The 57,671-nt window shown below is 69.7% G+C and carries 46 protein-coding genes (1 of these 46 running past the window's edge); 25 read left to right on the top strand and 21 right to left on the bottom strand.

Annotated features, from left to right (window positions below):
* Nucleotides 1-1,231: the 3' portion of a polyamine aminopropyltransferase gene (locus NI2_RS18105; protein ID WP_067492239.1), read on the top strand. The gene continues 299 nt to the left of window position 1, outside the view; 1,231 of the gene's 1,530 nt are visible here — the last part of the coding sequence; its start codon lies beyond the left edge, outside the window; its stop codon occupies nt 1,229-1,231.
* 188 nt (nt 1,232-1,419) lie between these two features.
* Here the strand turns inward: NI2_RS18105 and NI2_RS18100 are convergent, their stop codons facing one another.
* The gene (locus NI2_RS18100; RefSeq protein WP_067492238.1) at nt 1,420-1,770 is read right to left on the bottom strand and encodes a hypothetical protein; all 351 of its coding nucleotides are present in this window, start codon (nt 1,768-1,770) and stop codon (nt 1,420-1,422) included.
* Nucleotides 1,771-1,786: 16 nt separating this feature from the next.
* Nucleotides 1,787-2,854, bottom strand: a complete 1,068-nt coding sequence (locus NI2_RS18095) for an NAD-dependent epimerase/dehydratase family protein (protein WP_067492262.1) — start codon at nt 2,852-2,854, stop codon at nt 1,787-1,789.
* A 121-nt stretch (nt 2,855-2,975) separates the two neighbouring features.
* Between NI2_RS18095 and NI2_RS18090 the strand changes: the two genes are divergently transcribed.
* The 11 genes from NI2_RS18090 to NI2_RS18040 all read left to right on the top strand — a co-directional run bounded on the left by NI2_RS18090 (nt 2,976) and on the right by NI2_RS18040 (nt 12,856).
* Nucleotides 2,976-3,590 carry a TetR/AcrR family transcriptional regulator gene (locus NI2_RS18090; protein ID WP_067492237.1) on the top strand — a complete coding sequence of 205 codons (615 nt, stop codon included), beginning with the start codon at nt 2,976-2,978 and terminating at the stop codon, nt 3,588-3,590.
* 86 nt (nt 3,591-3,676) lie between these two features.
* A complete protein-coding gene (locus NI2_RS18085; protein WP_067492236.1) occupies nt 3,677-3,994 on the top strand; it encodes a nuclear transport factor 2 family protein in 318 nt (105 codons plus the stop codon).
* Complete coding sequence (locus NI2_RS18080; RefSeq protein ID WP_084476507.1) at nt 3,991-5,139, top strand: alkaline phosphatase family protein; 1,149 nt, start codon at nt 3,991-3,993, stop codon at nt 5,137-5,139. The genes NI2_RS18085 and NI2_RS18080 overlap by 4 nt, the downstream gene beginning before the upstream one ends.
* Before the next feature lie 138 nt (nt 5,140-5,277).
* Nucleotides 5,278-5,595 (top strand): hypothetical protein, encoded by a 318-nt coding sequence (locus tag NI2_RS18075; RefSeq protein WP_067492235.1) that lies wholly within the window; start codon nt 5,278-5,280, stop codon nt 5,593-5,595.
* A gap of 119 nt (nt 5,596-5,714) precedes the next feature.
* Nucleotides 5,715-6,968: a transcriptional regulator gene (locus NI2_RS18070; protein ID WP_067492234.1), complete on the top strand. Its 1,254-nt coding sequence runs from the start codon at nt 5,715-5,717 to the stop codon at nt 6,966-6,968.
* Nucleotides 6,969-7,056: 88 nt separating this feature from the next.
* Entirely contained in the window at nt 7,057-8,544 is a 1,488-nt protein-coding gene (locus NI2_RS18065; RefSeq protein WP_067492233.1) for an aldehyde dehydrogenase family protein, read from the top strand.
* Complete coding sequence (locus tag NI2_RS18060; RefSeq protein ID WP_067492232.1) at nt 8,544-8,951, top strand: DUF779 domain-containing protein; 408 nt, start codon at nt 8,544-8,546, stop codon at nt 8,949-8,951. Before NI2_RS18065 ends, NI2_RS18060 begins: the two co-directional genes overlap by 1 nt.
* Before the next feature lie 184 nt (nt 8,952-9,135).
* Entirely contained in the window at nt 9,136-11,481 is a 2,346-nt protein-coding gene (locus NI2_RS18055; RefSeq protein WP_067492260.1) for a sensor histidine kinase, read from the top strand.
* 1 nt (nt 11,482) lies between these two features.
* A complete protein-coding gene (locus tag NI2_RS18050; RefSeq protein WP_067492231.1) occupies nt 11,483-11,890 on the top strand; it encodes a roadblock/LC7 domain-containing protein in 408 nt (135 codons plus the stop codon).
* Between the two features lie 11 nt (nt 11,891-11,901).
* Entirely contained in the window at nt 11,902-12,276 is a 375-nt protein-coding gene (locus NI2_RS18045; RefSeq protein ID WP_067492230.1) for a DUF742 domain-containing protein, read from the top strand.
* Entirely contained in the window at nt 12,257-12,856 is a 600-nt protein-coding gene (locus NI2_RS18040) for a GTP-binding protein (RefSeq protein WP_067492229.1), read from the top strand. The genes NI2_RS18045 and NI2_RS18040 overlap by 20 nt, the downstream gene beginning before the upstream one ends.
* Before the next feature lie 45 nt (nt 12,857-12,901).
* Here NI2_RS18040 and NI2_RS18035 read toward each other — a convergent pair whose 3' ends face one another.
* Nucleotides 12,902-13,756: an SDR family NAD(P)-dependent oxidoreductase gene (locus NI2_RS18035; protein WP_067492228.1), complete on the bottom strand. Its 855-nt coding sequence runs from the start codon at nt 13,754-13,756 to the stop codon at nt 12,902-12,904.
* Nucleotides 13,757-14,014: 258 nt separating this feature from the next.
* On the opposite strand from NI2_RS18035, the gene NI2_RS18030 reads away from it, so the two are divergent.
* Nucleotides 14,015-16,201, top strand: coding sequence for a molybdopterin oxidoreductase family protein (locus NI2_RS18030; protein ID WP_067492227.1), 2,187 nt, complete (start codon nt 14,015-14,017; stop codon nt 16,199-16,201).
* A gap of 19 nt (nt 16,202-16,220) precedes the next feature.
* On the opposite strand, the gene NI2_RS18025 is transcribed toward NI2_RS18030, so the two are convergent.
* Nucleotides 16,221-17,261 (bottom strand): fused (3R)-hydroxyacyl-ACP dehydratase subunits HadA/HadB, encoded by a 1,041-nt coding sequence (locus tag NI2_RS18025; protein ID WP_067492226.1) that lies wholly within the window; start codon nt 17,259-17,261, stop codon nt 16,221-16,223.
* A gap of 112 nt (nt 17,262-17,373) precedes the next feature.
* Complete coding sequence (locus tag NI2_RS18020) at nt 17,374-17,874, bottom strand: hypothetical protein (protein WP_067492225.1); 501 nt, start codon at nt 17,872-17,874, stop codon at nt 17,374-17,376.
* A gap of 148 nt (nt 17,875-18,022) precedes the next feature.
* Here NI2_RS18020 and NI2_RS18015 point away from each other — a divergent pair, with 148 nt between their 5' ends.
* The 3 genes from NI2_RS18015 (at nt 18,023) to NI2_RS18005 (ending at nt 21,014) form a co-directional block, all read left to right on the top strand.
* Nucleotides 18,023-18,739, top strand: coding sequence for a metal-dependent hydrolase (locus NI2_RS18015; RefSeq protein ID WP_067492224.1), 717 nt, complete (start codon nt 18,023-18,025; stop codon nt 18,737-18,739).
* Between the two features lie 209 nt (nt 18,740-18,948).
* Nucleotides 18,949-20,205, top strand: coding sequence for a lipase family alpha/beta hydrolase (locus NI2_RS18010; protein WP_067492223.1), 1,257 nt, complete (start codon nt 18,949-18,951; stop codon nt 20,203-20,205).
* On the top strand, nt 20,202-21,014 hold the full coding sequence (locus NI2_RS18005) for a HugZ family pyridoxamine 5'-phosphate oxidase (RefSeq protein WP_067492222.1): 813 nt from the start codon (nt 20,202-20,204) through the stop codon (nt 21,012-21,014). The genes NI2_RS18010 and NI2_RS18005 overlap by 4 nt, the downstream gene beginning before the upstream one ends.
* A 4-nt stretch (nt 21,015-21,018) precedes the next feature.
* Here NI2_RS18005 and NI2_RS18000 read toward each other — a convergent pair whose 3' ends face one another.
* Nucleotides 21,019-21,369, bottom strand: coding sequence for a hypothetical protein (locus NI2_RS18000; RefSeq protein ID WP_067492221.1), 351 nt, complete (start codon nt 21,367-21,369; stop codon nt 21,019-21,021).
* Nucleotides 21,370-21,438: 69 nt separating this feature from the next.
* Nucleotides 21,439-22,023 (bottom strand): HdeD family acid-resistance protein, encoded by a 585-nt coding sequence (locus tag NI2_RS17995; protein WP_067492220.1) that lies wholly within the window; start codon nt 22,021-22,023, stop codon nt 21,439-21,441.
* A gap of 166 nt (nt 22,024-22,189) precedes the next feature.
* Here NI2_RS17995 and NI2_RS17990 point away from each other — a divergent pair, with 166 nt between their 5' ends.
* Nucleotides 22,190-23,170 carry a glycosyltransferase family 9 protein gene (locus tag NI2_RS17990; RefSeq protein WP_067492219.1) on the top strand — a complete coding sequence of 327 codons (981 nt, stop codon included), beginning with the start codon at nt 22,190-22,192 and terminating at the stop codon, nt 23,168-23,170.
* Here NI2_RS17990 and NI2_RS17985 read toward each other — a convergent pair.
* Complete coding sequence (locus NI2_RS17985) at nt 23,152-23,505, bottom strand: ArsR/SmtB family transcription factor (RefSeq protein WP_067492218.1); 354 nt, start codon at nt 23,503-23,505, stop codon at nt 23,152-23,154. The genes NI2_RS17990 and NI2_RS17985 overlap by 19 nt on opposite strands.
* 184 nt (nt 23,506-23,689) lie before the next feature.
* Between NI2_RS17985 and NI2_RS17980 the strand changes: the two genes are divergently transcribed.
* Nucleotides 23,690-24,430, top strand: coding sequence for a M23 family metallopeptidase (locus tag NI2_RS17980; protein ID WP_067492217.1), 741 nt, complete (start codon nt 23,690-23,692; stop codon nt 24,428-24,430).
* Between the two features lie 3 nt (nt 24,431-24,433).
* Here NI2_RS17980 and NI2_RS17975 read toward each other — a convergent pair whose 3' ends face one another.
* The gene (locus NI2_RS17975) at nt 24,434-25,330 is read right to left on the bottom strand and encodes a LysR family transcriptional regulator (protein WP_067492216.1); all 897 of its coding nucleotides are present in this window, start codon (nt 25,328-25,330) and stop codon (nt 24,434-24,436) included.
* Nucleotides 25,331-25,419: 89 nt separating this feature from the next.
* On the opposite strand from NI2_RS17975, the gene mqo reads away from it, so the two are divergent.
* Nucleotides 25,420-26,958: a malate dehydrogenase (quinone) gene (gene mqo / locus NI2_RS17970; RefSeq protein WP_067492215.1), complete on the top strand. Its 1,539-nt coding sequence runs from the start codon at nt 25,420-25,422 to the stop codon at nt 26,956-26,958.
* Between the two features lie 191 nt (nt 26,959-27,149).
* The gene (locus NI2_RS17965; RefSeq protein WP_067492214.1) at nt 27,150-28,172 is read left to right on the top strand and encodes a hypothetical protein; all 1,023 of its coding nucleotides are present in this window, start codon (nt 27,150-27,152) and stop codon (nt 28,170-28,172) included.
* A 6-nt stretch (nt 28,173-28,178) separates the two neighbouring features.
* Here NI2_RS17965 and NI2_RS17960 read toward each other — a convergent pair whose 3' ends face one another.
* A complete protein-coding gene (locus NI2_RS17960; protein ID WP_067492213.1) occupies nt 28,179-28,505 on the bottom strand; it encodes a hypothetical protein in 327 nt (108 codons plus the stop codon).
* Between the two features lie 245 nt (nt 28,506-28,750).
* Between NI2_RS17960 and NI2_RS17955 the strand changes: the two genes are divergently transcribed.
* A complete protein-coding gene (locus NI2_RS17955; RefSeq protein WP_067492212.1) occupies nt 28,751-29,086 on the top strand; it encodes an RNA polymerase-binding protein RbpA in 336 nt (111 codons plus the stop codon).
* A gap of 62 nt (nt 29,087-29,148) precedes the next feature.
* Here the strand turns inward: NI2_RS17955 and NI2_RS17950 are convergent, their stop codons facing one another.
* The 9 genes from NI2_RS17950 to NI2_RS17910 form a co-directional block, all read right to left on the bottom strand.
* Complete coding sequence (locus NI2_RS17950) at nt 29,149-29,994, bottom strand: ABC transporter permease (protein WP_371851988.1); 846 nt, start codon at nt 29,992-29,994, stop codon at nt 29,149-29,151.
* Nucleotides 29,995-30,035: 41 nt separating this feature from the next.
* Nucleotides 30,036-31,025, bottom strand: coding sequence for an ATP-binding cassette domain-containing protein (locus NI2_RS17945; RefSeq protein ID WP_067492211.1), 990 nt, complete (start codon nt 31,023-31,025; stop codon nt 30,036-30,038).
* The gene (locus NI2_RS17940) at nt 31,022-44,665 is read right to left on the bottom strand and encodes a non-ribosomal peptide synthetase (RefSeq protein ID WP_166655703.1); all 13,644 of its coding nucleotides are present in this window, start codon (nt 44,663-44,665) and stop codon (nt 31,022-31,024) included. Before NI2_RS17940 ends, NI2_RS17945 begins: the two co-directional genes overlap by 4 nt.
* Nucleotides 44,666-44,864: 199 nt before the next feature.
* On the bottom strand, nt 44,865-46,394 hold the full coding sequence (gene lnt, locus NI2_RS17935) for an apolipoprotein N-acyltransferase (RefSeq protein WP_067492210.1): 1,530 nt from the start codon (nt 46,392-46,394) through the stop codon (nt 44,865-44,867).
* Nucleotides 46,395-46,721: 327 nt separating this feature from the next.
* A complete protein-coding gene (locus tag NI2_RS17930) occupies nt 46,722-48,305 on the bottom strand; it encodes an amidohydrolase (protein ID WP_067492209.1) in 1,584 nt (527 codons plus the stop codon).
* 30 nt (nt 48,306-48,335) lie between these two features.
* The gene (locus tag NI2_RS17925; protein ID WP_067492208.1) at nt 48,336-48,539 is read right to left on the bottom strand and encodes a hypothetical protein; all 204 of its coding nucleotides are present in this window, start codon (nt 48,537-48,539) and stop codon (nt 48,336-48,338) included.
* A 42-nt stretch (nt 48,540-48,581) separates the two neighbouring features.
* Entirely contained in the window at nt 48,582-49,073 is a 492-nt protein-coding gene (locus NI2_RS17920) for an FxsA family protein (protein WP_067492207.1), read from the bottom strand.
* A gap of 73 nt (nt 49,074-49,146) precedes the next feature.
* Nucleotides 49,147-49,806 (bottom strand): response regulator, encoded by a 660-nt coding sequence (locus NI2_RS17915; RefSeq protein ID WP_067492206.1) that lies wholly within the window; start codon nt 49,804-49,806, stop codon nt 49,147-49,149.
* A 21-nt stretch (nt 49,807-49,827) separates the two neighbouring features.
* A complete protein-coding gene (locus NI2_RS17910; protein ID WP_067492205.1) occupies nt 49,828-50,994 on the bottom strand; it encodes a sensor histidine kinase in 1,167 nt (388 codons plus the stop codon).
* A gap of 56 nt (nt 50,995-51,050) precedes the next feature.
* Between NI2_RS17910 and NI2_RS17905 the strand changes: the two genes are divergently transcribed.
* Nucleotides 51,051-51,818, top strand: coding sequence for a TSUP family transporter (locus tag NI2_RS17905; RefSeq protein ID WP_067492204.1), 768 nt, complete (start codon nt 51,051-51,053; stop codon nt 51,816-51,818).
* On the opposite strand, the gene NI2_RS17900 is transcribed toward NI2_RS17905, so the two are convergent.
* The gene (locus tag NI2_RS17900) at nt 51,815-52,459 is read right to left on the bottom strand and encodes a TetR family transcriptional regulator (protein WP_303745828.1); all 645 of its coding nucleotides are present in this window, start codon (nt 52,457-52,459) and stop codon (nt 51,815-51,817) included. The two genes, NI2_RS17905 and NI2_RS17900, sit on opposite strands and share 4 nt — an antisense overlap.
* 134 nt (nt 52,460-52,593) lie before the next feature.
* Here NI2_RS17900 and NI2_RS17895 point away from each other — a divergent pair, with 134 nt between their 5' ends.
* Nucleotides 52,594-54,123 carry a TldD/PmbA family protein gene (locus tag NI2_RS17895; RefSeq protein WP_067492256.1) on the top strand — a complete coding sequence of 510 codons (1,530 nt, stop codon included), beginning with the start codon at nt 52,594-52,596 and terminating at the stop codon, nt 54,121-54,123.
* A gap of 8 nt (nt 54,124-54,131) precedes the next feature.
* Nucleotides 54,132-55,511, top strand: a complete 1,380-nt coding sequence (locus NI2_RS17890; protein ID WP_067492255.1) for a TldD/PmbA family protein — start codon at nt 54,132-54,134, stop codon at nt 55,509-55,511.
* A 68-nt stretch (nt 55,512-55,579) separates the two neighbouring features.
* Here NI2_RS17890 and NI2_RS17885 read toward each other — a convergent pair whose 3' ends face one another.
* Nucleotides 55,580-56,737 (bottom strand): erythromycin esterase family protein, encoded by a 1,158-nt coding sequence (locus NI2_RS17885; RefSeq protein ID WP_067492203.1) that lies wholly within the window; start codon nt 56,735-56,737, stop codon nt 55,580-55,582.
* An 80-nt stretch (nt 56,738-56,817) separates the two neighbouring features.
* Here NI2_RS17885 and NI2_RS17880 point away from each other — a divergent pair, with 80 nt between their 5' ends.
* A complete protein-coding gene (locus NI2_RS17880; RefSeq protein WP_067492202.1) occupies nt 56,818-57,525 on the top strand; it encodes a MerR family transcriptional regulator in 708 nt (235 codons plus the stop codon).
* Nucleotides 57,526-57,671 lie beyond the last annotated feature (146 nt).

Below are 57,671 nucleotides of genomic sequence, written 5' to 3'. Positions count from 1 at the left end.
GTACACCGCCGCGCTCGTCGTGGCGGCGGCGGTGATCGGGATGCTCGTCGGCGCCGAGATCCCGCTGCTGATGGAGCTGTTGCAGCAGGTGCGCAAGCAGGAGGCCAGCAGTGCGGTGGCCGACTTGTTCGCCGCCGACTATGTCGGCGCGCTGCTGGGTGGCCTGGCGTTCCCGTTCCTGCTGCTGCCGGTGTTCGGGCAGATCCGCGGCAGCCTCGTGGTGGGTGTGGTGAACGCGATCGCCGGTCTGGCGTTGGCGTTCTTCTTCTTTCGCGACCGGATGACCCGCGCCGCCCGGCACACCCTGATCGCCACGACCGCCGTCGTCGCCTGCGGCCTGACGAGCGCCTACCTGTACGCCGACCGTTTCGAGGCCACCGCGCAGCAGGCGCTGTTCGCGCATCCGATCGTGTGGCAGACCCGCACGCCGTATCAGCAGATCGTGCTCACCGAGTCGTTCTCGCCGTTCGCCACCACCGACACCCGGCTGTTCCTCAACGGCGGCCTGCAGTTCTCCTCCGTCGACGAGTACCGCTACCACGAGGCGCTGGTGCACCCGGTGCTCGCCGGGTCACGCCGCTCGGTGCTCGTGCTCGGCGGTGGCGACGGGCTCGCGCTGCGTGAGATCCTGCGCTACCCCGACGTGGAGCGGGTGACGCTGGTCGAGCTCGACCCGGCGATGGTGGAGCTGGCCCGCACCGACGACCGGCTCACCGAACTGAACCGGCACGCCTTCGACGATCCGCGCGTGCGGGTGGTCAACGCCGACGCCTTCAACTGGTTGCGCGGTGCGCCAGGGCTTTTCGACGCGGTGATCGTCGACCTGCCCGACCCCGACCAGACCTCGGTCGCCAAGCTGTACTCGCAGGAGTTCTACGCGATGACCGCGAATGTCCTGGCTTCCGGCGCCCGCCTGGTGGTGCAGTCCGGTTCCCCGTTCTTCGCGCCACGCTCCTTCTGGACCATCGACGCCACCCTGCGCTCTGCCGGACTGCACACCACCCCGTTCCACGTGGATGTGCCCAGTTTCGGCGACTGGGGCTTCGTCCTCGCGGCGATGAACGAGCCCCCGACCCCCACGCTGCGCTCCCCCACTCCCCTACGCTCCCTGGACGAGACAACTCTCACCGCGGCCACCGTCTTCCCCCCGGACCGCCGCCCGAAAGACCCTCAGGTCTCCACCCTCATGCACCCGGTGATCCTCGACCTCCAACGCCAGGAATGGCGTTGAACCCGGCCCCGCCGCGGGCCGAGTTCCCAGCATCGACACCGAGGTCCTCATCCCGCCGACGCGGTGGTCCGGAACGGCACTGAACCCGGTTCAGCCGCACACCGAGTCCCCAGGACCGACCGAGGTCGTACTCCTGATTCGCCCGGTGATCCTGGACGCGCAGCGCCGTTCATGGCATCGGATCCGGTTCAACCGCAAGCCAATTGGGTTCCCGTGACGGCCAAGGCCAGCACCGCCACCGAAGTCGACAGTGCCCGTCCCTGTTGCCGCATACGCCGTCCGAGACGGTTGATCTCGGCACCCGCGCCCGTCGCCACGGCGCGCACCGCCGCACCGACACTCAGCGCGGCCGACGCCAGCCCGCGGCGCGCCCGGCGGTACCCCTCGACCAGCGCTACGGACCGCAGACGGCCCCCGAATACGGACGCGGCGTCCACGCGCCGCGACGCAGATCCCGCGCCTTCTTCGCCACCCGCGCGGCGGCGCCGAGTCCGTCGGAACGCACCGACGACGGTCAGGATCAGAGCGGTGATGAGCATCGTCTTCCCTTTCCGCTCAGCGTGTTCCGGCCGCAACGGCTGGTGCTGATCGACGCTTGCCCGGTGCGGTGACGACGCCGAAGGCGATCAGGCTGTCGGCGGTGTCGCGGACCGTCTGTTCCACCGGGCGCATGGTCCAGCCGAGTTCGCGGCGAGCCTTCTCGGCGCTCACGCGTTCGGCACGGCCGAGGACCGGCACGGTGAGGCGAACGGTCTTGTCGAAGAGGGCGACGAGGCGGACCAGGGCGTTGGGCAGTACCCGCGTCGGCACGCGGAAGCCCTGGGGGCCGAAGTCGCGGGCGAGCAGGCCGGCCAGCTCCGCCATCCACAGCGGCTCGCCACCGCAGATGTACCGGTTTCCCGCCGCCGCAGGAACTTCCATGGCGAGGCGGTGGGCAATGGCGAGGTCGCGCACGTCGACCGGGGACCAGCCGGTGCGCACCGAACCCGGCACATCGCGGGCCAGCAGGCGCTGGATCGGTGCGTGCGAGGTGCTGGTTCGTGGTTCGAGCAGTGGCCCGAGGATCATGCCCGGATTCAGCACCACCAGCTCGAGATCGCTGGTGTCGCCGAGGGATTCGACGTACTCCCAAGCGGCGCGTTCGGCGAGGGTCTTGCTCTTCTGGTAGGCCGGAATCCGATCGACGACCGACCAGTCGTTCTCGGTCCGCACGTCGTCGTTGCCGTGGCCGTAGGCGACCGCCGCCACCGAGGAGGTGAGCACGACCCGCCGCACCCCGGCCGCGGCCGCCGCACGCAGCACCCGGAGCGTGCCCTGCACGGCGGGCTCGATGAGGTCGCGCTCGTTCTCCGGCGGACTGTCGGGGAACGGGGAGGCGACGTGCAGCACGGTGTCGCAGCCGGCCACCGCCTCGGCCCACCCGGCATCGTCGTCGAGCGTCGCGGCGGCGAATTCCAGCTCGCCACCGGTGCGACCGGCCAGCTCGGTGAGGTGGGCGCGCTTGGCGGTGGCGCCGAGATCGCGCACGGTGCCGCGCACGGCGTATCCGTGCTCGAGTAGTTCGGCGATGCAGTGTCCGGCGACGAAGCCGGTGGCGCCGGTGACGAGAACCCTTGCGGTCATGGTGTTCATCCGTTCCCTCGGAGAGGCCCACCCATCTGAGCGGTGCTCAGATAATCTAAGCACCGCATAGATTTGCTGTCCAGTGCCTATTTTCCCGGGCGCGTCGCCTAGGCTCGGAGGGGTGAAGCGCACCAGTTACCACCACGGCGACCTGCGAGCCACCCTGATGGCGGCCTGCCTGCGCCTGATCGAGAGCGAGGGGCTCACGGCGGTGAGCCTGCGCCGGGTCGCGCGCGAGGCCGGGGTGAGCAGCGGCGCGCCGTACCACCACTTCGCCGATCGCGCCGCGCTGCTGTCGGCGCTGTCGGTCGACGGTTTCCAGCGCCTGGCCGAGGAATTGATCGCCACGCGGGCGCAGGCGAGCAGCCCGCTGGCCGCGCTCACCGAACTCGCCGCCGCCTATGTGCGGTTCTCCCGCGAGAACCCGGCCCTGTTCCGGCTGATGTTCCGGCCCGAATTGTCCCAACCGGACAAGCATCCCGACGCCGCGCACGCCGGTGACACCGCCTTCGGCGTGCTCGCCGACACCGTCTCCGAATGTGTCGCCGCCGGACAGCTTCCCGCGAACCAGGCCGACACGCTCGCCGTGGCGTGGTGGAGTCTCGGCCACGGACTCGCCTCGCTGTGGCTCGACGGCCACCTCGAAAAGCGCAGTGAACAGCTGGGAACCAGCGCGCCCGACCTCGTCGACGAGATCATGCGCGCCTTCACCGCGCTCGTCGCCACACGCACCTGAAAATTTTGCGGTGCGGGGAGTGCGAGCGGCCCTAGAGTGGGTAAGGCTGTTCTACCCAGTGCGCCCGAACACGAGCAGGAGGCCCGATGGCTGAGACTGTGAAACTCGATCCCGCGGTCGAGGCGTTCGTCGACGCGCTCAACGCCCAGGACACCGACCGCTTCTACGGCGTGCTCGCCGAAGACGCCACCATGTCCGACGACGGCGTGGAACGCAACCTCGCGCAGTGGACCGAGGCCGAGATCTTCAGCGCCAACGGGCATCTGGAGATCGACACGGTGGAAGCCGACGGACTCGAGTTCACCGCCGACTACACCAACAGCCGGTGGGGTTCCATGCGCACCACCTGGCGATTCGATGTGCGCAACGGCCTCATCAGCCGCTTCGAGACCGGACAGGCGTGAACGAACTTCTCCTCCCGCGTTACGGCCACGCGTCACTGGCCGACCTGCTTCCCTCGATCCTGGCCTGCCTCGGCGTGCCCGGCGAGCACGATCGACTCGGTCTCGAGCTGGATGTCGACCGTGTGTGCGTGCTGCTCGTCGACGGGCTGGGTGCCACCGCTCTGGACACCGAAAGCGCTGCGGCACCGTTCCTTTCGGGATTACCCGCGGCCACCCTCGATGCCGGGTTCCCCAGTACGACGGCGACCAGCCTCACCACCCTCGGCACCGGCCTGCCGCCGGGCGAACACGGCACCGTCGGCTACACCTTCCAGCTGCCCGGGCAGGACCGCCTGTTCAACGGTCTGCGCTGGCAGCTCACCGGCGACGGGCCGAAGGTCGACGCTCTCGCCGAGTTCCCACCGGAGCGAATCCAGCCGCACCGCACCACCTTCGAACGCGCGACCGCCGCGGGCATCGCCGCCGTCCAGGTGGCACCGAGCTACCAGGACGGCTCGGGTCTCACCCGCGCCGGCTGGCGCGGTGGCGGATTCCGGACAGCCTTCTCGGTGGGCGACCTGGTCGACGGTGTGCTCACCGCGCTCGGCTCGGCACCGAAAACCCTTGTCTACACCTATCATTCGGATCTCGACACCACCGGGCACGCGCGCGGCCCGCAGACCAGGGCGTGGCGGTTCGAACTGGCCAATGTCGACCGGATCGCGGCCGAGCTGGCAGATAACCTGCCGCCGCGCTCGGCGTTGATCGTCACCGCCGATCACGGCATGGTGCCGCTGGTACACCGCATCGACTTCGACACCCACCCGCACCTGTCCGAGGGCGTGCGCGCGCTCGGCGGTGAACCGCGCGCCCGCCACGTCTACACCGAAGCGGGCGCCACCGACCAGGTCGCCGACACCTGGACGGGCACGCTCGGTGACGAGTTCGTGGTGCGCACCAAAGCCCAGGTCATCGAGGCCGGATGGTTCGGCCCGCGCGTGGATCCGGAGGTGGCTGCCCGGATCGGTGACCTCGTGGTGGTCGCCACCGGGACGAGCGGAGTGATCCGCAGCGGCGCCGAACCCCTGCAATCGCAGATGCCCGGCCATCACGGGTCGTTGACCGCCGACGAACTGCTCGTGCCGTTGCGAATCCACCGCAGCTGACCGCTGTGTTCGAGGGTGCCGACCCCGAGGACCCGGCGTGGACACGCTCCGCTACCGCCTCCGGGCTCGCCGCGCTCGGCATCTAGTCTGAAGCGGACCCGGGCGAGTCGCACCGGGCGCGACCTTTCAGGAGGAACCATGCACGCCACCCGCAGCGGCGCCGTCGCGGTCGGACTCGCGGTGCTGGCGGCACTGGTGACCGGCTGCTCCGATGTCGAGCGCCTGCTCAACCAGGGCGGCGACACCCCCTGCCGCGATTACATCAACCAGGAGCCGGACACCAAGCGGATCACCATCACCAAGGCGATCAAAGAGCAGACGGGCAACGACAACGAACCGGCAGGCACCGTGGTCGACGCGATGATCGTGCAGGTCGATCTGCTGTGCGCGGGCCAGCGCAATATCGACACCCCCATCAAGAACGCCGATATCGCGGGCCTGTTCCTGAACAAATAACCGACCGCGCGTCAAGCCGACGCGACAGGGCACACCCCGGTGACCCGGTAGTCCGCCCGTAATCCCGGCCCACGCCGCTGGCACACCTGATAGACAGGAACAGCCACCGACGAGCAGGAGTGAACGTGGGCGCATCCGACGATCCGATTCCCGGATCGCCCAGGCCCGACGGGCTCGCGGACTATCGCGGCGCGATCGAGGAGCAATGGAACCGCCTCGCCGCCCCGTCGCGTCCACTGCAACTGCCCCGCGACACCGGCCCCGTGCGCCGGGAGGTGGCCAGGTCCTGGCAGCGTTCCCTGCACACCGTCGACCCCGCCCAGACCGTCGCCCCCGGGCTCGACGACATCAGCGGCCGCTGGCGGGAGTCACCGCTGCGCAGGCCGGTCACCGAACTCGCGGGCCAATTGCGTGGTATCGCGGAGGATTCCGGCTATCTCGCCGTCGTCAGTGACGAATCGGGCACCATCCTGTGGACCGCGGGCGACCGCACCCTGCGCCGCCAGGGTGAGCAGGTGAACTTCGCGCCCGGCGGGGTGTGGGACGAAAGCCATATGGGCACCAACGGCCTGTCGCTCGCCCTGCACGACGACCGCGCCTGCACCGTGTTCTCCGCCGAACACCTGGTGGCCGCCCTGCACGGGTGGGTCTGCTATTCGGCGCCCATCCACGGACCCGACGGCCGCACCGTCGGTGTCCTCGATCTGTCCTCGACCTGGGAACGCTCGCACCCGATGGTGATGACCTCGGTACGCGCCCTCGTGACGGCCGTGGAGACCATGCTGCGCGCCGAGGCACCGTCTCCCGTTCCCGGTGTCCGTCTCGAATGTCTCGGCGCGGCAAGGCTGCTGCGCGACGGCCGACCCGTCCCCCTGCCGCCGCGCCAGCTCGAGATCCTCGCCCTGCTCGCCCTCGAACCCGACGGGTACACCCCGGAACAGCTGCACGCCGCCGTCTACGGCGACCGCGCGGTATCGCTGAACACGCTCAAAGCCGATGTCTCCCATCTGCGCCGGGCGACCAGGGGCGAGATCACCAACCGCCGGTACATGCTCACCGGTGCGGTGTCGTGCGACGCGGTGGAACTGCTCGCGGCCATCGAGGGCGGCGACCTCACCTCGGCGCTGTGGCTGTATCGCGGACCGCTGCTACCCGGCTCCGACCTGCCCGGCGTGCACCAGTGGCGCGACCATCTCGATGTCGGCCTGCGCGACGCGGTGCTCGCCAGCGATCGTCCCGAGCACGCGGTGGCCTTCGGGCAGCGCTGCCCCGGCGATGTCGCCGTGCACGAACACGCCCTGCGGCTGCTGCCGCGCGACGACGTCCGCCGGGCCGTCGTCACCGCTCGCCTGTACACCGCGCGCCAGGGCTGACCTGCGCGAACGGTACGACCAACCTCGTACCAACCTTCGCCGACCATAGTGTGTCCCACCACGCACGAGGTCGCGAGGAGCGAGACGCATGATCTACGGCAAGCCCGGATCGGATACCGGCATAGTCAGCTATGCCGCCCGATACGACAACTTCATCGGAGGCGAATGGGTCGCCCCCGTCGAAGGCCGCTATATCGACAACACCTCCCCGGTCGACGGCGAGGCGTTCTGCGCCGTTGCCCGTTCCGGCGCCGCCGACATCGACCTGGCGCTCACCGCCGCCCGCCGCGCCGCTCCCGGCTGGGCCGCCACCTCCCCGGCCGACCGCGCGGGCATCCTGCTCGCCATCGCCGACCGCATCGAGAACAGCATCGAACCTCTCGCGGTCGCCGAAACGTGGGACAACGGCAAACCCGTCCGCGAGACCCTGCACACCGATCTGCCCCTGGCCGTCGACCACTTCCGGTATTTCGCCGGCGTGCTGCGCGGACAGGAGGGGACGATCTCCACGGTCGACAGCGAGACCGTGGCCTACCACCTGTCCGGTCCGCTCGGCGTCGTCGGGCACATCCTCCCCTGGAACTACCCGATCCTCACTGCCGCATGGGAACTCGCGCCCGCCCTCGCGGCGGGCAACTGCGTGGTACTCAAGCCGGCCGAGCAGACACCGGCCTCGCTGCTGCTCGTCGTGGAGCTGATCGCCGACCTGCTGCCCGACGGTGTGCTCAACGTGGTCAACGGATTCGGGGCGGAAGCGGGCGTTCCACTGGCGCGCAGCCCGCAGCTCGACAAGCTCACTTTCACCGGTGATACCACGACGGCGCGGCTGATCCTGCGGCACGCCGCCGAGAACATCGTCCCGGTGTCGCTGCGGCTCGGTGGCAAGTGCGCCAATGTGTTCACCGCCGATGTCCTCGCCGCCGACGACACGTTCCTCGACAGCGCCGTCGAGGGATTCGTGATGTTCGTCCTGAACCAGGGTGAGGTCGGCACGTGCCCGTCACGTGCGCTGATCCACTCGTCGATCTACGACGAGTTCCTCGCCCGCTGCATCGCCCGCACCGAGGCCGTCGCGTCCGGTCATCCCCTCGACACCGAGACGATGATCGGCGCACAGGCCGGCAACGACCAGTACGAAAGGATCCTGTCCTACTTCGATATCGGCAGAGCCGAAGGCGCCCGCGTGCTGACTGGAGGGGAAGCACGCAAGGTCGACGGCCTGCCGGGTGGGTACTACATCGAACCCACCGTCTTCGAAGGCGACAACTCGATGCGGATCTTCCAGGAGGAGATCTTCGGCCCGGTGCTCGGGGTGACCCGCTACGACACGCTCGACGAAGCGGTGCGGGTCACCGACGACACCTCCCACCGCCTCGGTGCGGGCGTATGGACCCGCGATCTGGGCACCGCGCACCGGTTCGCGGGCGCGGTCGGCACCCGCCGGGTGTGGGCCAACTGCTACCACCCCTACCCCGCGCAGGCCGCGGGCGAGAACACCGCCATGATGCTGGGGCGCTACCAGCGGTCCAAGAACCTGCTGGTGCGCCATTCGACGACGACACCAGGGATGTTCTGATGCAGAACACGATCCACCGCGTGGATATCACCGAACGCGCCCAGGACCTGCTGCGCCGCGTCATCGAGGACAACGGCCCGGTGCTGTTCCGGCAGGCGGACGACTGCTGCGGGGACAACTCCGCGCCGATGTGCTTACCCACCAGGCAGTTCCCGATCGAGAAGAGCGACATCCTGCTCGGCCGGTTGAGCTGGCACACCGAATTCTGGATCACCCCGGAACAATTCGAGTGCTGGAAAGACACCCACCTCACCATCGATGTGACCCATGGACCCGCCTCCGAGCAGTCCCTGGAAGCCTCGCACGGCCTGCGATTCGTCCTGCGCGCGCGGCAGTTGACCGCGGCGGAGAACGCGGCGCTCGCGGCCGCACCGCCACCGCGCACCGGCGCCGACCGCACGCTGTAGGCGCGGGGAGAAGACCTGACCTGGCCCACCCCTCCGGGTACGCCAGGGCACGGCGAGCCCCCGCCGACTGGGCCATCGCGGCTCAGCCGGCGGGGCGAGCTCGAGTTCGCCCCGAATGCCAAATCGCGTCTCGCTCAGCGAGACCCGTGCGGCAACACTGCAACAATTCCGTTACGTTATGGCGATGTTCTTAGCGAGACTCGGTGTTCGCACCCGGATTCTGGCGATCGCTCTCATCCCCAGTCTGACCCTGGTGGTGGTCGGCGTCGGCACGGCGGGCTACCTGGTCGAGGAGAGCAACAAGGCCAAGACCTGGGCGACCGAGATGCAGGCGGCCGTCCCCTATACCCGCGCGCTGATCGAAGCGGTGCAGTCGGAACGTCAGCTCACCCTGGCCTATCTGGCCGGTGACGACACCGCCGCCGACGCCCTCGGCCCGGCCAGGACCCGCCTCGACGCGGCCGTGCAGGGCCTGATCGATATCTCCACCGATATCCGCGCGGTCGACGATTCCGAAATCGGTGACGACAAGGGCGGATTCAACACTCTCAAGACGCATCTGACCGGTGTGCGCCAGGGCGCCGACGCGCGGATGCTGCCCGCCAACGACGCCTACACCTTCTACAGCCGCCTGCTCGACGTGCTCACCCAGGGCACCAAGGTGGCCGAGCGCGCCGCCCCCGACGCGGAGGTGGCCTCCGGTGTGGCCGAGGGTGTGCGTCTGCTGCACGCCGCCGAGGCGATGTCGCGCAGCAACGCGATCTCCCTGTCGCTGGTCACCGCCGACGGCCCGACGGGCATCCCGATCGAGGAGCTCATCAACCAGATCGGTTACTACCACACCGAATTGGCCGGCATCGTCACCGAGCTAGACGAGGACGAGCGCGCCCCGATCGCCGCGATGATGTCCTCGCCGCACTTCGCCCAGCTCGCCGCGATGGAGTCGGCGATCGTGAGCCGTTTCGCCGCGCCGCAGCAGCCGACCGGCTCGTCGAGCCGCACGCAGACCGTCACCGCCCTGCCCATGTCGATCCCCGAATGGCACACCGCCGCAGGCGAAGTCAACCGGGCCATGATCGAGGCCTACGGTGCTCACAACAGCCATATCCAGAAGCTGGCCGAGAAGACCGCGCAGCGCGCCGAGGTGAACGCGGCGATGGCCGGCGGCGGCGTCGTCGTGGTCAGCCTGCTGGCGTTCCTGGTCGCGGTGATCCTCGCCAACCGGATCATCCGCCGACTGCGCAGGCTGCGCACTGAAACCCTCGCACTGGCCGACGAACAGCTGCCCGCCACTATGCGCGTCCTGCGCGAGGGTGGCCAGGTCGATCCCGCCGACATCGCCCCGAAGCTCGACTTCGGTCGCGACGAGATCGGCCAGGTCGCCGACGCCTTCGAGCACGCCGCCGCGGCAGCGCTGCGCGCGGCCGTCGACGAGGCACGCACCCGTGAGGGTGTGCGCGCGGTGTTCCTCAATATCGCCCACCGCAGCCAGATCGTGGTGCATCGTCAGCTCGAGATCCTCGACGAAGCCGAACGCAGCCAGGAGGATCCGGCGCTGCTGGAGACCCTGTTCCGGCTCGACCACCTGGCCACCCGTGAACGCCGCAACGCCGAGAACCTCATCATCCTCGGCGGTGGCCGCCCGGGTCGCCAGTGGCGCAACCCGATTCCGCTGATGGACATCGTGCGCAGCGCCATCGGCGAAACCCTCGACTACGCGCGGGTGCGGGTCACCAAGCTGCCCGAGGTCGACGTCGTCGGCACCGTGGTCGCCGACCTCGTGCACCTGCTCGCCGAACTCGTCGACAACGCCACCGCCTTCTCCCCGCCGCAGTCGCGGGTCGAGGCGGGCGGCAACATCGTCGGCAAGGGCGTGGTCGTGGAGATCACCGACCAGGGCATGGGCATGAGCCCCGAGGATCTGGCCCGCTACAACGACATGCTCGCCGATCCGCCGGACTTCGGCGTGGGCACGCTGTCCTCGGATTCGCGTCTGGGCCTGTTCGTTGTCGCGAGACTGTCCACCGCGCACGGTGTTTCGGTGCGGCTCAGCGAGTCCGACTACGGCGGCATCCGCGCCATCGTGCTCATCCCGCAGAACCTGCTCGCCGGGACCGCGGCGATGCCGAGCTCGCCCGCGACCACCGGTCCGCTGCGCCGTGGGCTGCCCCGTCCGCACGAGCAGGCGCCCGCCGCCGCGCTCGAGCAGGCACCGGTGGCCACCCTGGTCGCCGAACCGCCGGCACCGCGCCCCGCCGAGCCGATCGTCGACACCCGCGTCGTCGAGGTCGAAGCCCAACCGCAGCCGGAGACCGGCCCCGACGGCAGGCCCCTGCTGCCCCGCCGTCAGCGGCAGACGAATCTGCGACCCGAACTCGCCGAGGAACCGACCACCGCCGAAACGACCGCGCCCGCGCCGCGTCCCCGCTCCGCCGAGCAGGCCCGCGACCTGATGTCCGCGATCGAGATCGGCACTCGACAGGGCCGCAAGCCCCTGTCGAACTCTCACCAGGACGAACAGGAAGGCTGAGGTGAACTCTCCCCAACCAGGTGATCTCAACTGGCTGCTCGACGATCTCGTCGACCGGCTGGCAGGGGTCCGCTACGCGGTCGTGTTGTCCACCGACGGGCTGCTGCTCGGGCGCTCCACCCAGATGAAGCGGGAGGACGCCGAGCATTTCGCGGCGATGTCGTCCACGCTCTACGGGCTGGCGCGCAGCGCGGGCAACCGGTTCGACGGCGGCGGCGTACGCCAGGCCGTGATCGAACTCGATCGGGCCGTCCTGTTCGTGACCTCCGCCGGTGACAACGCCTGCCTGGCGTTGCAGGCCACCGAGTCGGCCAATCTCGGGATGGTCGCCTACGAGATGAACCTCACCGTGCAGCGGGTCGGCAGCTTCCTGTCGGCGGAACCGCGTCACGGGCTGGCCGAAATATAGGACGCGGCACCATGACTCGACTCGGCGATCCGTGGTTCGACGACGCGGCCGGACCCCTGGTCCGGCCGTACGCGGTGACCCGCGGCCGCACCATGGGTGCGGCGCACGACCTGGACATGCTGACAGTGGTTGTCGCGGTGCATCCCGCGCCGACCCTGCGCAGGCCCGAACCCGAGTACGGCACGATCGCACAGCTGTGCAAACGTCCGCAGTCGGTGGCCGAGGTGTCGGCCGTGCTGAAACTTCCTCTTGCGGTGACCAAGATCCTCGTCGGTGATCTCATCGGCGACGGCCACCTCATCTTCCGGGCTCCGGTAGCGGCCGAGGCAGGCGCCGGCGACCTCAACGTATTGCGAGCGGTTCTGGATGGCATCCGAAAACTTTGACCCGACCATGAGCAGGCACCTCGCCGCCTCGGTCAAGATCCTCATCGCCGGCGGCTTCGGCGTCGGCAAGACCACGATGGTCTCCTCGATCAGCGAGATCGCCCCGCTGCGCACCGAGGAGCTGATCACCGAGGTGAGCACCGGTGTCGACGATCTGTCGGGGGTGGAGCAGAAGTCGACGACCACGGTCGCGCTCGACTTCGGCCGCATCACCATCGACCGCGACCTGGTGCTGTACCTGTTCGGCACGCCCGGCCAGGACCGCTTCTGGTTCCTGTGGGACGAGCTGTGCCGCGGCGCCCTCGGCGCGATCGTGCTCGCCGATACCCGCAGGCTGAGCAATTCCTTCGCCGCCGTGGACTTCTTCGAACGTCGTGGGCTGCCGTTCCTGATCGCGGTGAACTGCTTCGACGGTGCTCCCCGCTACACCGTGGACGAGGTCCGCGACGCGCTGGATCTTGACCCGAACACCCCGGTGATCCTGTGTGATGCCCGCGACCGTCCGTCGGCCAAGGCGGTGCTCACCCACCTGGTCGAGTACCTCATCGACCGCGCCACCCGCACGCCGGTCACCACCTAGCTCCCACGACGACGCCCACCAGCACCCTGGTGGGCGTCGTCGTCTTCAGTGACCGCCCGGTGCGGCGACCGCTCGTTCAGCGGCCCGGCTGGTCGCCTCCCACGCCGCCCAGGTGTCGAGTTTGGCGCGGGTGAGGTCGAAGGCCAAGTCGTACACCATGTTTCCGAGCAGCAGGCGCCGCGGCGGGTCGTCGGAGCCGACCAGTTCCAGCAGTGCCTCGGCGGCCAGCGCCGGTTCGCTGTCGATGGAACCCTCCGCCCACTGGGCCTCCAGCTGGGCGCGCAGCGGGGCGTAGGCCTCGATCGGTTCGGTGTTGTGCATCGCGGTGTAGAGCTCGGTCCAGTAGCCACCGGGCTGCAGAATGCTCACCCGCACACCGAAATCGGCCGCCTCGAGCGCGAGTGCCTCACTCATGCCCTCGAGCGCGAACTTGCTCGCGGCGTACATCCCCGACAGCGGGAATCCGGCCAGACCCCCGATGCTCGAGACCTGGACGATGTGGCCCGAGCGCTGCGCCCGCAGGTGCGGGAGCACGGCCTGGCTCACCCACAGGGCGCCGAAGAAGTTCACCTCGAACTGGGCGCGGGCCTCGTCCTCGGTGAATTCCTCGATCATGCCCATCGACAGGGTGCCCGCGTTGTTCACCACGATGTCGAGGCGGCCGAAGTGCGCGACAGCTTCCTCGACGGCACCGATCACGGCGGCCCGGTCGGTGACGTCGAGGGTCAGGGGCAGTACCCGGCCCGGGTGGGCGGCGGCGAGTTCGTCGAGTGCGGTTCGGGTGCGGGCGGCGGCGACCACTCGGTCGCCCGCGGCGAGCGCGGCCTCGGCGAAGGCGCGGCCGAGACCACGGCTGGCGCCGGTGATGAACCAGCTGCGGGGAGATACGGCGGTGGTCATGTCACTCTCCTATCCAGTCGAGACGGTCCGTCTCGACTCACGGATTACACCATGCCAACAGTCGGCCACGCTGTCAAGACGCAACGTCTCGTCTCTTTCCGCCTCCCTGAGCGCCAGCCGCTCTCCGATTCACCTCTCGATCTCACGCCGCACGGATCGTGCACGTTAGGTCGCGGATTTCCGACCGTAGTCGGATCTGCGGACCGCTCGAACCGGTTAGCGTGGGACCAGGCGGTTCTGCGGAAGGCGGGAAAAGCTGTGGACAGCAAGACGATCGCGCGCCAATGCACACTGTGCGAGGCACACTGCGGAATTCTGGTGACGGTGCGGGATCACCGCGTCACCCGGATCGAAGGCAATCCCGACGACGTTCTCTCCCGGGGCTACATCTGCCCCAAGGCCACCGCCATGGGCGGCCTGCATCACGACCCCGACCGATTGCGCACCCCGATGCGGCGCACCGCCTCCGGATTCGTCCCGGTGACCTGGGACGAGGCGTTCCGCGAGATCGGCATCAGACTGCGGGCCGTGCGCGCCACGCACGGCCCGAGCGCGATCGCCATGTACATGGGTAACCCGGCAGCGCACAGTTCGTCGGTGCTCTACGGCGGGTTGTTGCGGGCGGCCCTGTTCACCCGGAACTTCTTCACCGCGTCCTCGATCGACCAGTTCCCGCAGGAATTCACCGCCTGGCGGATGTTCGGATCGAATGTGCTGATGCCGGTGGCCGATATCGATCGCACGCACCGGCTGGTGGTCCTCGGGGCCAATCCGGCGGTGTCGAACGGCTCGATCACCACCATGCCCGGCGCCAAACAGCGCATCAAGGACGTCCGCAAACGGGGTGGGACGGTGGTCGTGATCGACCCGCGCCGCACCGAAACCGCCCGCCTGGCCGACGAACACGTCGCCGTGCGGCCCGGCGGTGACGTCTATCTGCTGCTCGGCATGCTGCACGTGCTGCTCACCGAGGGATTGTGCGACGAACGCCGGGTGCGCGGGCAGTGCGTGGGTATGGACGAACTCAACGCCTTGGTCGCCGACACCACGCCCGAGCGGATGGCCGGTCCGGCCGGGGTCGACGCCGACACCATCCGCAAGCTCGCCCGCGACCACGCGGCCGCGCCCTCGGCGGTGCTGTACGCGCGCATCGGTGTCTGCCAGCAGGTCACGGGCACCCTCACCCACTGGCTGGTGAACACGATCAACGCCGTCACCGGCAATCTCGATCGGCCCGGCGGCCAGATGTTCGCCACGCCGGTCGTCGACGGCGCGCGGTACGCCAAGTACCTGCGGGTGGGCCACGGCGCGTGGACCGACCGCACCGGCGCCTACCGGTCCTTCCGCAGCGAATTGCCCGTCGCCGCGCTCGCACACGACATCCTCGAGCCGGGCCACGACCGGATCCGGGCGATGATCACCTACGCGGGCAACCCGGTGCTCTCGACACCGCAGGCGGGCAAGCTCGACGAAGCCCTCGCCGCCCTCGACTTCTTCGTCGCCGTCGACATGTACATCACCGAGACCACCCGGCACGCCGACTTCATCCTGCCGCCCGTCTCCGCGCTGGAACGCGAGGAGCTGAACCTGCTGTTCCCCATCTTCAGCGTGCGCAACAACGCCCGCTACGACGCGAAGGTGTTCGACCCACCCGCCGACGGCAAGGACGACTGGCAGATCCTGGCCCGCCTCGTCACCGAGGTGACCCCACTGCCCGCCCGCCGGTTCACCGGCCGGGTCCTCGACGCGGTCTTCGAGCAGCTCAGCCCCCTGCGCCTGACCGCGGCCGCGGTGGCGGCAGGCCCCTACGGGGTCTTGCGGCGCGGCCGGAAAGGATTGACGCTCGGCAAGATTCGCGACACACCGGGCGGCGTCGACCTCGGTCCGTTGCGCCCGCGCCTACCCGAACTGATCGGCACCCCCGACCGGGCGGTCCACCTGGCACCCGCCGATTTCCTCGCGGCGGTCCGCACGGCCCTCGACGAAACAGACTCCCCCACAACTGATTACGACCTGCAACTGATCGGCCGACGGCACCTGCGCAGCAACAACTCCTGGCTGCACAACATCGAGTCGATGGTCAAGGGCCGCGACCGCTGCACGGTCCTGATGCACCCCGACGATGCCGCCGCCCGCGGCCTCGCCGACGGCGACCAGGCCACCGTCGAGTCCCCGATCGGCGCCATCGAGGTTCCGGTGGAGATCAGCACCGACATCCGGGCCGGTGTGGTGGCCGTGCCACACGGATACGGCCACCGAGAACCCGGCGTCGGTTGGCAGGTGGCCGCTGCCCTGCCAGGTGCCAATGTCAACCTGCTGCACGACCCGGCCCGCACCGACCCGCTCTCGGGCACGTCGGCGGTGAACAACACCTGGGTGCGGGTCAGCCGGGTCGAGAAGACAGGCAGCGCAACCGGGTCCGAGGTGGCCGTGGCGCCGCGGTGAAGTCACCGCGGCGAGACGATCAGCGGAAACGCAGGTCGGCGGTGGCCAGACCGAAGATCTTGCGACCGGCCGACTTGGCGACGACCGCGATCACCGCGGTACGGGCGACCGGATCCAGGGACTTCACCCGGCCGGTGTACTCGACCTGCCCACCCTCGCGGCCGACGATCGTGTAGTTCGACAGGCGGACACCGTAGCGGGTCACCGCGCCCGGATCGCCCGACCAGGCGGACAGGAAGCCCGCACCGAGGCCCATGGTCACCATGCCGTGGGCGATGATGTCGGGCAGCCCCGCCAGCTGGGCGATGCGCTCGTCCCAGTGGATCGGGTTGCTGTCGCCGGACACACCGGCGTAGTTCACCAGATCGCCGCGCGACAGGCGCGCGTCGCGCAGCGGCAGTTCGTCGCCGACACTGAGGTCCTCGAAGGCGAGCGTGGTGCTCGGCACCCGGGCGGCCCCGGCGGCGGACAGGTGGATGTCGCCCTCGGGGCGGCGCGGGGTCTCGACGTCGGACGCGGCGGCGTCCTTGTCCTGGCTGAAGACCTTCACCCCGTGCACCATCACGTTCTCCACCGCACGAGTGATCTCGGGGTCCACCCCGTCGTCACCGGTGATGCCGACGACCGTGGTGTGCATGATGTGCACGGTCTCGCCGGATTCGTCGGCGAAGGTGTTGGTGACGGTGATGAGGTCCTTGCCCGCGATGCGGCGCACCGAGGACAGCTCCACGTCCACGGTCAGGCGGTCACCGGCGACGATCGGCTTGTGCTGCTCGAAGACCTGCTCGGTCTGCACGAACATGTCGTAGCCGACGACCACCGATTCGAACAGGTGCCGGTTGGCCGCCATCGCGGGAATGGAGACGAACGTCAACGGGGCGACCAGACCCTGGTACCCGAGCGCGGCGGCCGCCTCGTCCTCCCAGTGCGCGGGATGGAAATCCTGCACCGCGCGGGCGTATTCGCGCACCTTCTCACGGCCGACCTCGTAGACGTCGTCCACCCGGTAGTAGTGCCCTACCTTCGACGCGATATCGGGGGCTTCGGCCACGGAAGTCACTATGGATCACCTTCGTTCGGGGGACGGACTCCCGGCAGGGTAGCCGACGAGCCCGTCCACCGGGCGCACCATGGCACAGTTCACAATCACGCGAGCTGTGCGATGGGCTCGATCAGAACGAGGGGACGTCGCTCGTGGAGGCGTTGCCGCCGATCGAGGGCTGCAGGGTGATCTCCCACTCGGTGTCGGCGTCGAACACGTCGTCGAACTTCGAGAATTCCTGATCCCGGGTGAAGCCGAGTGCGGCCTGGTCCCAGTCGGTTCCGTACTTCATGTAGACGAAGTAGGAGCCGGCGATGCCGCTCAGCGTGGCGTTGGAGTTGCCCTGCACGTAGATCGTGGCCTGCGGCGACTTCGGGTCGCTGCTGGTGACGACGATCGCGCAGTCGGAGGAATTGCCGTTGACGATCTTCAGCTCCCCCGACCCGTTGAGGCCGTTCTGCTGGACGACGGCGCCGTTGTCGGCCCGGCGGTTCTGCAGCGGGGCGGCGACGGTGCTCGAGGTCGAGGTGGACCCCTGACCGGTCGGTGCGGACTTCGTGTCGTCCAGGCAGGCGCTCGTGGCGAGCGCGGTAGCAATGGCGATCACGGCGAACAGGCGGCGGTGAAGCATTCTTCCCCCGTACTCAGGACCGGAATTCGATACCGGTGTCGGCGCACAGTATTGCGCGAAATGCCGGAATTGTCAGATCGCCTGTCGGCGTTGCCGGTTCACTCCTGGGCATATGCGAGCAGGTCCTTACGTCCTCTAACGTTGCGGGGTGCTAGGACATTCACACGCGACCAGTGGGGCGCTGGCCTGGGCGGGGACCGCCGCGGCGCTGCCGCTCACCGTCGCCGCCTTCCCCCTGTTCGACAGCGAGACAACACGATTCGGCGTCGCCGAGCTGATCATGGGCACCTTCCTCACCGCGGGCGCGGCCCTGCTACCGGACGCGGATCACCCGAGCGGGACCATCTCGCACGTGCTCGGGCCGGTGTCACATCACCTGTGCCGCTTCATCTCCTGGGTGTCGGGCGGGCACCGGCACGGCACGCATTCGCTGTTGTTCGTCGCGGGTGCGGTGGGCGCCACCTGGGCCGGTGAGCACTGGCTCGGCAGGCCGTTCACCTTGAGTCTGGTCTTCTTCCTGCTCGCGCTGGCGGTGCGGTCGTTGCACCTGTGTCCGCCGGGCAAGAGTGTGCGCACGTACGGCACGGTGATCGTGCTGGCCAGCGCGGGCACCTTCGCGGTGGACCACTGGATCGTCGACCGGCCGGCCTGGTTGCCGATCTGCGTCGGCCTCGGCTGCCTCGCGCACCTGCTCGGCGACTGTCTCACCGAGCGCGGCTGCCGGCTGCTGTGGCCGTTCCCGCTGCGCACCCGGGTGCCGCTGATCGACCGCACCGGCAACCGGGTGGAGACCTGGGTCATCTCACCGTTGTTCGTGCTCGGCACGATGGGCGCGCTCTGGTACGCGATCACCCAGCAGGGTTGATCGCGCAAGGACGGCGGAACCCCTCACCCCGCCGTCCTTGCCCGTTCTTTTCCTCGGTGTCCCAGCGAGGCTTATATAGTTAGATGCGCATATCGCGCTGATCTAATGCCTTGTGCTGGAGCACGGAACCCGACCGACGAGTCCGGTCAGATCTCCCGAAGCATCCCCGAATCCGCCGCGTTTCAGTGCACAGTTGTACTCTCAAAAGCGTGACCGAGCAACTCCCCCAGTCCCAGGCCGAAGTCCAGGCGCTCGCCCGCCTGGCGGGCGACGAGTTCGTCGGCGCGGTCGACGGGATCGCGGCCATCCACCGCGCCATCAGCGATCGGGTGTTCACCGCCGTGCGCGCGGGTGTCGGGTCGGCTGCGGACCCGGTGAAGGTCGTGCACGACGCCATCACCGAGAGCGTGTACGCGGTCGTCGGCGGCACCGGCTACGTCGTCGGCGAGATGGCGAGCGCGGTACAGGTGCCCGGCCTGCCCGCGCCCTCACGCACCGTCTGGGGCGCGGGCTTCCTCGCGGCCGTCCAGGGACTGATCGGCGACGCGCTCGAGGACGACGCACCGATCCTCGCCTCCCCCATGACCATTCGTGTCGACGGAGCCCCGGTCCCGGCCGAACAACTGGCCGCGCACGTTCCCGTGCCGACCACGAAGCTCGTCGTCCTGCTGCACGGGCTGGTCGAGACCGAACACGCCTGGCGTCTGGGCGGCAGGCCGACCTACGGCGAACGCCTCGAAGACGACCTCGGCTACACCCCGGTCTTCGTGCGCTACAACACCGGCCTGCACATCTCCGAGAACGCCGCGCTACTCGACGCCCTGCTGACCCGGCTGGTCGAGCAGTGGCCGCTCCCGGTCCACGAGATCTGCCTGATCGGGCACTCCATGGGCGGGCTGGTCGCGCGCAGCGCCTGCCACCGGGCCGAGCAGAGCGACGCCGTCTGGGCGCGTTCGGTGCGACAGGTGGTGTGCCTCGGCTCGCCGCATCTGGGCGCCCCGCTCGAACAGTTCGTGCACTACGCGGCCGCGGTGCTCGACCGACTGCCGGAGACCCGCCCGCTGAGCACCCTGCTGCGCAGGCGAAGTGCGGGTATCCGCGATCTGCGCCAGGGCTCCCTCGTCGACGAGGACTGGCGCGACCGGGACGTCGACGCGCTGCGGGCCGAGGCGGTGCGCGAGGTACCGCTGCTGGCCGGTGCCGACCACTACTTCGTCACCGCGACCGTCACCCACAGTCCGAAGCATCCGCTCGGGATGGTGGTCGGCGACGGGATGGTGTTGCGCGGCAGCGGTTCCGGGTTCGGGCGGAGCAGGCGCATCGGTTTCGACAGCGGCAACGGGTTGCACGTACCGGGCGCCAACCATTTCAGCCTGCTCAATCACGACGCCGTCTACACCGCACTGCACGGATGGTTGTCGGGGACGCCCCACCATCCGGTTCAGCTCGATACGCTGGGGTCATGACTCTCGACCACGGCGATCCCGGCGACGCACCGGCCATTCCGCTGCCCACCGCTCCCCTGGCCAACGACGCGCGGCCGTCCGCCGCCGAGGAGGCCAGAACGATTGCGGCCGCGTCCAATACCGGCACTCTGGCCAGCCTGACCGCCGACGGCGCGCCGTGGGCGTCGTTCATCACCTACGGGCTGCTCGACGGCGCTCCCGTGCTGAGCGTGTCGCACCTGGCCGAGCACGGACGCAATCTGGCCGCCGATCCGCGCGCCAGCATCGCGATCGTGACGCCGGACATGCCCGCCGATCCCCTGGCGGGCACGCGCATCACCCTGGCCGGTGTGGTGGAGCGGCCGATTGGTGCCGAGGCCGAGGCGGCCCGCGCCGCGCACCTGGCCGCGGTGCCCGCGGCCAAGTACTACATCGACTACAGCGATTTCACGCTGTGGGTGCTGCGGGTCGAACGAGTGCGCTGGGTCGGCGGCTACGGCCGGATGGAGTCCGCGACTGCCGCGCAGTACCTGGCCGCGCGACCGGACCCGATCATGCCGCAGGCGGCGCCCGGCATCACCCACCTCAACGCCGACCACGCCGACGCCCTGCTCGCCATGGCCACCCAGCTCGGCGGCTTCCCCGATGCCACGGCCGCGAGCTGCGAACGGGCCGACCGCTACGGTCTCGAACTGCGGGTCGAGACACCGCGCGGAGTGGCCCGCACCCGCGTCGGCTATGCCGAACCGCTCACCGAGATCGGTCAGTTGCGAGCCGCGACAGTGGAGTTGACGCGCCGGGCGCGGGCGATGGCCGGTCAGGTCTCGTAACCGGTCAGTTCCAGAGCACGGCGACCAGCACGTTGACGATGGCGAGTCCGCCCGCGGCATCGGTCATCCAGCCGACCTGCTTGCCGCGCTTGGCATCGGCCCGGCCGACTTCGGCGAACCCGGCCACCGCGATCGAGATGACGAGTTTCACGGCCAGTTTCGTCGTGTCGGGTTCCTTGTCCAGCGATTCGACGCCGGAGGCGAGACCCGCGAGGATCACGCCGGTGACGAGCTGGGCGCGGGCGCCCCACACCATCAGTTCCGAGACCACCGGGCGCGACGCGACATACCCACCGACCACCGCGGCCATGCCGAGCAGATGGGTGACGACCACCAGGTCGTAAACGAATTCCATGACTGCCGAGGGTAGTTCACACGACAATGGCCGGCACCCGATGGCGCCGGCCATTGTGGACGAATGCGGCTAGCGGGTGGCCTGGTCGAGCAGGTGCGCGTCCTTGCGCATCCCGAACGCCGTGACGACCTCCATGATGCCGATGACGATCAGGAAGATACCGACGACGAGAACCAGCGTGGCGAGGGAGCTGATCGGCCAGACGATCAGGATCACACCGGCGATCGCGCTCAGCACACCGTAGAAGATCTGCCAGCCGCGGCCCGGGATGCTCGGTTCCGAGATCGCCGCGAAAAGCACGGTGATGCCGCGGAACAACCAGCCGATGCCGATCCACAAGCCGAGCAACACGATCGAGGTGAGGTCGTCTCGGAAGCAGAACACACCGATGATCAGCGACAGCACACCGCTGATGAACGAGAGCACCCGCAGGCTCGTACTCGGCAGATGAGTGAATGCGGCGACCAGCTGGAAGATACCGCTGGCAACCATATAAATACCGAAGAGCACGCCCGCGACGAGCAATGACGGACCGGGCCATACGAGCACGATGATGCCGAGGACCACCGCGAGAAGACCGGTGACCAGAATTGTTTGCCAGGTTTTCTTGGCAAGCGCGGTAAATGGGCTCTCCAACACGGTATTTGTCGTCATGACGAGATGTTATGCCCGTCAGCTCTCATTCCCTGGAAAGTTGCTGAAGCTGTGATCGTGTCGCAGCACACAACCCGACGCCGAACGGCCGGGACGCGGCGCGCGGTGACGAGCGACACCTCATTGCCACTGCGAACGTTTGGCGAGTTCCGGTCCCGGGTAGGTGATGGGAGTGTCGGTTGTACTCGTGCTGCAAGCTCGTGGACTCGGTGATCTGCTCGCCGCGGTCCCGGCTCTGCGTGCCCTGCGCCGGGCCGAGCCAGGCAGCCGGATCGTGCTGGCCGCGCCCCATCGCCTCGAACAGATCGTCGACCTGATCTCCTCGGTCGACGAACTCGTCGCCACCGCCGATCCGGCGGCCCTGATCTGGGACGGGCCCGCGCCCGAGCTGGCGGTGAATCTGCACGGCCCCGACGGTGCGAGCGCGCGAGCGCTGGCCGATACCGGCGCCAAGCGGATCATCGGGCACCGGACGCCGGGCCTGCCCCGGCTCACCGGGCCGCGCTGGGATCCCGAGGCCCATGTGGCGGATCGGTGGTGTCAGTTGCTCGAGAGCGAGGGCATCACCGCCGACCGGCGCAATCTCGGGCTGGTCCCCCCTGTTGCCTCCATCAGCCGTCGCGACTGCGTCGTGGTGCATGTCGGCGCCGGTGCGCCCGCGCGCCGCTGGCCGCCGGAACGGTTCGCCGCGGTGGTGCGGCACCTGATGGTCCTCGGCCGCGACGTGGTGCTCACCGGCGATCCGTTCGAACGCGACATCGCCGTGCAGGTGGCCGCGCAGGCCGGCCTGCCCGACGACCGGGTGCTCGCGGGCAGGCAGAACCTCACCGATCTCGCCGCCACCGTGGCCGGTGCCGCCCTCGTGATCTGCGGCGATACCGGCGTCGCGCATCTGGCCACCGCTTTCGGCACCCGGACCGTGCTGCTGTTCGGGCCCACTCCGCCGCGTCGTGGCGGTCCGCCCGCGCATCTGCTCGGCAGGCACGCGGTGCTGTGGGCGGGGCAGGTCGGCGATCCCGATGCCCGCACCCCTGATCCCGGCCTGTTGCGCATCGGAGTGCCCGAGGTGATCGCCGCGGTCGACGCGCAGCTCGACAAGCAGGATTGGGCCGAGTCGAGTCGCTCACGTTATCGCCGGGTGGGCTGACCGGCGGGCGGTACCGCAGTGGTCGGCTGACCGGCAGCGCGCAGCGCGGCGGCATGGGCGGCGAGTGCGCTAGGCCAGAACTGTTCGAGGTAGTCGCGTGCGTCGTTGAGGCCGCGCGGATCCAGTGAGTACAGGTGGCGGTTGCCGTCGCGGCGCATGCTCACCAGGTGCGCTTCGCGCAGGATGCGCAGGTGCTGGGAGGCGGCCGAGCTGGTGATACCGGTGGCCTCGGCCAGCTCGGCGACCGAGCGTGGACCCTGCGGCAGCGACTCGAAGATCGCGCGCCGGGTCGCGTCGGATAACGCGGTGATTGCCCGAACTCCGTTAGCGTCCACTGAACAAGTGTGCGCGGATAACGCCTGGTCGGCAACGATCTTGTGGTCACGGTATTTCACCCGGTCGCTCCCGGGAATTCGCGCTTTCGAGACGCGATTGTTATAGATCAACTGGGGTTATAGCCGCTCGTGATGGCAGCCACAGGATTCGCCGCGTCGGTTACAAATTGGCTACCTTCGAGACATGTTCGTGACCAACCCGTTATCCGCCCGAATCTCCGACGCCTTCGCAGGTCGTCTGGGAGGCGTTGTCGCGGGTGCGGTGGCCCTGTCCGCACTCGTGGGAACGTCCGCCGCCGCCTTCAGCGGCCCCGAGACCCCTACCACCACCGCCGTCGCGGCGTCTTCGGCAGACGCCCTCGGCGTTTCGCAGGCCCGCTTCACCTCCGCCACCGCGCCCGAGGCGCAGGCCGAGACCCCCGCCGCACCGGTGGCCTGGGAAGAGCACCGCGAGGCCATCCAGGCCGCGCTGCCGCCGCTGCCCTTCATCGCGCCGCCCCCGCCGCCGCGCCCGCAGACCGTTCGACCGGTCAACGGCCGCCTGACCTCCTACTACGGTCCCCGCTGGGGTGCCGCGCACAACGGCATCGACTTCGGTGACCCGATCGGTGCGCCGGTCTTCGCCGTCACCGACGGTACCGTCATCGAGACCGGCCCGGCTTCCGGGTTCGGCCTGTGGGTCCGCGTCCAGCAGGACGACGGCACCATCGGCGTGTTCGGTCACGTCAACGAGATCCTGGTCCAGCCGGGCCAGCACGTGAACGCCGGCGACGTCATCGCCACCGTCGGTAACCGTGGCCAGTCCACCGGCCCCCACCTGCACTACGAGGTGCACGTGCCGGACGGCTCGCTCTACGGCGCCCCGATCGACCCGCACCCGTGGCTCGCCGCGCGCGGTATCGACGTCGGTGTTCCGCAGGACTGATCCTCACCACCCACTGATCGCCGCCCGACCGGCGATCAGGAAATCCCGAAGCCGCGCGGCCGCGAGCGTCGACCCATGGTCTCCCGAGACCAGGCCGATCTCGCGGTCGCGTTCGCCATCGATGCGCACCACGGCCAGGTCGGGGTGCGGTGTCTCGGCGGGTGGGAGCAGCGCCACTCCGAGCCCCAGCGCGACGAGCGCGCGCAGCGTCTCGAACTCGGTGATCTCGAACAGCACGCGTGGAGTGAACCCCGCTGCGGCGCACCAGGAATCGAGCAGGGCTCGCAGCTGATAGCTCGGCGGGTTGGCGATGAACGCCGCATCGGCGAGCTCGGTCAGCGCCACCCGCGAGCGCCCCGCCAGCGGGTGGGTTCGGGCCACGTGCAGATCGATGCGCTGGCGCCCGAGGACGACCGTCGGCAGGTCGTCGGGCGGCGGGATCATCACCGCCAGATCGAGCCTGCCGTCGCGAACCTGCTCCGCCAGCGCCTCACCGTGGGCTTGCACCAGGTGCAGGCGGATGCCGGGCGCACGGGTATGGAACTGGGCGAGCAACGCGGGGACACTGATCGGTCCGAGGGTGAGCGGGAATCCGAACCGAACCAGACCGGTCTCCGGGTCGGCGTCGGCCCGCACGCGGCGCACGGCGTCGTCGAGCGCGCGCAGCACGCCGCGCGTTCGTTCGTGCAGGTCGCGACCCTGAGGCGTGAGCGTCACGCCGCGCCCCGACGGCTGGAACAGGGACACTCCGAGATGCTGTTCGAGTGACTTGATCCGGCGGCTCAGTGACGACTGGGGCATTCCGAGACGCTGCGCCGCGCGGGTGAAGTTGCCCTCCTCGGCGGCCGCGTCGAAGGCCGCGAGCAAGGGCGCGACGGCCTGCGCGCCGTATTCATCCATATCCGGATCATATGCTCGGCGATTCCGTATTGGACGGATCGGTAGTGGTGGCCCGACGATGGCGGTACACGGCTATCGGGAGGTTCGACATGGATGCCAGGACACACGAATCCGGTTGCGGGGACGACATTCTCGACGCGGTGCTGATCGGTGGCGGCGTCATGTCGGCCACCCTCGGCGCGCTGCTGAGCGCCCTTGCTCCGGACTGGTCGATCGCGCTGTTCGAGCGACTCGGGGAACCGGCGGGCGAGAGTTCTGGTGCGTGGAACAACGCGGGCACCGGGCACTCGGGGCTGTGCGAGCTCAACTACATGCCCGACCCGGACGACGCGAGCAAGGCCGCGGGGATCGCCGAGCAGTTCGCCCTGTCGCGGCGGTTCTGGTCGGCGCTGGCCGCACGCGGCGCGTTCCCCGGCCCGGACGCTGCCCATCCGTCGGCCGAGCGCGGTCCCCTCGGGGCCTTCCTGACCTCGACACCGCACGTGACGGTGGTCTTCGGCGACCGCGATATCGCTTACCTGCGGCGCCGCTGGGCCACCCTGCGCGAGCTGCCGGCCTTCGCCGAGATGGAGTACACCGAGGATCGCGCGGTGATCGGTGCGTGGGCGCCGCTGCTGGTGCGTGGACGGGCCGATGACGAACCGATGGCGGCGACCCGGCACACCGGCGGCACCGATATCGACTTCGGCGCCCTCACCAGGGCGTTGCTGGCGACGATGACCGAGGCGGGTAATCCGGTGCGGCTGCATCGCGAGATCACCGGCCTGCGGCGTGGCGCCGACGGGCTGTGGACCGTGCGTGGGCGCGATCTGGATTCCGGGCGGACGTTCGTGGTTCGCACCCGGTTCGTGTTCGTCGGCGCGGGCGGTTACGCGTTGCGGCTGCTGCAGCGGGCCCGGCTGCCCGAAGTGCGCGGGTACGCGGTGCTGCCGATGGGCGCACAGTTCCTGCGGACCCGCGAGCCCGAAGTGGTGGCCGAGCATGCCGCGAAGGTGTACAGCCAGGCCTCGCTCGGTGCACCGCCGATGTCGGTGCCGCATCTGGATCGGCGGGAGGTCGACGGGTCGGCCGCGTTGATGTTCGGCCCGTACGCCACTTTCAGCACCCGGCTGCTGCGCCACGGGTCGCTCACCGACCTGTTCACCACCGTGCGCCCGCACAATGTGGTGCCACTGTTGTCCGCGTGCTTGCGAAATCTGCACCTCGGGCGCTATCTGCTCGGTCAGCTCCTGGCTTCGCGTCGGGACAAGTTCGCCGAGCTGCAGCGGTTCTATCCCACCGCCGACGCCGCCGACTGGGAGCTGATCCAGGCCGGTCAGCGCGCGCAGCTGGTGAAACCCGACGGGCGCTTCGACGGGGAACTCCAGTTCGGTACCGAACTCGTCACCGGGGCCGACGGCACCATCGCCGGTCTGCTCGGCGCCTCCCCCGGCGCCTCCATCGCCCCCGACATCATGCGCGATCTGCTCGATCGCTGCTTTCCCGCGCGACGCCACGAGTGGGCGCCGTTGCTCACCGAGCTCCTGCCGGACGCCCCGGAAACGAATTCGGCGGGGATTCCGTTGGCCACTGTGCTCTCCCTTGTCGCCCAACAGATTTCGCTGAACGATGCCTCCCGCGACAGCTGACACTCCGGCAACCGCGCGCCCTGGAATGGTCACCGCGCCGAAGGTTTGCTCGGGGGTGAGGCGCGCACCGAGTTCTAGGGGTGGTCCCACGGGTGAGCCAGGGGTGAGGTCGGCATAGTACGGCGGTAGGGGTACCCGGACCGTTCCGCAGCGGGAGGTGCTGGGGCGCACGGCATTTCTACCGTCGGGACATGGCGACGATCGACCTCACCCAGCCCCTTTCCCGCTTCCGGTTCCAGACCGGGCCGAGGAGCGCGCAGGCACCCTGGCACGGCCCGCTGTTGGTCAATTCGGCCTTGATGTCCGCGCTGGTCGTGGTGTCGATGATCGGCATGGTCGTCGACGACCGGTTGCTGCTCGGTGAATCGGTGTGGCTCAAACCCGCGAAGTTCGGTTTCGCGTTCGCCGTCTACGGCATGACGCTGGCCTGGATACTGCGGTTGCCGCATCGGGGGCGGCGGGCCACCTGGTGGCTCGGCACCGTCTTCGCGGTCACCGGGGTCCTCGACGTCGGGTTCATCGCCGTGCAGGCGGCGCGCGGGACCTTCAGCCATTTCAATACCGCCACCGACCCGGTCAACCAGATCGGCCAGCAGGTATTCGCCTCCGGTGTACCCGGCCTATTTCTGGCCAATCTCGTTCTGGTGGTGATCATCTCGTGGCAGAAGCTCACCGATCGTCCGACCGCGATCGCCTTGAAGGCCGGATTGTGGCTGGCGGTGGCAGGCATGATGCTCGGGTATCTGATGGGCTTCACCGGCGCGCAGCTGGTACGTCAGACCGACGGCACCGTGATCGGGTTGATGGCGGGGCACACGGTCGTGCCGGGCTCCCCCGCCGACGCCGCCCGGGACGGGCTCGGCCCGATGCCGATCACCCACTGGAGTACCACCGGTGGCGATCTGCGGATCCCGCATTTCGTCGGACTGCACGGCATCCAGGTGCTGCTGGTCCTGGCCGTCGCGCTGACCGCGCTCGCCGCCCGCTATCGGTGGCTGCGCACCGAGCGCACTCGTGCCGCACTGATCGGCGTCGCCGCCATGGGTTACGCCGGACTGCTCACTCTCGTGTTCTGGCAGGCACTGCGCGGTCAGCCGCTGACCGGTCCGGATCTGGCGACGGTCGGCGCGACGCTCGGGCTGATCGGGTTCGTCGCCGCCGGTGTCACGGCGATCTACCTGCGCTCCCGCGAGACACCGGCCGACCCGGCCTAGCCACTGTCAGCGCAGGCGTTCGGCTTCCTTGGTCAGCTGCACGAGCGTCGCACTCAACTGCGCCAGCTCGGCCTGATCCGCGCCCTCGGCCACGGCCGTCGCCACGTCCTCGGCCGCGCACCGCGCCGCGAACCACCGGTCGGCCAGATCGGCGGCCTCCTGGGCGGTGAGCACCACCGCGTCCTCGGGAATCCCCGTCCCCTTGAGACTCGTGCGGTGTTCGTAGGCACGTTGCCGACACGACTGACGGCAATAGCGGCGACGCCGACCCGATTCGGAATCGACGATCTCCCGCCCGCACCACGAGCAGGACAGCAGGCGACTGCGCGACATGCTGCGAAACCCTAGCGGCCCGACGACCGATCCGGCGGTTCAGGTCTCGCTGAGCGGGCACTCCCCCAGTGGGTCCGACGGCCACCCTGGCCGTAGCGACTACAATGGAACAGTTCAGTCTTCCCGCGCGTTGAACGGTAGTACCACGTACCGGTTGTCGGCCGCCTCGATCTGGACTGACCAGAGGGTGCGGGGAACAGGCCGACAACCACGCGGCGCCAGCCGCCAAAGACACAGGAGCACACATGGCAGATCGCGTACTCCGGGGCAGTCGGCTCGGAGCGGTGAGCTACGAGACCGATCGCGACCATGACCTGGCCCCGCGCCGGATCGCCCGCTACCGCACCGACAACGGTGAGGAATTCGACGTCCCGTTCGCCGACGACGCGGAGATCCCGCCCACCTGGTTGTGCCGTAACGGCCAGGAGGGGCAGCTCATGGAGGGCACCTCGGTCGAAACCAAGAAGGTGAAGCCGCCGCGTACTCACTGGGACATGCTGCTGGAGCGTCGCAGCAAGGAGGAGCTCGAGGAGCTGCTCAAGGAGCGCCTCGACCTGCTCAAGTCCCGCCGCCGCGGCTAGCACAGGCGACAACGGCGAAGGCCGCCTCCCCTCGGGAAGGCGGCCTTCGCCGTTTCATCTCGTCAGTGACTGGCCACCTTTCGGTACTGCAGCAACGCCGCGGGCATGGCGACGGCCAGGATGACCAGCGAGCAGATCACCGCGTAGAGGATGCAGTTGTCGGCTGCCCAGCCGGTGGCCGGGGCGAACGACGGCGGCGCGGAGTTGTCGAACAGTTTGCGCCCGGCGGCCGAGACGGCGGTGATCGGATTCCATTCGGCGATGGTGCGCAGCGGACCGGGCAGGGTTTCGGCGGAGATGAACGCCGAGGAGATGAACGACAGCGGGAACATCCAGATCAGGCCCGCGCTCTGCGCTACCTCGACGGTCGGCGAGATGAGCCCGGTCAGCGCGCCGACCCAGGACATGGCGAAGGCGAACAGCAGGATGATGGCGAAGGCGAGCGCGGCGTCGGCGATGCTGCCGTTGATCCGCCAGCCGACGATGTACCCGCAGATCACCATCACCCCCAGGCTCGCGACATTGACCACCAGGTCGGACAGTGTGCGGCCCATCAGCACCGCGAGCCGCGACATCGGCAGCGTTCGCATCCGGTCGATGATCCCCTTCTGCAGGTCACCGGCCAGCCCGACCGTGGTGAACGCGGCATTGAACGCCACGGTCTGGGTGAAGATGCCCGCGAGCAGGAACTCGCGGTACTGGTCGCCGCCGAGGGACGCGCCGAAGATATAGGCGAAGAGGAACACGAACATCAGCGGCTGGATGGTCGCGGTCACCAGCAGCGTCGGCACCCGCAGGATGGTGAGCAGGTTGCGGTAGGCCACGATCGCGCTGTCGCGCAGGAACCGGGCACGCGGCGGGGTCTGGTCGGCGGCAGCGGGCCGCGAGGCGCCAGGGGTGATGGGCATTTCGCGGGTGTCGTTGTCCGCCTCGACGTCGGGGGCCACGCTCACGACAGGATCTCCTCTGGCACGTCGTCGGTTTCGGGTTCGGTGGCCGGTTCGGCCGGGGTTCCGGTGAGCGAGAGGAACACGTCGTCGAGGGTCGGGCGGACCACGACGGCGTCGAGCACGCACACCCCCGCGTCGTCGAGCCGGCGCAGGGCCTCGACCATCGTGCGGGAGCCGTTGCCGACCACCACCGATACTTCGTCGCTGCCCGGCTCGTGGATCGGCGTGCCGACACCCACCTGATCGAGAACCGAGACCGCGAGATCGGGGCTCTGCCCGGCGGCCAGGGTGACCGTGAGCCGGTCGCCGCCGATGGAGGTCTTGAGTTCGTCGGCGGACCCACGGGCGATGACTGTGCCCTTGTCGATCACGGTGATCCGGTCGGCGAGCAGGTCGGCTTCCTCCAGGTACTGGGTGGTGAGCAGCACCGTGGTGCCGTCGTCGACGAGGTCGCCGATCACCTTCCACATGTCCAGGCGCCCCCGGGGATCGAGGCCGGTGGTCGGTTCGTCGAGCACGACGACCGGCGGCCGCGCGACGAGGGAACCGGCCAGGTCGAGTCGGCGGGCCATACCACCGGAGTACGTACCCGCGCGTCGGCTCGCCGCGTGGTCGAGACCGAGCGCGGTGAGCAATTCGTCGGCACGTTCGGTGGCCTGCTTCTTCGACATGCCGTAGAGGCGCGCCACCATGCGCAGGTTCTCGTATCCGGTCAGGTTCGCGTCCACCGCCGCGTACTGGCCGGACAACCCGAGGCGGGTGCGGGCCGCGGCCGGATCGGCCAGCACGTCGACCCCCGCCACCCGCACCGTGCCCGCGTCGGGGCGAAGCAGGGTGGTGACGATCCGCACGGTGGTCGTCTTACCCGCGCCGTTGGGCCCGAGCAGGCCGAGCACCGTGCCCGCCGGTATCTCGAGGTCGATCTCCTTCAGTACGCGCACCTTGCCGAAACTCTTGGCGAGGCCGCGCACTTCTACCGCCAAACTCACGGACGCATCTCCTTCTCGGCGCCGCCGCACACGGTGATCCCGGGCACCCCGTCGAGATGGCGGTGCAGCACGGGGCCGATCGCCGCCAGCGCCTCCGGTGTGGTCATCGCCGCGTGCCTGCAGGGCAGGTCGTGGTTGTGGATGGTGCCGGTGACGAACTGTTGCCAGGAACCGGCCCGCCTGGCGGGATCGGCGGCGTTGATCTCGTCCGCCGCCGCGGTGAAGAACAGCAGGTCGCCGTCGAAGGTGCGCGGCCGGAACGCGTTGGCCATCACCGTCCCGTCGGCGTACCCGGTGTAGAGGCGTTGCAGGTTGTCCACCGACAGCGCCGCGAACGGCCCCGGCTGTGCCCGCAGCAGATCCGCCGCTTCGTGCAGGTCGAGGTCGGCGGGCAGTGGTGCGCCGTCGACGAGGTCGGCACCGAACTCGCCGAGGATGTCGGCGACGCTCGGCATCGCGGTGTCGAGCCAGCGGTCGCCGAGCTGGTAGCTGTCCATCATCGCCAGCAGCGCAACGTCCTCGCCGAGTTCCTGCAGCTGCACCGCGATCTCCTGGGCGATGAGCCCGCCGAGCGACCAGCCGAGCAGGTGATACGGCCCGTGCGGCTGGATCGCCCGGATATTGGCCACGTAGTGCCCCGCGGCCTCCGGGATGGAGGTGAAGCTGTCCTGACCGGACACGTGCGGGGCCTGCAGGCCGTACACGGGACGATCGGGAGCCAGGTGTGCGAGCAGCCCCGAGTAGCACCAGGCCAGGCCGATGGCCGGGTGCACACAGAACAGCGGGGTGTCGTGCGGTCCGGTCGACGGGCGGATCGGCAGCACCGGTTCCAGGGCGGCGGCCATCACGTCCGCCGGGTCCGCGCCGTCGAGCCGGGCGGCGATGGCGGCCGGCGTGGCATCGCCGAACATCATCTGCACCGGCATCTCGTAGCCCTGCTCACGCAGTGCCGCAACGACTTTGGTGGCCAGCAGCGAGTTGCCACCCAGTTCGAAGAACCCGTCGTCGGCGCCGACCCGCTCGACACCGAGCACCTCGGCGAAGGCGGCACACAGCGCCACCTCGGCAGCAGTCACCGGTGCGCGGTACCCGCCCGAGGCGGTGAACACCGGTTCGGGCAGCCGGGCACGGTCGAGCTTGCCGACCGGGCTGAGCGGCACCTCGTCGAGCAGCATGATCGCCTGCGGCACCATGTAATTGGGCACGTGCGCACCGATGTGCTCGAGCAGTTCGGGCACCGTCGGCGACGCACCCGCGCGGGCCTTCACATACGACACCAGCGCGGTGACCCCGGCCTGAGTGGTGTGCCCGACGGTGAGCGCCAGCTCCACGTCGGGGTGCCGGGCGAAGGCCACGTCGATCTCGCCGAGTTCGATCCGGAACCCACGCACCTTCACCTGGTGGTCGGTGCGGCCGACGTACTCCACGTCGAGCGCCGACTTCCTGCCGTCACGCCAGCGCACCAGGTCGCCGGTGCGGTACATGCGTTCACCGGGCGCACCGTACGGATTGGCGACGAAACGCTGCGCGGTGAGCCCCGGCCGATTGTGGTAGCCGCGGGCCAGTGCCGCACCGGCCAGCTGCAGTTCGCCCGTGACGCCGATCGGGGTGGGATGCAACCGCCGGTCGAGCACCGTGGCCGAGACACCGCGGATGGGACCGCCGATGGTGATCGGGCCCTGCGGGCTCATCGGTTGCGGCATCAGGGTGACGATGGTCGTCTCGGTGGGTCCGTAGACGTTGTAGAAGTTGCGCCCCGGCGCCCAGCGGGCGAGCAGGTCCGGCGGCAGCGCCTCACCACCGGTCAGGATGTGCGCGAGCGAATGCACACCCGCCGGATCGACGGTGCCGAGCGCGGCGGTGGTGATGAAGGCGTGCGTGATCCGCTCCCGGATGAACAGCTGACGCAGATCCTCGCCGCCGACGATGCCCGCGGGCGTGATGACGAGGGTGCCCGCCCCACCGAGCGCGAACAGGATGTCGAGCATCGACCCGTCGAAGCTCGGGGTGGCGAAGTGCAGCACGCGGCTGCCCGGTCGCACGTCGTAGCGGTCGGCGCATTCGGCGGCGAAGTTCGAGATGCCGCCGTGGGTGACCACCACACCCTTCGGGGTGCCGGTCGACCCGGAGGTGTACACCACGTAGGCCGGGTTGGCCAGGCGCAGCGGCCGGACCCGGTCGGCGTCGGTGATCGGCGCGTCGTCGGTGCCGAGCACGGTGGCGCGGGTGTGCGGGTCGTCGAGCACCAACCACCGGCAGTCACCGGGCAGCTGGTCGCGGTGCGCGAGCAGGGTCAGCCCGATCGTGGCACCGGAGTCGGTGAGCATGTGACTGATCCGCTGCGGCGGGTAGTTCGGATCCACCGGGACGAACGCGGCACCGGCCTTGGCGACCGCCAGCATGGTCGCCACCGACTCCACCGAGCGCGGAATACCGAGCGCGACAAGGCTTTCCGGGCCGATACCCTGGCCGATGAGCAACCGGGCGAGCCGGTTGGTCCAGCGGTCGAGGGCGTCGTAGGTGACCACGGTGTCGCCCGCGCTGAGCGCCACACCGTCGCGGGCCCGCGCCGCCGCGGCGTCGAACACCTCGGCCAGGGTGACCGGGGTGTCGGGCCGGGCGCCGTGGACGGGTGCCAGCGCGGTCCACTCGACCGCGTCGAGCAGGGCCAGGTCGCCGACGGCGGTGTTCGGGTCGGCGGCGACAGCGGTGAGCAGCCGCACCAGGCGGTCGCCGAGGCGGCGCGCGGTGACCTCCTCGAACAGGTCGGCGGCGTAGTTCACCGACAGGGTGATGCCGTCACCGACGCGATCACCGGTCTGGGTCTCGGTGAAGGTGAACTGCAGATCGAACTTGGCGATGCCTGCGTCGGCGTCGACCGCCTCGATCCGCAGGCCGGGCAGTTCCAGCATCCGCACCGGGTTGTTGCGCACCGAGAGCATCACCTGGAACAGCGGGTGATGCGCCTGCGAGCGCGCGGGATTGAGCACCTCGACCAGCCGCTCGAACGGCAGGTCGGCATGGGCGAAGGCGTCGAGGTCGCGGTCGCGCACGGTGCGCAGCAGGTCGACGAAGGCGCGGTCGTCGGACACCTCGGTGCGCAGCACAAGGGTGTTGACGAACATGCCGATCAGCGCGTCGAGTGCCGGATGACCACGTCCCGCGCTGGCGGTGCCGACGACGATGTCGTCGGTGCCCGTCACCCGGTGCAGCAGCACCGCGAGCGCGGCGTGCAGCACCATGAACATGCTGACGTTGTTGGCGGCGGCGATCCCGCGCAGCGCCCGGTGGGTGGCGGCGTCGACCGTGCAGTCGACGGTGCCGCCCCGGTAGGAGGGCACCGGCGGGCGCGGCCGATCGGCGGGCACGGTGAGCAGTTCGGGCAGCCCGCCGAGGGTGTCGCGCCAGTGGTCGAGCTGCTTGCGGATCAGCGAGTTCTCGTCGTCCTCGGTGCCGAGGAGCTGCTGCTGCCACAGCGTGTAGTCGGCGTACTGGATCTCGGGGATCTGTTCGCCGAACGGTTCACCGGTGCGGATGCCACGGTACGCGGCGGCCACCTCGGCGGCGAGCGGTTCCAGCGACCACCCGTCCATGGCGATGTGGTGCACCACCAGCACGAGCACGTGCTCCTGAGACCCGGCGACTGCCAGTTTGGCCTGGGCGGGCACCGGCAGCCCGGTGCGGTCGACGGTGATGAGCGCTGCCCGCAACGGCACCGAGACCGAGAGGTCGAAGCCCGGCGCCGCGAAACGCGCGACGGCGGCGTCGACCTCGTGCGGCGTCGCACTCGCATGGAAGAGGGTGACCGCCGCGAGCTGCGGGTCGAGGACCAGTTGCTCGGGCTCGCCCGCCGTTTCCGGGAACACCGTGCGCAGCGTCTCGTGCCTGCGTTGCACCGTGTGCAGGGCGGCGATGAGTGCGTCGAGGTCGATCGGACCGTGCAAGCGCAGCACCACCGGGATGTTGTACGCGCCGGCGGACTGGTCCTGCGCGCCGGCGTTGAACCGGTTGAGGAACCACAGCCTGCGTTGGGCCGCCGAGAGCGGGATCCGTTCCGGGCGATCCTGTTTCACCAGGTCCGGGCGGCCTTCGTCGCCGGACGGCCCGGTCTCCACCAGCGCCGCGAGCTCGGCGACGGTCGGTGCGGCGAACACGGTACGCACCTCGAGTCGCACATTGCTCGCGGCCGCCAGCCGGGCGACCAGCTGGGTGGCCAGCAGCGAGTTGCCGCCGATGTCGAAGAAGCTGTCGGTGGCCGACACGTCCTCGACGCCGAGCAGCTCGGCGAACACTCTGGCCACCAGGCGTTCGGACTCGGTGCGCGGGGCGCGGCCCGCCGCGACGGTGAACTCCGGTTCGGGCAGCGCCGTCCGGTCGAGCTTGCCGACGGGTGTGAGCGGCACGGCGTCGATCAGGTTCAGCGAGGCCGGAACCATATGTCCGGCCAGGTGTTTGACGGCGTGATTGCGCACGTCGGCCAGATCGGCCGGGACCGCGCCTTCACCCAGCTGCACCCAGGCGACGATCCGGTCGTCACCCGCGATGGTGCGCACCTCGGTATGGGCGAAACGGACATCGGGGTGGCTGCCGAGCACGGCGCTGATCTCACCGAGCTCGATACGGAAACCGCGCACCTTGACCTGGTGGTCGCTGCGGCCGAGGTAGTCCAGTTCGCCGGTGGCGGTCCAACGCACCACGTCGCCGGTGCGGTACATGCGGCTGCCCGCGGGCCCGCACGGGTCGGCGACGAAGCGCGATGCGGTGAGCCCGAATCGCTGGTGGTAGCCCTGGGCGATGCCCGCACCGCCGATGTAGAGCTCGCCGGGAACCCCGGTCACGACCGGTTTCAACCGTTCGTCGAGCACCAGGGCCCGCGATCCGCGCACCGGTGTACCGATGGTCACCGGCACACCGACCCGCAGCTCCGACATGGCCGCGATGACGGTGAACTCCGTCGGCCCGTAGGCGTTGACGAATCGGCGCCCGGGCGCCCAGTTCTCCACCAGGTCCGGCGGCACGGCCTCGCCACCGGCCATCAGCCCGCGCAGGCGCGGCAGCGGCCAGCGGCTCGCGTCGATCGAGGCGAGTACGGCGGGGGTGAGGAAGGTATGGGTGATCTCCTCCCGTTCCAGCAGGGCGCCGAGTTCGTCGCCGCCGTAGACGTCGATCGGGCCGATCACCATCTCCGCGCCGGAGTACACCGCGAGCAGCATGTCGAGCACGGACACGTCGAAGCTGGGGGTGGAGAAGAAGAACGTCCTGGCGAACCGGTCGAGGCCCATCCGCTCGCGCAGGTCGAGCGCGAGGCTGACCAGACCACCGTGGGTGACGGTGACGCCCTTGGGCAGACCGGTCGAGCCGGAGGTGTAGATCTGGTACGCCAGGTCGGCGGTGTGGATGGGGCGGATGCGTTCGGCGTCGCGGATGGGGGCGTCGTCGTATCCGGCCAGTTCGGTGTGCAGGTCGGGGTCGTCGACCAGCAGCCACCGGGTGTCGAGAGGTCCGGCGGCCTCGCGCAGGGCGGGGGCGTCGGCGCTGGTGGTGAGCACGGCGCGCGCACCGGAGTCGGTGAGCATGTGCCGCACCCGGTCGGCCGGGTAGCGGGGGTCGACGGGCACGAACGCGGCACCGCTCGCGGCGACACCGAAGATGGCGAGCGCGCAGTCCAGCGACCGGGTGAGGCCGACGGCGACTCGATCGCCGGTGCCGATCCCGCGTGCGATGAGGGCGCGACCGAGCCGGTGGGCCCGGCGAGCCACCTCGTCGTAGTCGAGTTCACCGACCTCGCCCGCCACGCTGCCGCCGGCGAACCACCGCAGCGCGGGCCTGCTCGGATACCAGTCGGCGGCCCGGTCGATGATGTCGGACAGCACCACCGGGGTGACCGTCGCCGGGCCCTGCGCCGGGACGAGCGCGCGATGTTCGGCGACGGTGAGCTGGTCGATATCGCACACCAGCCTTCGCGGGTCGGCGGTCACCTGGGTGAGGATCGCCGCGAACCGGGTGGCCAGCGTCTCGATCGTCTCCCGGTCGAAAAGCTCGGTGGAGTAGACGAATTCGAAACGCTGCCCGTCGCCGTCGGGAGCCACCCGCAGTTCCAGGTCGAACTTGGCGCGGGCGATGTCGAGCTCCTCGGCGCGCAACCGCAGACCGGGCAGTTCCAGTTCCGGTGCGCTGTCGTCCTGCATGCTCAGCGCCACCTGGAACAGCGGGTGCCGGTTGTTGGCCCGGCTGTCGCGGCCGAGCGCGTCGACGACCCGTTCGAACGGCAGGTCGGCGTGTGCGAGCGCGGCCAGCTCCGAATCGCGGTCGGCGTGCAGCAGCTCGGTGAAGCTGGCGCCGGGGTCGACGTCGGAGCGCAACACGAGCGTGTTGACGAACATGCCGACCAGCTCGTCGAGCTGGATGTCGGTACGTCCGGCGACCGGGGTGCCGATCGGGATGTCGCGACCGCCGGTGACCCCGCGCAGCAGCACCGCGAGCGCCGAACGGACGACCATGAACAGGCTGACGCCGGTGTCGGCCGCCAGCTCCTCCATCGCCGCACGCAACGGCGCCGACACCGGGCACACCACGGTGGCCGCCGTGCCCACCGGCTCCGCCGGACGCGGCCGGTCGAACGGCAACGGCAGTTCGTCGGGCAGTTCGGCCAGCGTCTCGCGCCAGAACGCGAGCTGGGTGGCGGCGATGCTGTCCGGGTCGTCCTCGGCGCCGAGCACGGCCCGCTGCCACAGGCTGAAGTCGGCGTACTGCACCGGCAGCGGTTCACGCACCGGGACACTGCCGCCGGCGCGCGCCACGTACGACACCGCGAGATCCTTGGTCAACGGGCCGAGCGACCACCCGTCGGCGGCGATGTGGTGCACGACCACACCGAGCAGGTACTCCTGAGTGCCGGTGCGCAGCAGGGAGACTCGCAACGGCGTCTCGTGGGTCAGATCGAAGCCCTGCCTGGCGAACTCGGCGAGCACCTCCTCCGCCCGTGCGGGATCGGTGTCGACGGGCTCGATCGCAGGCACCGACCCGGCCGTCGGCAAGACCACCTGCTGGGCGCCCGAGAGGTCCTCGGGGAAGACCGTGCGCAGCACCTCGTGCCGCTGCACCAGGTCGGTGACCGCGCCGCGCAGGGCGTCGATATCCAGATCGCCGCCGATTCGCAAGACGAAAGCGATGTTGTAGGCGCTGGATTCGGGTGACAATCGGTTGAGGAACCACAGTCGTTGCTGCGGCAGCGACAGTGGTATGCGTCCCGGGCGCGGGGTGTGTACCGCCAGCGCCACCCGCTGCGTCCGGGGCGCTTCCGCGATCAAACCGGCGATGCCCGCCACCGTCGGCGCCTCGAAGATCTGGCGCACCGGCAGATCGACCTCGAAGTCGGCGTGCAGCGCCGCGGCCAGCCGGGTGGCGAGCAGCGAGTTGCCGCCGATGTCGAAGAAGCTGTCCTCCGCGCCGGGCACCGGCCGACCGAGGATCTCGGTGAACACCGCGGCCACCCGCATCTCGAGGTGGGTACGCGGTGCGCGCGATCCACCTGTCGCCGCGAATTCCGGTGCCGGAAGGGCCTTTCGGTCCAATTTGCCGGCTGGCGTCACCGGCATCCGGTCGAGCACCGCCAGCGCGGCGGGCACCATGTAACCGGGCAGCCTGCCGCGTGCGGTGTCGAGCACGGCCGCCGGTTCGATCGGCCCGTCGGCGGTGACGTAGGACGCGAGCCGCTGCTGACCGTGTTCGTCCACGTGCACCACGGTCGTCGCCGAGCGCACCCCCGGGTGTTCGCGCAGCACATGGTCGATCTCGCGCAGCTCGATACGGAAGCCACGGATCTTGATCTGGTCGTCGGCGCGGCCGAGGAAACGCAGGCGTCCGGTGGCGTCGGCGACCACGAGATCGCCCGTGCGGTACATCCTTTCGCCCACCCGGCCGTGCGGGTTCGCGACGAAGCGCTGTGCGGTGAGCCCGAGTTTGCCCAGGTACCCGCGTGCCACGCCGGGACCGGACACATACAGCTCGCCCGGAGTCCCCGGCGGCACCGGGTGCAGCCGGGAATCGAGGAGGAACAAGCGCATACCGCGCACGGGCACACCGAGCGGCACCGGTTCGCCGGGCACCATGGCGACGCTCGCGGTGACCGCGACGGTCGCCTCCGACGGGCCGTACATGTTGTGCATCCGGTAGCGACCGGCCCAGGTGTCGACCAGTTCGTCGGAGCAGGCCTCGCCGCCGACGATGACGGTGTTGAGTTCGGGGAACTCACCGGCGGGCACGGTCGCCAGGGCGGCCGGGGTGATGAAGGCGTGCGTGATCCGCTCCGAGCGAAGGAATCCCGCCAGTTCGGCGCCGCCGTACAGGTCGGCCGGGGCGACGACGACGGTCGCGCCCGCGGCGAAGCCGAGCAGCAGCTCCAGCACCGAGGCGTCGAAACTCGGTGAGGAGAAGTGCAGGGTACGGGCGGCATCGGTCACCCGGAACAGCTGGGTCTGCTCGCTGGCCAGCGAGGAGATGCCCGCATGGGTGACGACGACCGCCTTGGGCAGGCCGGTGGAGCCCGAGGTATAGATCAGGTACGCGGGCTGGGTCGGCCGCATCGGGTGCGTGCGCTCGATGTCGCGCACAGGCGCGGCCGAGCGGTGTGCGCAGTCGGCCTCGAACGCGGCGGTCCCGAACACCAGCCATTCCGGTGCCCGGCGGTGCTTGCCGACGGTGGTCGGCAGCGCGGCGAGGTGTTCGGGCAGGGTGAGCCCGAGCACCGCACCGGAGTCGCCGATCATGTGCGCGATGCGCTCGGTGGGGTACGCCGGGTCGACCGGCACGTACGCGGCACCGGTCTTGGCCACCGCCCAGATGGCGATGATCGATTCCAGCCCACGCGGCAACGCCACCGCCACCACCGACTCGGGGCCCGCGCCGTGGGCGATCAGGCTGCGCGCCAACCTGTTCGAGCGCTCGTCGAGCTCCCGGTAGGTCGTGTCGAGCCCGAGATAACGCACCGCGACCGAGTCCGGCAGGCGCTGGGCGGTATCGGCGAGCAGGCGCGCGAGGGTGTCGGCCGGCTCGGCCGGTGCGCCCGCCACGGGCACGAGCCGCGCGATCTCGCGACGGTCGAGCAGCGGCAGGTCACCGATCGGTTCCTGCGGCGCGGCCAGCGCGGACCGCAGCATGGTGGTGAACCGGCGGGCGATGGCCTCGATGGTCGAGCGATCGAAAAGATCAGTGGCATAACCGAATTCGGCGTGCAATGGGCCGTCATCGTGGTTGTCGCGCACCTCGAGCTGCAGATCGAACTTGGCGACACCGGTCTGCACGGGTACGAGTTCGGCGGCCACACCGGGCAGTTCGACGCGCAGCTCGGGGGTGCGGTCGTAGGACAGCATCACCTGGAACAGCGGATGCCGGTTGGTCGACCGGTCCGGGTTCACCAGTTCGACGAGCCGTTCGAAGGGGACGTCGGGGTTGGCGAAGGCGTCGAGGTCGGTTTCGCGGACCTGGTCGAGCATCCGGTCGAAACCGGCGCCGAGGTCGACCTCGGTGCGCAGCACGAGGGTGTTGACGAACATGCCGACGAGTTCGTCGAGCGCCGGGTCGGAACGTCCCGCGATCGGGGTGCCGATGGTGATGTCGGTGCTGCCGCACACACGCGCGAGCACCGTGGCCAGCGCGGCGTGCAGCACCATGAACATGCTCACCCCGCGGCCGCTGGCGAGTTGGGCTGCTGCCCGGCGTGTTTCGGCATCGATGGTGAAGGCGACCGTGTCGCCGCCGGTGGTCCGTCGCAGCGGGCGCGGGCGGTCGAGCGGCAGGTCGAGCTGATCGGGCAGTCCGGCGAGGGCCCGGCGCCAGTGCCCGAGCTGACGCCCCAGCGGTGCCTCCGGGTCGGTCTCGTCACCGAGCAGTTCTCGTTGCCACAGTGCGAAATCGGCGTACTGCACGGGCAGTGGCGTCCACCGCGGCGCATTGCCGTCGGCGCGGGCGGCGACGGCGGTCATCAGATCCCTGGCCAGCGGCGCGACCGACCAGCCGTCGCCACAGATGTGGTGCAGCACCACGACCAGCAGATGCTCGTCGGGGGCCAGGCGGTACAGCACCACCCGCAGCGGAGTCTCGTCACGCAGGTCGAAGCCGCGACCGGCGACCTCGGCGACGAGGTCGTCGATCCGGCCGTCCACGTCGCGCGCGACGAGATCGGGTGCCACGGCAGCGGCGGGATGGATCAGCTGGTACGGCCCGTCCGGGCCGTCGGGGAAGCTGGTGCGCAGGCTTTCGTGGCGGTCGAGCACGTCCCGCAGGCCGACCCGCAGGGCGGTGAGGTCCAGCCGACCGGTCAGCCGCAGCGCCAGCGGCATGTTGTAGGCGGCGGCGTGTTCGGCGAACCGGTTGAGGATCCAGAGCCGCTGCTGGGCCAGCGACAGCGGCACCCTTTCCGGCCGGGTCGCGGGAACCAGCTCGGGCGTGGAGGACTCGGGCCGGTGGGTACTGATGTACTCGGCCAGCGACGCGATGGTCGAGTACTCGAACAGGTGCCGGATGCTGATGCTCGCGTCCAGGGTGGTGTTGATCCTGGCGACGGCGCGCGCGGCGACGAGCGAGTTGCCACCGAGGTCGAAGAAGCTGTCCTGCACGCCGATTCCGGTGCCGTCTAGCGCGAGCACCTCGGTGAAGATCTCGGCGAGCGCGCATTCCAGCTCGGTCTGCGGTGCGTCCGCGCCGGTGGTCACCCGCACACCGACCTCAGGGGCGGGCAGTGCCTTGCGGTCGACCTTGCCGTTGGCGCTCAGCGGCAGTTCGTCGAGCACGACCAGGGCCGAGGGCACCATGTAGGAGGGCAGCGCCCGGCGCAGCGCCGCCATCAAGGCCGCCACCTCGGGTGTGGCGGCGCCCGGCGCGGCGACCACGTAGGCGACGAGTTCGTCGTCGCCGGTGCGGCTGGTGCGTGCCACGCAGACGGCACGGGCGATACCGTCCTGAGCGAGCAGCGCGGACTCGACCTCGCCGAGTTCGATGCGCAGACCACGGATCTTGACCTGGAAGTCGGTGCGCCCCAGGTATTCCAGGATGCCGCCGTCGAGCTGCCAGCGGGCCAGGTCGCCGGTGCGGTACATGCGTTGCCCGTGGGTGAACGGGTTGGCGACGAACCGGTCGGCCGTCAGGTCGGGCCTGCCGAGGTAGCCGCGCGCCAGCTGGGCGCCCGCGAGGTACAGCTCGCCGACCACGCCGGGCGGGACCGGGCGCAGCTGTGAATCGAGTACGTAGGTCTTGGTGTTCCACACCGGCGACCCGATGGGCACGGTGGTCGCCCCGACTGGGCACGGCCAGTAGGTGACGTCGACCGCGGCCTCGGTCGGCCCGTACAGGTTGTGCAGTTCCGGCCCGCGCAGAGCCGCATGGAAGTGGGCGACGGTGGCGCCGGGCAGCGCCTCACCGCTGCAGAACACCCGCCGCAGGTTCGCGCCGCCGCGCACGCGCGGATCGGTGACGAACAACGACAACATGGACGGCACGAAATGTGCTGTGGTGACGGACTTCTCGGTGATGATCCGCGCCAGGTACGCCGGATCGCGGTGCCCGCCGGGTGCGGCGACGACCAGCCGCGCCCCGACCTGCAGCGGCCAGAAGAACTCCCAAACCGACACGTCGAAGGTGGCCGGGGTCTTCTGCAGCACGGCGTCGCTGTGGTCGAGCGGGTATTCGGCCTGCATCCACCGCAGCCGATTGACGATGGCGGCGTGCGTGACCGCCACCCCCTTCGGCTTGCCGGTGGAGCCCGAGGTGAAGATGACGTAGGCGGGGTGGTCGGGCCGCAGCGGCGCTCGGCGGTCGGCGTCGGTGATGGGGGCGATGTCGTGCCCGGTGACGTCGAGCGTGTCCAGATCGACACGCACGGCACCCGCAGGCAGTCGCACACCGTCGCGAGCGGCGGTCAGCACACACACCGGCTTCGCCTGTGCCACAACGGCATCGATGCGGTCGACCGGATGTTCCGGATCGATCGGCAGGTAGGCGGCGCCGGTGGCGAGCACGGCGTACATGCCGATCACCATCTCGATGCTGCGGTGCAGGCACAACCCGACGGTGGTCTCCGGGCCCGCACCGCGCGCGATGAGTTCGCGGGCCAGCTGGTTCACCCGTTCGGACAGTTCGGTGTAGCCGATGGCGCGGTCGCCGTACTCGAGCGCGACGGCGTGCGGGCTGCGTCGCACCTGATCGGTGAACAGCGAGACGAGCGTGCCGGTGGGCACCGGGATCTCGGTGGCATTCCATTCCCGCAGCACGCGTTCGCGTTCGGTCGCGGTGATGGCGTTGAGCGCGTTGGCCGGGCTGTCGGGGGCGGCGGCCAGGAACCGGGCGAGGAAGTCCAGGTAGCGGGCGTGATGCGCCGAGTTCTCGGCCTCGCCGTAGAGGCGGGGGTTGGCCTCGAAGTCGAGCTGGATGCGGCCGCCGTCACCGTTGTAGATATTGATGGAGAGGTCTTCGACGGGGCCGGTCGCCAGCACGTGCAGCTGACCGGTGATGTCATCGAATTTCAGCTCGTCGTGGAACAGCATGATGTTGACCATCGGCCCGAAGAACCCACGGGCGTCGCGCGAGTAGCCGCAGTCGCGGCGGATGTCGTCGGAGCGGTAGCGCTGGTGCCGCAGGGCGCCGGTGATCTGCAGTTCGGTCTGGCGGACCACGTCGGCGACGGTGGTGTTCTCGTCGAAACGCACGCGCAGCGGAACGACGTTGGACACCACACCCGCCGAGCGGCGCAACGCCACGGTGGTGCGCGCCGAGACGGGCAGGCTCAGCACCACGTCGGGATTGCCGGTGACCGAGCGGACGTAGGCGGCGAGGGCGGCGACGATGAGCGCGGAATTGGCCGAGTTGTGCGCGGTGATCGCCTGCGTGAGCAGGGTGTCGAGGTCGGTGTCGAGCACGGCGGTCGCGCGGTGCCGGCCGGGGTCGTGGGTGTCGCCGGTCGCGGTCACCGACGACAGTGTCATCGGCTCGCCGACACCGGCGAGCTGCTGCATCCAGTACTCGCGGTCGGCGTGGAAACGGCTGGACTCGCGGTAGCGCGACTCGTCGGCGTAGAGGTCGACCAGGGCGGCGGCGCGCGACACGGAGGGTTCGCGCTGCTCGCCGACCGCGGTGTAGATCTCGGCGGTGCGCGCGAGCGCGTTCATCGCCCCGTATCCGTCGATCACGATGTGGTGACCGCGCTCGTACCAGAACCAGTCGCGCTCGCCGATGCGCAGCACCACATTGATGGTGAGCGGCTCGTTCTCCATGTCGATGGGCGTGCTGGCGTGCTCGTTCATCCACCGTAGCGCGGCCGCGCGTGGGTCGGGCTCGCCGCGCAGGTCGAGGCGGGCCCAGCCGGGTCGCCAGCTCGGATCGACCCGCTGATGGGGTACGCCGTCGATCTCGAGTAGGCGCACGTGTCCCACCTGGGATTCGGCACCGAATCGCTCGATGGCGTAGAGCAGCCTGCCCGGGTCGAGATCGCCGTGCAGTTCCACATAGTGCGCGATCGTGAGCGGGATGTCGGGCCTGATGCGTTGCGCGTACCACAGCGCCGTCTGACCGGGCGACAAAGCGAACGGCTGGCTCGAGTCCTCGTCGGTGACGCATGAGCTGACGCGGTCGGTGGCCAATGAACTCATCAAGCACTCCGTTCTGGTGTGTCACGACTCCCCGAGCAGCGCCCGGGCACACGACGGCCCAGGGCGTGGCTATCCACGCCCATGATTCGGAGTACTCCGGCGGCCGGATGGCTACCGATCTGGATTTATTTCGCGCTCAACGAATTACACCCCTGTAGCAGCAACTCGATGCCGCTTCCCCCGGGCTGAAACAAACCGCTTATTCAGAATTTCCCGAGCTGCGCATAACCTGCGTCTGGTTCGCTCGGTGGCGGCGGGTCAAGAGCAGTCCCGCGCCGATCGCGGTCAGGATAACGGACGCCACTTCGGGCGCCGCACCGATCCTGGTCGCGATCGTCGCCGTGTCGCGCAATGGTAACTGGGCGACCAGCGCCGCGGGGACGACTTGGTCGGAGCGCTGCGTGAGAGTGCCGTCGGCGGTGATGATCCCACTGACCCCGGTGGTTGCCGCGACCACGAGCGCCCGCCCGTGCTCGACCGCGCGCACCCGCGACATCGCCAATTGCTGGTACGTCATCTCACTCTCGCCGAAGGTGGCGTTGTTGGTCGGGACGGTCAGCAATTGCGCGCCCGCGGCAAGGGATTCCCGGAATGCCCGGTCGAAGGCGACCTCATAACAGGTGGCGACGCCGATTCGGACATTCGCGGCAGTGACGGTGCCGTCGCCGTGGCCGGGTACGAAATAGCCCGCGCGATCGGCATAGGAAGAGAACAAACGGAAGAAACTTCGCATCGGCAGGTATTCACCGAACGGCTGGATGATTTTCTTGTCGTGGCGCTTTCCCGGCCCGGCGGCACCGTTCCAGACGATCACCGAGTTCGTGGTGGTCCGGTCGCCGTTCACCAGAACCGCGCCGACGAGGATCGGGGCACCGATGCGTTCCGAGGCGCGGGTGATGACGGCGGCGGCGTCGGCATTGCGCAGCGGGTCGATATCGGAGGAGTTCTCGGGCCAGATCACGATATCCGGTTTGCGTTCTTGGCCGCGTGCGACGCTGTCGGCCAGTTCCTCGGTGCGGCGGACGTGGTTGTCGAGCACGGCGCGGCGCTGGGCATTGAAGTCGAGGCCGAGTCGCGGCACGCTGCCCTGGATGGCGGCGACCGTCACCGTGCGCAGGCCGTCGTCGGGGGCGGGCAGGGTGGGGCGCAGCGCGAGCCCGGCCAGCGGCGCGACGATCACGGCGAGACCGGTCAGCGCGATGCCCTTGTCGGCAGTGCGCTGTCCGGCGCGCACCCGCAGCACGAGGGCGGCGAGCGCGGCGCCGGTGAGGGCCACCGCGAAGCCGATCAGCGGGGCGCCACCGTAGGCCGCCAGGGGCAGATACCAACCGTCGGCCTGCCCGAAAGCGATTCTCCCCCACGGGAATCCACCGAAGGGAACATTCGAGCGCGCCCATTCGGTCGCCGTCCACGCCAGCGCCAGCCACACGGGCCATCCGCGGAGTCCGCCGAGCCACCGCGCGAGCACGCCCCAGAGCCCGAAGAACACCGCGCACGCCGTCGACAACGCCAGCCACGGCACGGGCCCCACGTAGATCCCGGTCCACGGCAGCAACGGCAGGAAGAACGCCAACCCGCCGAGCATCCCGTACCCGAACGCGGCCCGCACCCTGCTCGTCCCGTAGACCGCGAGCGTCAGCAGCGCGACGGCGAAGGGCGCGAGAAACCACAGCGGCCGCGGCGGAAAACTGGCGAACAGCAGCACCCCGCCGAGCACCGCCACGGCCATCCGCCAGAGCGCGGCCCCAGCCGTCGCCGTCCCCACAGCTCGATCGGAACCGGCATCGCCTTCCCGCCCCGCGCTCCGCTCCGACGGCGATGTGCCGTCAGGTCCGTGAGTATCGCTCGTTTCGGCTGCGGGCCGGTCCGTCGACCTTCCCGGCTCAGTGGAGCGGCCGTCGACAGTGCCCGCCTCCGGCGCGGACGGACTGTCGCGCTCCTCGTCGTCCGGACACGCAGGTCCCTCGACCTGTCCCGATGGCTGGGTGTGTAGAGGCCGGTCGCCGGTGGCGGGGTCGATCATGGTGTCGCGCTCCGTGATTCGTGGCGGGTCGGCTCAGGCCGCGTAGATGGTCGTGCCGTTGTGCACGGTGCGCAGACAGGTCGGCAGGGACACGTCCGGGTCGAGGGCGGGCAGGCCGGGGACGCGCGAGCGCGGGTCGGTCGACCAGCGCTGGACGGTGTCGGCGGCCGCGGCGACGACGAGATCGCCCGCGTCCCAGATCGCGTACGACGCGGGGGCACCGGGGACGAGGGTGCCCGCCATCCCGTCGCGGACACCGCCCGCGCGCCAGGCGCCACGGGTGGCGGCGGCGAAGGCGGCGCGCGGTGACAGTCCGTGGCCGGAGGTGCGGTGGTGCACCGCGGCGCGGATCTGTTCCCAGGGATTCAGGGTCGTCACGGGGGCGTCGGAGCCGATCGCCAGTGAGATCCCGGCGGCCGCCATCGCGGCGAACGGGTTGAGCCCGGCGGCGCGCTCGGCGCCCAGACGGGTGGCGTACATGCCGTCGGTTCCACCCCAGGCGGCGTCGAAGCCCGGTTGCACCGACAGGATCACTCCGAGCCGGGCGAGCTGTTCGATCGCGGCGGCGTCGGTCATCTCGGCGTGCTCGACCCGGTGCCCGCGCGCGGCGACGGCGGGACCGCCGAGTTCGCTTGCGACCCGGGCGAATCCGTCGACCACGAGGTCCATGGCCGCGTCGCCGATGGCGTGGAACCCGGCCTGGATCCCGGCTTCGGTGCAGGCGCGCAGGTGGTCGGTGACGGCATCGGCGTCGAGGAAGTTCTTCCCGCAGCCGGCGGCGTCGGCGTACGGTTCGCGCAGCAGCGCGGTGTGTGAACCGAGCGACCCGTCGACGAACAGGTCGCCGCCGAGTCCGTGCACGCCCAGATCGGCGAGCAGCGCGCGCGCCTCGTCCGCGCCGCGCACGGCCTGGCCCCAGTAGGCGCGTACCTGCACGCCGTGGTCGAAGGCGAGCAGTTCGCGCACGTCGTCGCGGCTGGAGATGTCGGGTCCGGCGCATTCGTGCACGGCCACGATGCCGTGCGCGGCGGCGCTGTCGAGGGCGGCGGTGCGGGCCGAATCCCGTTGGGCGCGAGACAGTCCGGCCAGGGCGACGGCACGTACCCGGTGGTGGGCGTCGGCGCGCAGCGGTTCGCCACGGTCGCCGGACTCACCGGCGGCATCGAGCAGCGCCGACGACGCGACCGCCGAGTGCGCGTCGATGCGCGCGAGGTAGACAAGCCTGCCCGGCCCCGCGGCCTCGTCGAGTTCGGCGACCGTCGGCGGCCGCTGCTCGGGCCAGGTGGTGTCGTCCCAGCCGTCGCCGATGATCACCCCGTCGGGCTGCCGCGCGGCGTGGGCGCGCACCACGTCCAGGAGGTCGGCCAGCGAGCGCGCGCCGCGCAGATCCAGCCCGGTGAGCCGCAGTCCGAGGGCGGTGACGTGGACGTGCGGGTCGACGAACGCGGGCGCGACGAACGCGCCGTCGAGGTCGATGATCTCCGCGTCGGGATGCATGGCACGCCCGGGCGCCTCGGCGCCGAGCCACACCACGGTGCCGTCAGTGACCGCCATCGCGGTCGCGTCCGGGGAGCTGGAACTGTAGAAACGACCGCCGATCAGCAACTGGGTACTCACGGTGCCCCAGTCTGCCGTATCGGCGGATCGTCAGGTCGGCAGGGACAGCACGGCGCACACGTCGGCGTCGCCGAGTCCCGCCGGTGTGTGGCCGCCCGCTCGGGCGGCGATCAGTTCCAACCGCCACGCGGCGGTGGTGAAGTCCGACATCGACTGTCCGGCAGCGGTACTCGCTCGGCGTACCGCGTCGGCCAGTTCCTCGCTCACCGTGACGGTGATCTGCTCGGTGGCCATGCGGGTCACTGTAGACCGTCGGCCGGTGCGAGTGTCGGCGGTTCAGGCCGAACCGAGCGCACGCGGACCACGAGTGTGCCCGTCGTCATACCACTGGCCGACGACATCACCGTCGACCACGTCGCCACCGGCATCGACGACCACGCCACGGTAGGGCGCGGGCGCGAACGAGGGCAGCGGGCCGAAGCGCCTGGTACCGAGCTTCTCGAGCACCGGCCGCAGCAGCGCGCGGGTGGGCGGGAACAGGGCGAGCAATCCGAGCACACCGGTGACGAGGCCCGGCACGAACAGCAGCACCGATCCCGTCGCGACGAGCAGTCCGTCGGCGACCGCGCTCTCCGCGCTCACCTCACCGCGCGAGGCCCGGCGGAACCGGTCGAAGACCCGCCGCCCCTGCTTGGCGAGCAAGGCCAGTCCCACGCCGGAGACCGCGACGAGCACCAGCAGCGCCCAGCCGACGCCGATCACCTGGGCGAGACCGACGAGGGCGGCGATCTCGACGACGAGGTAGAGCACGAACAGCAGGGCGGTCATGGTGATCCTTTCGGACGATCTACCCGTTCAACGCACGAGCACGCGTTTTTTCTCCCGGCCCGTGGCGGATCACTCATCCGCCGGGCCGCACCAGCCCGGTCTCGTACGCCAGCACCACCGCCTGCACCCGGTCGCGCAGCCCGAGTTTGGTGAGCACCCGGCCCACGTGTGTCTTCACGGTGGCTTCGGACAGGAACAGTGCGGCGGCGATCTCGGCGTTGCTCTGCCCGGCGGCGATCTGCTCGAGCACCTCACGTTCGCGGACGGTGAGCACGTCGAGCACCGAGGGGTCGCGCAGCCCGGCCGGGTCGTCGGCGACGAGGCGGTCGAGCAAGCGTTTGGTCACTTTGGGTGACACCACGGCGTCACCGGCGGCGACGCTGCGGATCGCCGAGACGAGATCTTCCGGCGGGGTGTCCTTGAGCAGGAAGCCACTCGCCCCCGCGCGCAGCGCGCCGAGGGCGTGTTCGTCGAGGTCGAAGGTGGTCATCACGAGCACGCGCACGCCGTCACCGGTGGCGACGATGCGGCCGGTGGCGGTGACGCCGTCGACCACCGGCATGCGCACGTCCATCAGCACGACGTCGGGGCGCAGCTCCCCGGCGCGGCGCACAGCTTCCTCGCCGTTGGCCGCTTCGCCGACGACCTCGATGTCGGAGTGGGCACCGAGGACCATTTTCAGGCCCATCCGCATGAGTTCCTGATCGTCCACCACGAGCACACTGATCGGCATTCCCTCACCCTAGCGGCCGGTTCAGTCGGTTTCGGCGCGCAGCGGGAGGCGGGCGCTCACCTGCCAGCGCCCGTCGGGCAGCTTGCCCGCGTGCAGGGTGCCGCCGAGCACCGCGACCCGTTCGCGCATGCCGACCAGGCCCATACCGCCACCGTGAATCGCGCTCTCCCGCACAGGAACTCCGCCGCTGTCGGTGATCTCCACCAGGATCTCCTCGGCGCCGCGCTGCACCCGCACCACGGCCTTGGCGCTCGCACCGGCGTGCCGGAGGGTGTTGGTGAGCGACTCCTGCACGATGCGGTGCACGCCGAGGCTCACCTCGGGTGCGATGTCGTCGAGTTCGCCGGTGAGCTCGAGGTCGACGGCCAGGCCCGCCTCGCGCATCATCTGCGCCAGTTGCGCGATGCCCGCGCTGCCGTGCTGGGGCAGGAGTTCGGGTGCGTGCTCGGTGCGCAACAGGGCGACGGTGCGGCGCAGTTCGCGCAGGGCGTCGCGGCCGGTGCCCGCGATCGTCGACAGCGCGCGTTCGGCGGCGTCCGGGTCGGTGCGCAGGGCGTATTTCGCCCCGTCGGCCTGCACGATGATGACGCTCACCGCATGCGCGACCACGTCGTGGAGTTCGCGGGCGATGCGGGTGCGTTCGGCGGCGACGGCCTCGTGGGCGCGGCGTTCCTTGTCGTAGTCGGCGACGGCCAGCCGCGCGGCGACCTCGGCGTCGTAGGCGTGCCGGGCGCCGTTGAACTCCGCCAGCGTCCAGCACAGCGCGTAGATGGCGCCGACGAGGATCACGTCGCCGCCCTTGGGCTCGCGCACCAGCAGCACCGACAGACCCAGGTCGAGGGCGAGGAAGCCCACGTAGATCAGCCCGTCACGGCGTCCGACATAGGCCACCAGCGTATAGAGCATCACCCCGAGCCCGATCAGCGCCACGTGCGGTGCGGTGCTCTCGTTCAGCAGGTAGGCGGTGAACGTGCACAGCAGCGACAGCACGAGCAGGGTCGCGGCCATGGCGCGCGGGTACAGCCGCCGCAGGGCCACCGGCATCGGCAGCAGCACCGACAGCACGAGGTAGACGACCTTGTTCCTGGCCTCGCCCACGCCGAGGACGTCGAAGCACAGCAGCATCGCCGCGAGGAGGGAGTCGGCGACGATGGGTCGTCCACGAAGCCACAGACTGAACCGGCGCACCGGCCAAGCCTAGGCGCCCGCTGGCTTTCCGGCCGTGATCTTGATTGCCTTGACGCGTGCAACTCGGAGACTGGACGGTGCTACTGGTGGCCGCGGCGGCGGCGGGCTGGGTCGACGCGGTGGTCGGCGGCGGCGGGCTGATCATCCTGCCCACCCTGTTGCTGGTGGCCCCCGGCATCGCACCGCAGACCGCGCTCGGCACGAACAAGATGGCCGCGCTGGCGGGAACTGCCACGGCGGTACTGACCTTCGCGCGCAAGGTGCCCATGCAGTGGAAGGTGCTGGTGCCCGGTGGGGTGATCGCCGCGATCACCGCCGCGTGCGGTGCGGCGGCCGTGTCGCTCATCGACCGGGAACTGTTCATCCCGATGGTGATGGTCGTGCTCGTCGGCGTGGCGATCTTCGTGACGTTGCGCCCGAAGGTCGGGTTGACGATGGCGACGCACCCGCCGACGCGACGCAAGGTGATCCTGGTCGTCGCGCTCGCCTCGGGCCTGATCGGCCTCTACGACGGCTTGCTCGGCCCCGGCACCGGAACCTTCCTGATCATCACCTTCGCCACCCTGCTCGGCACCGAGTTCGTGCGCGCCGCGGCGATGGCCAAGGTCGTCAACTGCGGGTCGAACGTGGGCGCGCTGCTGTATCTCGGTGCCACCGGGCACGTGCTGTGGGGGCTCGGCGCGGGCATGGCGGTGGCGAATATCGCCGGTGCCGTTGTGGGTTCGCGGATGGCGCTGGCCAAGGGCGCGGGCTTCGTCCGGGTGGTGCTGCTGGTCGTCGTCGTGGTGATGGTGGTGCGGCTGGGCTGGCAGCAGTTCGCCTAGCGCACCGCGTCGGGCTGGGCGGCCAGCCACGGTTGCAGTACCCGCGAGGTGGTCTCGTGGATCTTGCGGTGCAGGCGTTCACCGTCGTCGATGCTGTGCTGCGGTTGCTGGAACAGCACCGTCAACGCGCCCGAGACCGCGCCCACCACGGCGCCGACCAGGGCGGCGGCGCCGACCTCGTCGAGTTCGTGGGGAAACGCCAGGTGCAGTTGCCTGGCGATCTCGCGCTGGGCGACGAGCTGGGCATGCGCGGCGCGACCGCTCACCGACGGAACGGTGCGCGACACGCGGGCGCGCAGGGCGGCGATGCGGGCGCCCAGGTCGTCGACGAGGTGTTCGCCGGGGTTGTCGCCCGCGGCGCGCAGGGCACGCAGCAACACCTCGACAGGTCGCTCCCCCGGCCTGCGGGTGGCGATGGCCGCCACCGCCGCGCGCACGCGGTCGTCGGGTTCGGGGAAGAGCAGTTCTTCCTTGCTGGCGAAGTAGTTGAAGAAGGTCCGGGTGCCGACCTCGGCCGCGGCCGCGATCTCGGCGACGGTGGTCTCCTCATAGCCTGCTGCCTCGAACAATTCGACGGCGGCCAGCAGAATCGCACGACGGGTTCGTTCCCTTTTTCGATCGCGGAGGGCAGATGGCGGCACGGCGGGCACCCTACGGCATCCGCGGGTTCCCCGGCGGGAGGATCGGGGCCCGCGCGTCACGGTTGTCGCTGCCACGGCCCGGTTTTCACGCGGGTGTGGGGCACGTGTCGGTGGGAGCCGCTAGCGTAGGCGCGGTGAGTACCACGACTTCACACGAGGTGGACGAAGAGTTCCGCGCGCTCGGGCTCGCCACGTTGGCCGAGGCCGCGTTGTCGGCGGCCCGCGCGGCGGGCGCCGAACATGCCGATCTGCGTGTGCAGCGGTTGGTGACCCAGTCGATCCGGTTGCGCGACGGCCGGGTCGAGGCGGTCACCGACGCGACCGAACTCGGGTTGGCGGTGCGTGTGATCGTCGACGGCACCTGGGGTTTCGCGTCCCACGCCGCCCTCACCTCCGACACCGCCACCGAGGTGGCGCGTCGCGCGGTGACCGTCGCGCGAGCGCTGCGTTCGCTGAATCGGGAGCGGGTGGAGCTGGCCGACGAACCGGTCTACGACGACGTGTCCTGGGTGTCGGCCTACGATCTCGATCCGTTCGCGGTGCCGACGGCCGACAAAGTGGCGCTGCTGCAGGACTATTCGGGGCGGTTGTCCTCGGCCGACGGTGTCGACCACGTCACCGCCTCGGTGTTGCAGGTCAAGGAACAGACCTTCTATGCCGACACCGCGGGATCGTCGATCACCCAGCAGCGGGTGCGGTTGCATCCAGAGCTCGAGGCGGTGACCGTCGATGCCGCGTCCGGGGTGTTCGAGACCATGCGCACTCTCGCCGCGCCGGCGGGTCGCGGGTGGGAGTACGTCACCGGCGCCGACGGAACCTGGGACTGGGCAGACGAACTCGCGCGGATCCCCGGCTGGCTGGCCGAGAAGGTGAAGGCGCCGTCCGTCGTGGCCGGGCCGACCGATCTGGTGATCGACCCGACCAACCTGTGGCTCACCATCCACGAATCCATCGGGCACGCCACCGAGTACGACCGGGCGATCGGCTACGAATCCGCGTATGCGGGTACATCGTTCGCCACTCCCGACAAGCTGGGTACCTTGCGCTACGGCACCCCGGTCATGCACGTCACCGGCGACCGCACACAGGTGAACGGGCTGGCCACCGTCGGCTACGACGACGAAGGTGTGGCGGGCCAGCGGTGGGATCTGGTGCGCGACGGTGTCCTCGTCGGCTATCAACTCGACCGCGTGTTCGCCCCGCGCCTCGGCCTGGACCGCTCCAACGGCTGCTCCTACGCCGACTCGCCGCACCATGTGCCGATCCAGCGGATGGCCAATGTGTCGCTGCAACCGGATCCCGACAACGACACGAGCACTGCCGAGCTGATCTCGCGGGTCGAGGACGGTCTCTACGTCGTGGGCGACAAATCCTGGTCGATCGATATGCAGCGCTACAACTTTCAGTTCACCGGACAGCGGTTCTTCCGGATCCGCAACGGAGAACTGGCCGGTCAGGTGCGTGATGTCGCCTACCAGGCCACGACAACCGATTTCTGGGGGTCGATGGAGGCGGTCGGCGGGCCGAGCACGTGGCAACTGGGTGGGGCGTTCAATTGCGGTAAGGCGCAACCGGGTCAGGTGGCGGCGGTGAGTCACGGGTGCCCCTCGGTGCTGGTGCGCGGGGTCGATATTCTCAACACCCGGACGGAGGGCGGCCAGTGAGCGCGAGTGTGTTCCCGGCGGGCGCGGTGGTCGAGCGGGCGCTTGCCGCGTCGACGGCCGACGAGGCGATCGTGCTCGTCACCGACGCGCACGAGGCGTCGCTGCGGTGGGCCGGCAATTCGATGACCACCAACGGTTCGTCGGTGTCGCGGTCGTGGGCGGTCATCTCGATCTTCCGCGACGGACCGAACTCCGCTCGCGTGGGCTCGATCGCGTCGACCAGCGTCGATCCGGCCGACATCGCGGCCGTGGTGCGGGCCGGTGAGGAGGCCGCGCGCACGGCCGAACCGGCCCAGGACGCCATGCCGCTGCTCGAGCCGACCGAGGACGATTCGGACACCTGGGAGCAGGCGCCGGGCAGCACCGGGATCGAGGTGTTCGCCGGGCTGGCCCGCGACCTGTCGACCGGATTCGACGGCACCGACCGGCTCTACGGTTTCGCCCACCACCAGGTGCACACCACCTGGCTCGGCACCTCCACCGGTATCCGGCGCCGGTTCACCCAGCCGACGGGCTCGGTCGAGATCAATGGAAAGCGCGGGGAGGGCAGCGATCTCGCCAGCGCCTGGGTCGGCGTCGGGACACCCGATTTCGTCGATGTGGACACACCCGGGCTGCTGTCGGAGCTCTCGCGTCGGCTCGACTGGGCCGCCCGCCGGGTCGACCTGCCCGCGGGCCGCTACGAAACCCTGTTGCCGCCCTCGGCGGTCGCGGATCTGATGATCTACATGGCGTGGAGCATGGAGGGTCGCGGTGCTCAGGAAGGGCACAACGCGTTCGCCCGGGCGGGCGGCACGCGTGTCGGTGAGCGACTCACCGACCTCCCGCTCACCCTGTACTCCGACCCGAAGGCGAGCGGCCTGGAGTACCGGCCGTTCGTGGCGACACCCTCGTCGTCGGAGTCGCTGTCGGTGTTCGACAACGGTCTGTCCGCGCGGCGCGTCGACTGGATCTCCGACGGCACCATCGAATCGCTGATCTACCCGCGCGCCACCGCCGCCGAATTCGGTACCACCGCAACGGTTCCCGGCGAGAACCTGCTGCTCACCGGCGGCAGCGACGCCACCCTGGACGACATGATCGCCCGCACCGAGCGCGGCCTGCTGCTGACCTGCCTGTGGTACATCCGCGAGGTCGATCCGGCCACCCTGCTGCTCACCGGCCTCACCCGCGACGGCGTGTACCTCGTCGAAGACGGAAAAGTCACCGGCGCGGTGAACAACTTCCGCTTCAACGAGAGTCCTCTCGACCTGTTGCGGCGGGTCTCGGAGGCAGGCGCGACCGAGATCACCCTTCCTCGCGAATGGAAGGACTGGTTCAGCCGAACGGCTGTGCCGCCCCTGCGGATTCCGGACTTCCACATGTCGTCGGTGAGCCAGGCGACGTGAGTTCGTAGGGGCGGCGGTGCACGTCTGCACCGCCGCCCCGGGGGCTGGTCATCGCGACCGGACTGGGGCTAGCCCCAACTGGCGAGACTGGTGGCGCTTCCCTCGGGCAGGTGCAGGATCACGTCTGCTCCCTTGATCGTGTCGGGGTCCAGGGGAAAGTAGCCCTGCTCAGGTTTTGTATCGGTGCGGATGTCGGCAGTACCGAGGGTGCCGGCGGCCACCAGTTCCCAAGTGGACGTGGATTTCTGGAGGATGCCCTCGTACGTACCGGGGTCTGGTTCGCCGAGTTCCAGGCCGGTGCTGCGGCCCAGGGTGCCGAGGATCGCCCGGTAGCGCTCCCCCATCAGGGCCGCGACGATCGCGCCGGCTCCCGACCAGGTGAGGTTCATCGGGCCCATTCGCATGATGCTCGAGGTGCGGCGCAGGTGGAGGTTGTGGGCGCACACCAGGGTCGGGCCGCGTGAACTCTCGACGGTGCGGATGTCGAGCAGGTTCTCGGCCATGAGGGCGTCGCGGGTGGCGGACAGGGCCGACCAGCGTTCGTCGTCGGGGAGAGGGTCGGCGGCTTGAGCGTGGTAGCGCAGCAGCCCGAGTCCGGTGGTGACATGGACTGCGGCCCTGCGCCATTCGTCGAGCGAGGTGGTGGCGATTCGTTCCGGTGCCCGGGTGTGGAGGCGGACGAGCAGGTCGTCGGCGATGACGCGCAGGCGCGCGGCATCGGTGCCGGCGCCGACCGAGACCGTCGGGTCCATGATCGCCTCGGTGCGGTTCCACCGGTCGTCCTCGCCTGTCACCTCGCGGATGCCGAGGTCGAGTTGCAAGTAGTCGCAGGCATATTCGAGGTAGGGGCGTGGGCTCGGTGCGTACATGGTTTCCATCGCGCCGTCGAAACCGTGGATGCTCACGCGGTCCGCGGGTGCCAGTTCGGCATTGTGGGCGCGCAGCCAGACCACCAGTTCCCGGTTGGCGTCGAAGGCGCCGAAGCCGTGGGTGAAGCCGGTACGCATCACCTCGTCGAGGGTGCCGACACCGTGGCGGACATAGTCGTCGATGGTGAGTGCGGCTGTGCGGCAGGTTTCCAAGGCGATGGAGCGGAACCCGCGTTCGACCAGGTCGGCGAACAGTTCGTTGCGCCGGGCGGCGAAGCCCGGTTCCTTGTGCGTGGGTTCGCCCAAGGCGAGGAGCTCACAGGTGGAGGGGATGAAGTCCCAGATCTTCTGACTCATGTGAATAAATCGTATCTCTGAAGAAACGGTGTAAACCTCACGCGGTTTTGCAAGGCAGATGCCAGGTAAAGTATCAAATCGTGAGGAATCTGCGACCGACGGACCTGGCCCGTGAACACGGCATTTCCACCCAGGCGGTGCGCAACTACGAGCAGGACGGGTGTCTTCCGGCCGCCGATCGCACACCCACCGGATACCGCGTCTACACCGATCTCCACGTCGTCGCCTTGCGCACCTACCTGACCCTGATTCCGGCCTTCGGGCACGCCGTCGCGAGTCGCGTCATGCGTGCGCTGCACGCTGACGACCTGGACACCGCTCTGACCGAGATCGACCGTGCCCATGCCCGTCTATTGGAAGACCGCGAGACCCTGACCTCTATCCGCCGAGCGGTCGACCACCTGACGAACGAATCGCCCTCCCCTACAACGAATCCCGATACCGCGTACACCATCGGTGAACTGGCCGCGCACCTGCGGCTTACCCCCGCCACTCTCCGAGCTTGGGAAACGGCAGGCATCCTCTCCCCTGCCCGCGATTCCGCCACCGGCTATCGGCTCTACACCTCCATCGACCGCCGCGACGCTCATCTGACGACGATCCTCCGTCGTGGTGGTTACCGTCTCGAGCACATCGCGGCCGTTATCGCTCAGATCCGTGCCGCGGGGAGTACAGAGGCCCTTACTGCTGCTCTGACCGCTTGGCAGGCCAAGCTGACCGAGCAGGGTCTTGCGATGCTCGATGCGGGGGCGGTGCTTCGTGGTTATGTAGCTGAGCTCGGCGCGTAAGTGCTTCTTCTGGAAAGTATTTTGCGTGCGGCAAGCACTGGTCGGTCGATATCAGGCGAAGCTTTCATGTAGCGCAGGACCGGCCCTACGGGACGGCTCGAGTGGTGCCACCCGCCGCACTCCCAGCCGTGCGGAACCCGCTCGGT

This window comes from Nocardia ignorata NBRC 108230, assembly GCF_001612905.1.
Classification (GTDB): domain Bacteria; phylum Actinomycetota; class Actinomycetes; order Mycobacteriales; family Mycobacteriaceae; genus Nocardia; species Nocardia ignorata.
This window is presented reverse-complemented; position numbering and strand designations above follow the sequence as displayed.

Coding starts and splice junctions, on each gene's coding strand:
- NI2_RS18035 (WP_067492228.1), bottom strand. CDS start 13,756: ATGACCACCGCCGTATCTCCCCGCAGCTGGTTCATCACCGGCGCCAGC.
- NI2_RS18060 (WP_067492232.1), top strand. CDS start 8,544: ATGCAGAACACGATCCACCGCGTGGATATCACCGAACGCGCCCAGGAC.
- NI2_RS17920 (WP_067492207.1), bottom strand. CDS start 49,073: ATGACCGCCCTGCTGTTCGTGCTCTACCTCGTCGTCGAGATCGCCGCC.
- NI2_RS18020 (WP_067492225.1), bottom strand. CDS start 17,874: ATGCTTCACCGCCGCCTGTTCGCCGTGATCGCCATTGCTACCGCGCTC.
- lnt (WP_067492210.1), bottom strand. CDS start 46,394: ATGGCCGTGGCGGTGCTCGGCGGGGTGCTGCTGTTCGCCAGTTTTCCG.
- NI2_RS17915 (WP_067492206.1), bottom strand. CDS start 49,806: ATGCCGATCAGTGTGCTCGTGGTGGACGATCAGGAACTCATGCGGATG.
- NI2_RS17990 (WP_067492219.1), top strand. CDS start 22,190: ATGGGAGTGTCGGTTGTACTCGTGCTGCAAGCTCGTGGACTCGGTGAT.
- NI2_RS18045 (WP_067492230.1), top strand. CDS start 11,902: ATGACTCGACTCGGCGATCCGTGGTTCGACGACGCGGCCGGACCCCTG.
- NI2_RS17995 (WP_067492220.1), bottom strand. CDS start 22,023: ATGACGACAAATACCGTGTTGGAGAGCCCATTTACCGCGCTTGCCAAG.
- NI2_RS18075 (WP_067492235.1), top strand. CDS start 5,278: ATGCACGCCACCCGCAGCGGCGCCGTCGCGGTCGGACTCGCGGTGCTG.
- NI2_RS18040 (WP_067492229.1), top strand. CDS start 12,257: ATGGCATCCGAAAACTTTGACCCGACCATGAGCAGGCACCTCGCCGCC.
- NI2_RS18085 (WP_067492236.1), top strand. CDS start 3,677: ATGGCTGAGACTGTGAAACTCGATCCCGCGGTCGAGGCGTTCGTCGAC.
- NI2_RS18005 (WP_067492222.1), top strand. CDS start 20,202: ATGACTCTCGACCACGGCGATCCCGGCGACGCACCGGCCATTCCGCTG.
- NI2_RS17960 (WP_067492213.1), bottom strand. CDS start 28,505: ATGTCGCGCAGTCGCCTGCTGTCCTGCTCGTGGTGCGGGCGGGAGATC.
- NI2_RS17955 (WP_067492212.1), top strand. CDS start 28,751: ATGGCAGATCGCGTACTCCGGGGCAGTCGGCTCGGAGCGGTGAGCTAC.
- NI2_RS17965 (WP_067492214.1), top strand. CDS start 27,150: ATGGCGACGATCGACCTCACCCAGCCCCTTTCCCGCTTCCGGTTCCAG.
- NI2_RS17975 (WP_067492216.1), bottom strand. CDS start 25,330: ATGGATGAATACGGCGCGCAGGCCGTCGCGCCCTTGCTCGCGGCCTTC.
- NI2_RS18065 (WP_067492233.1), top strand. CDS start 7,057: ATGATCTACGGCAAGCCCGGATCGGATACCGGCATAGTCAGCTATGCC.
- NI2_RS17980 (WP_067492217.1), top strand. CDS start 23,690: ATGTTCGTGACCAACCCGTTATCCGCCCGAATCTCCGACGCCTTCGCA.
- NI2_RS18100 (WP_067492238.1), bottom strand. CDS start 1,770: ATGCTCATCACCGCTCTGATCCTGACCGTCGTCGGTGCGTTCCGACGG.
- NI2_RS17940 (WP_166655703.1), bottom strand. CDS start 44,665: ATGAGTTCATTGGCCACCGACCGCGTCAGCTCATGCGTCACCGACGAG.
- NI2_RS18095 (WP_067492262.1), bottom strand. CDS start 2,854: ATGACCGCAAGGGTTCTCGTCACCGGCGCCACCGGCTTCGTCGCCGGA.
- NI2_RS18000 (WP_067492221.1), bottom strand. CDS start 21,369: ATGGAATTCGTTTACGACCTGGTGGTCGTCACCCATCTGCTCGGCATG.
- mqo (WP_067492215.1), top strand. CDS start 25,420: ATGGATGCCAGGACACACGAATCCGGTTGCGGGGACGACATTCTCGAC.
- NI2_RS17925 (WP_067492208.1), bottom strand. CDS start 48,539: ATGGCCACCGAGCAGATCACCGTCACGGTGAGCGAGGAACTGGCCGAC.
- NI2_RS18055 (WP_067492260.1), top strand. CDS start 9,136: ATGTTCTTAGCGAGACTCGGTGTTCGCACCCGGATTCTGGCGATCGCT.
- NI2_RS17950 (WP_371851988.1), bottom strand. CDS start 29,994: ATGCCCATCACCCCTGGCGCCTCGCGGCCCGCTGCCGCCGACCAGACC.
- NI2_RS17885 (WP_067492203.1), bottom strand. CDS start 56,737: ATGAGTCAGAAGATCTGGGACTTCATCCCCTCCACCTGTGAGCTCCTC.